Source organism: Pseudomonas sp. G11, assembly GCF_029457515.1.
Taxonomy (GTDB): domain Bacteria; phylum Pseudomonadota; class Gammaproteobacteria; order Pseudomonadales; family Pseudomonadaceae; genus Aquipseudomonas; species Aquipseudomonas gorinensis.
Genome location: NZ_CP120377.1, coordinates 288,358 through 342,479 on the forward strand (window position 1 = coordinate 288,358; position 54,122 = coordinate 342,479).

Consider the following 54,122-nt stretch of genomic DNA (forward strand, 5'->3'; position numbering starts at 1 on the left):
GTAGATGTCGCTGGTCAGGCGCTCTTCGTAGCCGTGCAACTGGTCCGGGCCGCAGAAGTGCATCTTGCCCGACAACGCGGTGCGGTAGCCCAGGCGACGCAGGTAGTGGGCGTAGGTCGGCACATCGGCGGGAAAATCGGCCGCGTTGTCATAGGCGCCAATCTTGCTCGGCAACTGGCCGCTGACCAGGGTAAAGCGCGACGGTGCACACAGCGGGCTGTTGCAATAGGCGGCGTCGAACACCACGCCTTGCGCCGCGAGGCGGCTCAGGTTCGGCAGTTTGATCGGGGAAGATCCGTAGAACGGAAGCAGCGGCGCGGCCATTTGATCGGCCATGATGAAAAGAATGTTCTTGCGCTTCATGGGTCTTCGGCATTCCATAGGCGGTGTTTATGCGAATGAGCATGCAGCCCATGCAGAATGGGGTAAAGCCCATGAAAGGCAATGTCTAGGATAAGCACAGCTTATGTATGAAGCCCTCGGCGATGTATCCCTCGACCTGCTGCGTGCGTTCGAGGCGGCGGCGCGCCATCGCAGCTTTACTGCTGCCGCGGTAGAGCTGGGCACTACCCAGCCCGCCATCAGCCAACAGATCAAGCGTCTCGAAGAACAACTGACGATCCGCCTGTTTGATCGCATCTACCGTGGCATCGAACTGACCGATGCCGGCGCCCTGCTGTTCGAGCATGTGCAAGGCGGTTTGCAAGCCATCAATCACGGCCTGAGCGTGATCACCCAGCAGGACCAGCATGAAGTGCTGCAAGTGGCCACCGACTTCGCCTTCGCCGCCTACTGGCTGATGCCGCGCCTGCATCGCTTCCACGCGGCCAACCCCCAGGTGGATGTGAGCCTGGTCACCAGTGAGCGCAACCATGCGACCCTGCGTAGCGACATCGACGTGGCAGTGTTATTCGGCGATGGCCGTTTCAAGCAGGGCGACAGCCTGTGGCTGTTCAACGAAGAAGTGTTCCCCGTGTGCAGCCCGCAGTGGCTCAGGGACCAGGCCACGCCATTGACGGTGCAGAATTTGCCGGACTATCCCCTGCTGCACCTGCGCCAGGAAAACAACAGCCAATGGTTCGACTGGAGCGGCGTGTTTCGCGAGCTGGGCATTACCCGGGCTCCGACCCCTGGCCAATTGCGCTTTGATAACTACACCCTGCTGATCCAGGCGGCGATTGCTGGCCAGGGAGTAGCCATCGGCTGGCGTCACCTGGTCGATAACCTGCTGGAACAGAAGTGGCTGTGCCGGCCGATCAGCGACACGGTGATCTCGCGCTTCGGCTATTACGTGGTGCAACCCCAGCGCAAACGACGGGGCCAATTGGTGGAACGTTTTGTCGACTGGTTGCTGGCGGAACAGGCGAGCAGCGCACAGTCGTTGACCGGGCTGGCCCTGCCGTCGATTGCGGTCTAGGATTTGCCGCACATTGGACGCGGATTTCGCCATGCAACGTATCAAGGGCTATCACGCCCATGTCTACTTCGACGCCAGCACCCTTGACCAGGCGCGCCAGTTCTGTGAGGACGCCGCCAGGCTGTTCCCGCTGCACATGGGCCGTGTGCATGAGCGGCCGGTCGGCCCGCACCCGGACTGGAGCTGCCAACTGGCGTTCGACCCGGAATACATCGGTGTGGTGCTGCCGTGGCTGGCGCTCAATCGCAATGGCCTGGTGGTGTTCCTGCACCCGGACACCGGCAATGACCTGAAGGACCACACCGACTACGCGATCTGGATGGGCGCGATGCGCGAGCTGGATCTGTCGGGTTTTTAACTTCCCTTCCCCGATAAACCGATTTCTTCCTGCTGTTACCAGGCGCGGAAGTCTTGGGATTCACATTGTCTCGTCTCACTATATGGGACTGATATTTATATATTGAGATATTCGCCGGCATAGGTTTATATTCGCCCATCTGCTTTTTTCAGCACCCACTCATTTCAGGTGAAGCGATGCAGGCGCAATTGATCGCGCTCGACTGGGGGACCAGCTCCCTTCGTGCTTATAAACTTGGCCCGGCTGGCGTCGTGCTCGAACAGCGCTCGCTGGCGTTCGGGATCATGCACTTGCCTGTTGAGCCACGGGACATCGCTGGCACACGCTGCAGCAATGGCTTCGAGTTGGCGTTCGATGCCGCCTGCGGTGATTGGCTCGATGCTCAACCGACCCTTGCGGTCATTGCCTGTGGCATGGTCGGCAGCGCCCAGGGCTGGAGCGAGGCGGCCTATCGCAATACCCCTGTCGATGTCGCCAGCCTGGGCCAGGCATTGCACCGCGTACGCAGCCTGCGCGGGGTCGATGTGTATATCGTGCCCGGCGTTATCGAACAGGTCGGCTTGCCCAATGTGATGCGCGGCGAAGAAACCCAGGTGCTGGGCGTGCTGCAACACCTGCGGGCCGGTGGTGAGTTATTGATCGGCCTGCCCGGCAGCCATTCCAAATGGGTCGAGGTCGCCGACGGCTGCATCACCCACTTCGACACCTTCATGACCGGCGAGCTGTTCGCGGTGCTGAGCAAGCACAGCATTCTCGGCCGCACCCAGAAGACCCCCGAGCATTTCCAGGCCGGCGCCTTCGACCGAGGCGTGCAGGTTGCGCGCTCGTCGGACGGTCAGCGCGGGGTGCTGTCGACCTTGTTCAGTGCACGCACCCTGGGGCTGACCGCCGAACTCGGCGCCGAGCAGCAACCCGATTACCTCTCCGGCCTGCTGATCGGTCATGAACTCGCTGGCTTGCCGGCTGGCGCCAAACACACGCCGATCATCCTGGTCGGTGCCGCGCCACTCTGTGCCCGCTATCAACGCGCCCTCGCGCTCTGCGACTTCGCCCACGTCAGCCTGGCGCAGGAAGCCACCGAGCGCGGCCTATGGCAACTGGCGCTGGCGGCCGGGCTCATTCAACCTGCCCTGGAGGCCTGACATGCTCAAGCAAGCACTTGCACACAACGGTTTGATCGCCATCCTGCGCGGCCTGCGCCCAGACGAAGCCGAGGCGGTCGGCCAGGTGCTGTACGAGGCCGGGTTCCGGGTAATCGAAGTTCCGCTCAACTCACCCGACCCTTACACCAGCATCCGCACCCTGCGCGACAGCCTGCCCGACGATTGCCTGATCGGCGCCGGCACCGTGTTGACGCCCGAGCAGGTCGAGCAGGTCAAGGCCGCCGGCGGCCAGGTGATCGTGATGCCGCACAGCGATGCCAAGGTGTTGCGCGCCGCGAAAGCCGCGGGCCTGTACCTGTCGCCCGGCGTTGCCACCCCGACCGAGGCGTTCGCCGCGCTGGCCGAAGGTGCGGATGTGTTGAAGCTGTTCCCGGCCGAGCAAATGGGGCCGGCGGTGATCAAGGCGTGGCTGGCGGTCTTGCCGGCGGGCACGCTGTTGCTGCCGGTAGGTGGCGTGACCCCGGACAACATGCAGGTGTATTTCGACGCAGGCGCCAGGGGCTTTGGCCTCGGGTCGGGGTTGTTCAAGCCGGGCATGTCCGTGGACCAGGTGGCGAGCAGTGCCCAAGCCTATGTCGCGGCCTGGAACGCGCTGAATTGATGCCCTGAACTGATCGCAAGCTTTGCGCCTTGGCGCTGCATCGACAAGAGAGATAAGAAGATGAAAATCACCAAACTGACGACCTTTATCGTTCCACCGCGCTGGTGCTTCCTCAAGATTGAAACCGACCAAGGCGTGACCGGCTGGGGCGAACCCGTGGTCGAAGGCCGCGCCCACACCGTGGCGGCGGCGGTCGAGGAACTGTCCGATTACCTGATCGGCAAGGACCCACGCAATATCGAAGACATCTGGACCGTGCTCTACCGCGGCGGCTTCTATCGCGGCGGCGCCGTGCACATGAGCGCCTTGGCCGGCATCGATCAGGCGCTGTGGGACATCAAGGGCAAAGCCCTGGGAGTGTCGGTCAGCGACCTGCTGGGCGGTCAGGTGCGCGACAAGATCCGCGTGTATTCATGGATCGGCGGCGATCGCCCCGCCGACACCGCCCGCGCCGCCAAAGAAGCCGTGGCCCGTGGCTTCACTGCGGTGAAAATGAACGGCACCGAAGAATTGCAGTTCGTCGACAGCTTTGAAAAGGTCGACCTGGCCCTGGCCAACGTCGCCGCCGTGCGCGATGCCGTCGGCCCTAACGTGGGCATTGGCGTCGACTTCCATGGCCGCGTGCACAAGCCCATGGCCAAGGTGCTGATGAAGGAACTGGACCCGTACAAACTAATGTTTATCGAAGAGCCGGTGCTCAGCGAAAACTATGAAGCGCTGAAAGAACTCGCACCGCTGACCAGCACGCCGATTGCCCTGGGCGAGCGCCTGTTCTCGCGTTGGGACTTCAAGCGTGTGCTCAGCGAAGGCTATGTCGACATCATCCAGCCGGACGCTTCCCATGCCGGCGGTATTACTGAAACCCGCAAGATCGCCAACATGGCCGAAGCCTACGACGTGGCCCTGGCCCTGCACTGCCCGTTGGGCCCGATTGCCCTCGCGGCGTGCCTGCAACTGGACGCGGTTTGCTACAACGCGTTTATCCAAGAGCAGAGCCTGGGCATTCACTACAACGAGAGCAACGACCTGCTCGACTACGTGCGCGATCCGGGCGTGTTCGACTATGACCAGGGCTTCGTGAAGATCCCCAACGGGCCGGGCCTGGGCATCGAGATCAACGAGGAATACGTGATCGAGCGCGCGGCCATCGGCCACCGCTGGCGCAACCCGATCTGGCGTCATGCCGATGGCAGCTTTGCCGAGTGGTAACAGCCTCTGACTGAATCAATGCGGTCAAAAAATGTGGGAGGGGGCTTGCCCCCGATTGCAGTCTGCCTGCTATGGATGTGCTAGCTGACACACCGCTATCGGGGGCAAGCCCCCTCCCACATGTTGATCCGATTTCTTCAGTCAGCTCAGTTTCAGTCCTCAATAAACATAAGAAGAGGCAACCCCATGCACCCTGAATCCTTCACCGGGCAGGCTTCTTTAGTCACGCCTACCAGAAAGCGTTTTTTCATCATGGTGCTGCTGTTTATCACCGTGGTGATCAACTACCTCGACCGCAGCAACCTGTCGATTGCCGCCCCGGCGTTGACCAGCGAGCTAGGCATCGACCCGGTGCATGTCGGGTTGATTTTCTCCGCGTTCGGCTGGACTTACGCCGCCATGCAGATCCCCGGCGGCTGGTTGGTCGACCGCGTGCCGCCGCGCATTCTCTACACGGCGGCCCTGCTGCTGTGGTCGATTGCCACCGTGATGCTGGGCTTCGCCGCCAGCTTTATCGCGCTGTTCGTCCTGCGCATGGCGGTGGGTGCCCTGGAAGCCCCTGCGTATCCCATCAACAGCCGCGTGGTCACTACCTGGTTTCCTGAGCGTGAGCGGGCCACTGCGATTGGCGTTTATACCTCCGGGCAATTTGTCGGGCTGGCGTTCCTCACGCCGGTATTGGCCTGGCTGCAGCACGCATTCGGCTGGCATATGGTGTTTGTAGCCACCGGTGGCGTGGGCATTCTGTGGGCGCTGGTTTGGTACGCGGTGTATCGCGAGCCTAAGGATTTTAAAGGCGCCAACGTGGCCGAGATCGAGCTGATCCGTGAAGGCGGCGGTTTGGTGGATATGCAGGCGAAAGCGGTCAAGGCACCGTTCAGTTGGGTCGACCTGGGGATTGTGCTGAGCAAGCGCAAACTCTGGGGCATCTACCTCGGCCAGTTCTGCCTGAACTCCACGCTGTGGTTCTTCCTGACCTGGTTCCCGACCTACCTGGTGAAATATCGCGGCATGGACTTCATCAAGTCCGGCCTGCTTGCGTCGTTGCCATTCCTGGCGGCGTTCGTGGGTGTGCTGTGTTCCGGGATTTTCTCCGACTGGCTGATTCGCCGGGGGGCGTCGGTAGGGTTTGCACGCAAATTGCCGATCATTGGCGGGCTGCTGATTTCCACGGCGATCATTGGCGCCAACTATGTGGATTCGACGGCGTGGGTGATTGCGTTCCTGGCGGTGGCGTTCTTTGGCAATGGCTTGGCGTCGATTACCTGGTCGCTGGTGTCGACCCTGGCACCTGCGCGCTTGTTGGGGCTGACCGGTGGGGTATTTAACTTCATCGGCAACCTGGCGGCGATTGCCACACCGATCGTGATTGGCTTCCTGGCCAGCGGCGATTCGTTTGCACCGGCGATTACCTACATCGCGGTGCTGGCGTTGCTTGGGGCACTTTCCTACATATTGCTCGTAGGCAAAGTCGAACGCATCGAGCTTTAACACAACCGTTTAACTGTAGGAGCGAGGGGGACGCCTAGTTCTTGCTCGCGAAAAACGTCCTGACGACGCGCTCATCCAGAATGCCCGCGTTATCGTTGACGATCTTCGCGAGCAAGCTCGCTCCTACAGTGGGCTGTGGAAAGGCTTAGTTGAGCACACCGTCCAGAATCTCGTAGACGATGCCTGTCCCTACGGCGATCAACACCACATCCGGCCCCGAACGGCGCCATTCATAACCTGGGTAGACCGGCAGGCGTGCCAGGGCGCGGTTGTCCAGGCGTTCGCCGTAGTACCCACGGGGCAGCGGCTGACCGCGTACCAGGCGCACGTTGGGCGGTGGCGGCGCGCCCCGGGAGAACTGGCCGTGGTTGTCATGGATGATCTGGCGCACGGGGCCGAAGTCCCGGGGCGGGCCGCCACGTCGATCGTCCGGTGGGCCCCGATGGTCATCGCCACGCTGCTCGTGCTGGCCTTGCGGGCCGCTACGGTCGTCATCGCGCTGGTCGGGCGGTGCGGCGTGCACCAGGGCGCTGGCGCCAAGCACCAGCACACCAAGACCGGCAATCACGGATTTAGGCATTTTCATCGGGTATTCCTCAGGGCACACATACAAAAAAGGGATTTCGAACGAGGTTCGAAATCCCTTGGTCTTGCTGTTTAGGCCGTGATTGCGCGCGTTGATTCCTCTGTATCAGGAACTTTACCTCTGGCTACATGGCGTTTACTTACGGGCGTTACGGACACCTTCCGACAGCGCCGCGCACAGGCTCAATACCCCATCGATCGCTTGTTGATCGTTGCTGGCGTTGGCGATGTGATCGATCAGGGCTGAGCCCACCACCACACCATCGGCCAGGCGCGCGATGGCCGCGGCTTGTTCCGGCGTGCGGATACCAAAACCGATGCTGATCGGCAGGTCGGTATGCCGACGCAGGCGGGTCACGGCTTCTTCGACGTGTTCCAGGGTGGCGGCGCCAGCCCCCGTCACACCGGCCACGGACACGTAGTACACAAAGCCGGAGCTGCCGTTGAGAACGGTGGGCAGGCGCACGTCGTCGGTGGTCGGCGTGGTCAGGCGGATAAAGTCGATGCCTGCTGCCTGAGCCGGGTCGCACAGCTCACCGTTATGCTCAGGCGGCATGTCTACCACGATCAGGCCGTCCACACCGGCTTCCTTGGCGTCGGCAATAAACTTCGGCACCCCATATTTGTGGATCGGGTTGAAGTAACCCATCAGCACCAGCGGAGTGTCGTGGTTGTCTTTACGGAACTCACGCACCATCTGCAGGGTTTTCACCAGATTCTGCTTGGCCTCAAGCGCACGGATGTTGGCCAGTTGGATGGCGGGGCCGTCGGCCATCGGGTCGGTGAACGGCATGCCCAGTTCGATGACATCGGCGCCGGCAGCCGGCAAACCCTTGAGAATCGCCAGGGAGGTGTCATAACCCGGGTCGCCAGCGGTGACGAAGGTCACCAAGGCGGCGCGGTTTTGTTCCTTGAGTTGCGCAAAGCGAGTGTGCAGGCGGCTCATTTAGTGTTTCTCCTGCTGGGACTGTTCCATGTGGTGCATCACGGTCTGCATGTCTTTGTCGCCACGGCCGGACAGGTTGACCACCATCAGGTGATCCTTGGGCAGGGTTGGCGCACGCTTGAACACTTCGGCCAGGGCGTGGGCGCTTTCCAGGGCGGGGATGATCCCTTCCAGGCGGCAGCATTTGTGGAAGGCGTCGAGCGCTTCGTGGTCGGTCACCGAGGTGTACTGGACGCGGCCGATGTCGTGCAACCAGGCGTGTTCAGGGCCGATGCCGGGGTAGTCGAGGCCGGCGGAAATCGAGTGGGCGTCGATGATCTGGCCGTCGTCGTCCTGCAACAGGAACGTGCGGTTGCCGTGCAGCACGCCCGGTACGCCGCCGTTGAGGCTGGCGGCATGCATGCCGGTTTCGATGCCGTGGCCGGCCGCTTCGACGCCGATGATTTCGACGCTGGTGTCATCCAGGAAGGGGTGGAACAGGCCCATCGCGTTGGAGCCGCCACCGATGCATGCCACCAGGCTGTCGGGCAGGCGGCCTTCCTGGGCTTGCAGCTGGGTGCGGGTTTCCTTGCCGATCACGGCCTGGAAATCACGCACCATCGCCGGGTAGGGGTGCGGGCCGGCCACGGTGCCGATCAGGTAGAAGGTGTCGTCGACGTTGGTTACCCAGTCGCGCAGGGCTTCGTTCATCGCGTCTTTCAGGGTGCCGGTGCCGGCGACCACCGGGATCACCTCAGCGCCCAGCAGTTTCATGCGGAACACGTTGGCCTGCTGGCGCTCGATGTCGGTGGTGCCCATGTAGATCACGCATTGCAGGCCGAAGCGCGCAGCCACAGTGGCGGTGGCCACGCCGTGCATGCCGGCGCCGGTCTCGGCGATGATGCGTTTCTTGCCCATGCGCCGCGCCAGCAGGATCTGGCCAATGCAGTTGTTGATCTTGTGCGCGCCGGTGTGGTTCAGCTCTTCGCGCTTGAGGTAGATCTTGGCGCCGCCGCAGAACTCAGTCAGGCGCTCGGCGAAGTACAGCGGGCTTGGACGGCCCACGTAGTCGCGCTGGAAGTAGGCCAATTCCTCATTGAACGCCGGATCAATCTTGGCCGCTTCGTATTCGCGGGCCAGGTCGAGGATCAACGGCATCAGGGTTTCGGCCACGTAGCGGCCGCCGAATGCGCCGAACAGGCCATTGGCGTCGGGGCCGTTGCGCAGATCGGTCTGGGACTGAGTCATGGGACGCTCCTGGAAAGAAGGTGTGTAAGAAACAATGACGGCCACTCTACCCCTGACGCCTGACGCTGAAAACCGATAAGATCGACGCAACCTGTCAGGAAAACTCACAGATGAGCCGAGACCTTCCCCCCCTCAATGCCTTGCGCGCATTCGAAGCCACCGCCCGCCTCAACAGCGTCAGCCAGGCAGCCGAGCAGTTGCATGTGACCCACGGTGCGGTCAGCCGTCAGCTGAAAGTGCTGGAGGAACATTTGGGTGTCAGCCTGTTCGTCAAGGATGGACGCGGCCTCAAACTCACAGATGCCGGTGTTCGCCTGCGGGATGCGAGTGCCGAGGCGTTCGAGCGGTTGCGGGATGTGTGCGCCGAACTCACGCAAAGCAGCGCCGATGCCCCGTTCGTGCTCGGCTGTTCCGGCAGTTTGCTGGCGCGCTGGTTCATTCCTCGCTTGGGCCGTTTGAATGCCGACCTGCCCGACTTGCGCCTGCATTTGTCGGCCGGCGAAGGCGATCTCGACCCGCGGCGGCCCGGGCTGGACGCCCTATTGGTATTTGCCGAGCCACCGTGGCCGGCGGATATGCAGGTGTATGAGCTGGCCAGCGAGCGCATCGGCCCGGTAATGAGCCCGCGTTTCGCCGGTTACGAGCGCTTGCGCCAAGCGCCCGCCTCGGCGCTGTGCGGTGAAGCACTGTTGCACACCACCTCGCGCCCGCAAGCCTGGCCGAGTTGGGCGCAGCAGCACGGCATCGAGCCAGGAGCATTGAAGCTCGGGCAAGGGTTTGAGCATTTGTATTACTTGCTGGAGGCGGCAGTGGCTGGGCTGGGGGTGGCGATTGCGCCGCAACCACTGGTGGCAGAGGACCTGCGAGCGGGTCGCCTGGTAGCGCCGTGGGGGTTCAGTGAAACCCCGGCGCACCTGGCATTGTGGCTGCCCAAGCGCGCCGCAGACGGGCGCGCTCGGCAGCTGGCACAGTGGCTCAAGGCTGAGCTGTTGCGCCAACCGGGCTAGCCGGCGTATCAGTCACCGCGCTTGCACAGCAGGTAAGCCGCCAGCAGGCCCAGTGCGCCAACGGCAACGCCAGCGGTGGTCCATGGGTGCTCTTGTGCGTAGTCGCGGGTGGCGACACCGGTTTCGCGGATTTTGACTTTGCTTTCTTCGTAGGCGTCGCTGATCAGGTGGCGCGAGTGCTTAAGGGCATTCTCGGCGTTGCTTTTCAGGGCCTTCAGGGTTTTGCGCGACTCATCGGACGCATCATCCTTGAGGCTCTCAAGGGACTTGAGCAGGCTCGAAATCTCGGCTTCCATGCTTTCCAGCGACGCTTTGCGTAAAGAAGTGTTGGCCATGTGGACTCTCCTGAAGTGATTGAGTGGCGTGTGTAGATACCGACTGCGCCGGTTTCAGAAAGTGCAGTAAATCTGAACTTTCAGGCCGTAATGGTCGCCAGAAGCAGTATGAACATTGACTGCTAGGCTTTATTGACCATTCTCAGGAGAAACCCCATGTCTGATCACCACACCTACAAGAAAGTCGAATTGGTCGGCTCGTCGACCACCAGCATTGAAGATGCGATCAACAACGCCCTGGCCGAAGCCAGCAAGAGCATCAAGCACCTGGAGTGGTTCGAGGTGACGGAAACCCGTGGCCATATCAAGGACGGCAAGGCCGCGCACTTCCAGGTGACGCTGAAGGTGGGGTTCCGAATTGCCAGTAGTTGATCGAGTCGGTTGAACTTGCCGGCTGGCCGATTGCCATAACCTGCGCTACAAACAATGGGGGCCGATGCGACAAGCATCGGCATGCTCTTTTCGATCAGCGCAAGGAAAGTAACGGATGAAGAAGTTCCTGTTGGCGGTAGGTTTGTTGAGCATGGCGGGCACAGCCCTGGCGGCGGGCAAGCCTTGTGAAGAGCTGAAAAGCGAGATTGCAGCAAAGTTGGATGCGAAAGGCGTTCAGCATTATTCGCTGGAAGTGGTGGATAAAGGCGCCTCGTCCGAAAAAGTGGTCGGCACCTGCGAAGGTGGCACCAAGGAAATCGTCTACAAGCGCGGTTAATCCCGTGCTCCGGACATAAAAAACCGACGCAGGTGCGTCGGTTTTTTTTCGCCTGGGGTTTAGCCCTTCATCAACTGCGCCAGCAGTTCGTAGGAATGAATCCGGTCGGCGTGCTCGTACAGGTCGCAGGTGAAGATCAATTCGTCGGCGCCGGTCTGTTCGATCAACACCTCCAGTTTGGCGCGGATCTTCGCCGGGCTGCCCACCATCGCCAGGCCGAGGAAGCTGCCGACCGCGTCTTTTTCATGGGGCAGCCACAGGCCATCCATGGTTTTCACCGGTGGGCGCTGCACCAGGCTCTGCCCGCGCATCAGCGCCAGGATGCGCTGGTACACCGAAGTGGCCAGGTAATCGGCTTGCTCATCCGTATCCGCGGCCACCAGCGGAATGCCGAGCATCACGTAGGGCTTGTCGAGCACGGCGGAAGGCTTGAAGTGGTTGCGGTACACGCGAATCGCCTCATGCATCAGGCGTGGTGCGAAATGGGAGGCGAAGGCGTAGGGCAAACCGCGCTCCCCCGCCAGTTGCGCGCTGAACAGGCTGGAACCCAGCAGCCAGACCGGCACGTTGGTACCGGTGCCCGGTACGGCGATCACCCGTTGGTCGGGGGTGCGTGGGCCCAGGTAGGCCATCAGTTCGGCCACATCTTCCGGGAAGTCGTCGGCGCTGCCGGAGCGCTCACGGCGCAGGGCGCGGGCGGTCATTTGGTCGGAGCCGGGAGCGCGGCCCAGGCCCAGGTCGATACGCCCGGGGTAGAGGCTTTCCAGGGTGCCGAACTGCTCGGCGATCACCAGCGGCGCGTGGTTGGGCAGCATCACGCCACCGGAGCCGACGCGGATGGTCGAGGTGCCACCGGCCAGGTATCCCAGCAGTACCGAGGTCGCCGAACTGGCGATACCGTCCATATTGTGGTGTTCCGCCACCCAGAAACGGTGGTAGCCGAATTTTTCCACGTGCTGGGCCAGGTCCAGGGAGTTGCGCAGTGACTGCGCCGGACTGCCGTTGGCCCGTACGGGCACCAGGTCGAGGGTCGAGAACTTCACGTCGGACAGCGATTTCATAAGCCTGCTTCTCCAAATGGGGGGCGCAGGCTTTTTAGACGAACCAAAACCTGCCGCTTCATGTGCATGTTCTATGCAATGAGGGCATATACCCGAGATTCAATAGCGAGGGTGAAATTTCCTACTAAATTGCTAGGTTTCTCCGACAAGATGAACTTTGCAGGGGCGACTATCCTCAGAACCCTTACTGACGCAAAACCACGTTCGAGGAGACAGCTATGAGTATCGTTAAAAAAGCATCCGCGCATTGGGAAGGTGATCTGAAGACTGGCTTGGGTTCCATTTCTACGGAAACCGGCGTACTGCGCGAAGCGCCCTACGGCTTCAAGGCCCGTTTCGAAGGCGGCAAGGGCACCAACCCTGAAGAACTGATTGGTGCGGCCCACGCCGGCTGTTTCTCCATGGCCTTTTCCATGATCCTGGGCGACGCCGGGCTCAAGGCTGACAGCATCGACACCCAGGCCGAAGTGACCCTGGACCAGGTCGAGGGCGGCTTTGCGATCACCGCCGTGCACCTTGTGCTCAAGGCCAAGATCCCCGGCGCCAGCCAGGCGCAGTTCGATGAATTGAGCAAAAAGGCCAAGGAAGGGTGCCCGGTGTCCAAGGTGCTGAATGCGAAAATCAGCCTGGATGCCACGCTGGTCAACTGACACCGTCTTAAAAATGTGAGAGGGGCAAGCCCCCTCCCACATTCAGTTGTGCGTTAAATCAGAACTCGTGTTTCCCCGATGTGGTCCTATAGCCTATGCAGCCTTAGGCGCACACCCGTGCGCATGCATTCAGGGAGCTTCACACATGAAACGTTTTGCCTTGGCGATCATCTGCGCTGTGCTGGCCACATCGGCCGTGGCCGCTCCAAAAGATTGTGAAGAGCTCAGGAAAGAGATCGAAGTGAATATCCAGGCCAAGGCGATTCCGTCCTACACCCTGGAAATCATCACCGCCGAAGAAGCCAAGAATCATGACAGCGCGATGATTGTCGGTACGTGCGAAAACGGCACCAAGCGCATCATCTATCAGAAAAATAACGACTGATCACAGGCAGTTGACGCTGCGTTCTTCAGCCAGCAATTGGCGAGCGGCGTTATACAGCCGGATATTCGGCGTGAAGGCCAATGAGCGCCCTTCCAGGCGATAACGTTGGCCGGCCTCGAAATGGTCATACTGCAGGGTGATGAAACAGGTACGGTCGCTCGTTTGCCCAAAGCCATTGAGGCTGCCGCCGGTCGGCACCTCGAAATCAAAGCGCACCATCAACTCATGACTGCCCGGCGGCACCTGGAAGAAGCGTCCGTCCGGAAGGTTCTTGCCGTCCAGTCGCTGGGCCATCACCAGTTTTGCGCCCGGTGTCGGCGTGGCGAAATCGACCCAGGCCTGTTTGGGGTCGACCGGCGGGATGGGCGTCGAGGCACAGGCGCTGAGAAACAGGGCGGCGACGGTAAGCAATAGCGGACGCATGGCAGGCACTCAACGAAAGAAAAGGTATGAGCCCGCTGCCGATGGCAACAGACTCCCCATGAGTATAAACATGCCCAGGCATGGAAAAATTCCGTGCTGGCGCGATAGGCTGGCGAGCAAATTACCCAGGAGCAGTCGGGGCATGGTCAGGCGTTTTCTTCCGGGGTTGTTGGTGGGGCTGCTCAGCGGTTGCTCCAGTGTCAGTTATTACAGCCAGTTGGCGAGTGGCCAGTGGCAGTTGTTGCAGGCCCGGGAGCCGGTGGCGCAGGTCATTGCTGATCCCTCTCGCCCGCAATCATTGCGTGACCGCCTTGCACAAGCGCAGAAGGCCCGCACCTTCGCCAGCCAGCATCTGCACCTGCCCGACAATCAGAGTTACCGCCTGTACGCCGATATTGGCCGGCCCTATGTCGTGTGGAACGTCTTCGCCACCGAGGAATTTTCCCTCTCCCCCCAGAACCATTGCTTCCCCATTGCAGGCTGCGTGGCCTATCGCGGCTATTACAGCCAGGGCGCGGCACGGGGCGAGGCGGCGTTGCTCAAGCAACAGGGCATGGATGTATCGATCGGAGGGGTCGAGGCCTATTCCACCTTGGGCTGGTTCAATGACCCGATCATGAGTTCAATGATGAATTGGGGGGACGAGCGCCTGGCTACGTTGATCTTTCATGAGCTCGCGCACCAGCGCTTCTATGTGAAGGACGACACCGAATTCAATGAGTCCTTTGCCAACTTCGTTGAGCAGGAAGGCACGCGACAATGGCGCGCCGCCCGTGGCCTGGCGCCTTTGAGCGATGCAGCGTTGCAACAGCGCGATCAGTTTATCCGCCTGATTCTTGATACCCGCAAACGCCTGGAGGCCTTGTACGCACAGCCGTTGTCGGCTGCGTTGATGAGGCGGGCCAAAGCGGCGGAATTTGAGCGCTTGCGCAGTGACTACCAGCGCATGCGCGACAGCCAGTGGGGCGGCGACAAGCGTTATGACGCCTGGATCAACCAACCCATGAACAACGCGCGGTTGTTGCCGTTCGGGCTGTATGACCAATGGGTGCCGGCGTTTGCCGCGTTGTTTCGGCAGGAAGGCGGGGATTGGCTGAAGTTCTATGCGGCGGTGGAGAAGCTGGGCGAGTTGCCGGTGGGGGAGCGCAAGGCTGCGTTGAGGCAGTTGGAAGGGGGGTGATCTGTAAGGCCTCATCGGGGGCAAGCCCCCTCCCACATTTGATCGGCGAACTTGCCTCCGATGGCGGTCTCAGGGCTGCTGCAAAAACGCCTGATGCATCTGCGCCAACGTCTCAAAATGCCAGGTCGGCGCCTCAGCATTCAACTCTTCGAAACTACCAAACCCATAACCGACAGCCGCCGAATCCAGCCCATTGCTGCGTGCGCCGATCAGATCATGCTTGCGATCACCGATCATCAGGGTGGTCGCCGGGTCCAGCCCCTCCTCGCTGATCAGGTGGGCGATCAGCTCGACCTTGTTGGTGCGCGTGCCGTCCAACTCGCTGCCGTAGATCACCTTGAAATGTTTGGCAAAATCGAAATGCCGCGCAATTTCGCGAGCAAACACCCACGGTTTGGACGTGGCCACGTACAGTTGACGTCCCTGGCCGTTCAATTCTTCCAGCAACGGCATAACCCCGTCGAACACCCGGTTTTCATACAGCCCGGTGACCTTGAAGCGCTCACGGTAGAAATTCACCGCCTCCCACGCCTTCGCCTCGTCGAAACCGTAGAACTGCATGAACGCTTGCAGCAACGGCGGGCCGATAAAGTGTTCCAGTTTGGTCAAGTCAGGCTCATCGATCCCCAGTTTGCCGAGGGCGTACTGGATCGAACGGGTGATGCCTTCGCGTGGGTCGGTCAGGGTGCCGTCGAGGTCGAATAAAACGGTCGGATAGTGCAGGTTCACTGGTCGAACCCCTCTGCCAGGTGCAGGTCTTTGAGCTTGACGTAGTTCGCGGCGCTGTAGGTAAAAAAGGCGCGCTCCTTGTCCGTCAGGGGGCGGATTTGCTTGACCGGGCTGCCGACATACAAAAAACCGCTGTCCAGTTTTTTGCCCGGTGGCACCAGGCTGCCAGCGCCGATGATCACATCGTCCTCCACTACCGCGCCGTCCATCACGATGCTGCCCATGCCGATCAGGATACGGCTGCCCACGGTGCAGCCATGCAGCATGACTTTGTGGGCGATGGTCACGTCGTCGCCGATCAGCAGTGGGAAACCCTCCGGGTTGAACGGCCCCGCGTGCGTGATGTGCAGTACGCAACCATCCTGCACGCTGGTGCGCGCACCGATGCGGATGCGGTGCATGTCGCCACGGATCACGGTCAGCGGCCAAACGGAGCTGTCGGTGCCGATTTCGACATCGCCGATCACCACTGCCGAAACGTCGACAAAAGCCCCGGCGCCCAGGGTTGGCGTGTGGTTCTGATAGGTGCGAAGGGTCACGATAGCCTCTCTCTCTTCTGCTGATAGCTGCGGTGGGCGTTGATTGTAATTAAGATGGCCCCATCTTTGTCTTACCCGTTTCTTCAGCCAAGGTGCCAACCGTGAGCGCGAACAACCCTCTTTTGCAGTCCTACGACCTGCCGCCGTTCTCGGCGATCCGTGCCGAGCACGTGCAGCCGGCCATTGAACAGATCCTCGCGGACAACCGTGTTGCCATCGAAGGCATCCTGCAAAGCCAGGGGGAAAATCCGACGTGGGCCGGCCTGGTCCTGGCCATGGACGAACTCAACGACCGCCTGGGCGCCGCCTGGAGCCCGGTCAGCCACTTGAATGCCGTATGCAACAGCGCCGAACTGCGTGAAGCCTACGAGGCATGCCTGCCGGCATTGAGTGCCTATTCGACCGAGATGGGCCAGAACCGTGAACTGTTCCAGGCTTATGAAGCGCTGGCCAACAGCCCGGAAGCCGCCGGTTTCGACGTGGCGCAAAAAACTATCCTGGAACACTCCCTGCGCGATTTCCGCCTCTCGGGTATCGATTTGCCGCCCGAGCAGCAAAAACGTTATGCCGAAGTGCAGAGCAAACTCTCCGAACTGGGCAGCAAATTTTCCAACCAACTGCTGGATGCCACCCAGGCCTGGACCAAGCACATCACCGATGAAGCCACGCTCGCCGGCCTGACCGACTCGGCCAAGGCGCAGATGGCCGCCGCTGCCCAGGCCAAAGGCCTCGACGGCTGGTTGATCACCCTGGAGTTCCCCAGCTATTACGCGGTGATGACCTACGCCCAGGACCGCGCCCTGCGTGAAGAAGTCTACGCCGCCTACTGCACCCGGGCGTCGGACCAAGGCCCGAATGCCGGTCAGAACGATAACGGCCCGGTGATGGAACAGATCCTCGACCTGCGCCAGGAACTGGCCAAGCTGCTGGGTTTCGCTTCGTTCTCCGAACTGAGCCTGGCCACCAAGATGGCCGAGTCCAGCGACCAGGTGTTGAGTTTCCTGCGTGACCTGGCCAAGCGCAGCAAGCCGTTTGCCGCCCAGGACCTGCAACAGCTCAAGGCCTACGCCGCCGAACAAGGCTGCGCTGACTTGCAAAGCTGGGACAGCGGGTTCTACGGCGAAAAACTGCGTGAGCAACGCTACAGCGTGTCCCAGGAAGCCCTGCGCGCCTACTTCCCGATCGACAAAGTGCTCAGCGGCCTGTTCGCCATCGTGCAGCGCCTGTACGGCATTGAAATCGCCGAGCAGAAAGGCTTCGACACCTGGCACCCGGACGTGCGCCTGTTCGAAATCAAGGAGAACGGCCAGCATGTCGGTCGCTTCTTCTTCGACCTGTACGCCCGCGCCAACAAGCGTGGCGGTGCCTGGATGGACGGCGCGCGTGACCGCCGTCGTACCATCGACGGTGTGCTGCAGAGCCCGGTGGCCAACCTGGTGTGCAACTTCACCCCGGCCGACAGCGGCAAGCCGGCCCTGCTGACCCACGATGAAGTGACCACCCTGTTCCACGAATTCGGCCACGGCCTGCATCACCTGCTGACCCGCGTTGAGCACGCCGGCGTTTCCGGCATCAACGGCGTGGCCTGGGATGCGGTGGAGTTGCCGAGCCAGTTCATGGAAAACTGGTGCTGGGAGCCGGAAGGCTTGGCGTTGATCTCCGGCCACTATGAAACCGGTGAGCCGCTGCCCCAGGACCTGCTGGAAAAAATGCTGGCGGCAAAGAACTTCCAGTCCGGCCTGATGATGGTGCGACAGTTGGAGTTCTCGTTGTTCGACTTCGAATTGCATGCGACACATGGCGACGGACGCAGTGTGGCGCAGGTGCTCGAAGGGGTGCGCGACGAGGTCTCGGTGATGCGTCCACCCGCCTACAACCGTTTCCCCAACAGCTTTGCGCACATTTTTGCTGGCGGTTATGCCGCGGGTTACTACAGCTACAAGTGGGCTGAGGTGCTGTCGGCCGACGCCTTCTCCAAGTTCGAAGAAGAAGGCGTGCTCAATGCCGAGACCGGCCGCGCATTCCGCGAAGCCATCCTGGCCCGTGGCGGCTCCCAGGAGCCGATGGTGCTGTTCGTCGACTTCCGCGGACGCGCGCCGTCGATTGACGCACTCTTGCGCCACAGCGGCCTGAGCGAGGGCGCGGCAGCATGAGTGACGGGCCTGTGATCACCAAGAAGCAATTTATCGCCGGGGCGGTTTGCCCGGCGTGCAGCGAGCCGGACAAGCTCAAGATGTGGACCGAGGACAGCGTCCCGCACCGCGAATGCGTGGCTTGCGGGTATACCGATACGCTGAATGATCAAGGTTTGTCGGTGCCCAAGGAGTTGGGCACGCGGGTCAATACGTCGGCGTTGAAAGCGCCGGATCCGAAGGTGCAGGCGGTACAGTTTTTTCCTAATCCGAAGCTGAAGAAAGACTGACGCACCCACGCAAGCCCCTGTAGGAACGAGCTTGCTCGCGAAAAACGCGAGGACGCCGCGGGCATTCAGGATACCCGCGGCGTCGTTGAGGCTCTTCGCGAGCTTGCGCCTACAGTTTTTCCTCTGGCTTGCCGGAGGTCGTAATCCAATCCTTCATCGAACACAGGGCAAAGGCGCTGGTGCTGCAATCGCCCTTCGCCAAGGCTGTGCGCAACTTGTCAATATCGGCTTTCATCATGTAGCGAATGCCATCCTTGAAGCCGTTGCTGGTACCGAACCCGCCCAGGGTCATTTCGTTCAACGCCTCTTCCTTGCTCCATCCCTGAACCACGACGCGATACATCGCCGCCATCAGGCCGGTGCGGTCCGAGCCGTGCTTGCAGTGCATGAGCACCGGGCCATTGGCCTGGGCCTCCTGGATCGCGCGGAGCGCTGCCAGCACGTCGGTGTCATCGACATGGTTGGTGCGATAAGCCAACTGCACCTGCCGGATGCCAGGGGCCTTGAGCCAGCTGGCGTCGGATTCCGGCAGGAAGTTGATCACGGTGCCGATCTTGAGTTTTTCCAGCAGGGGCGCCGCGTTGCTGTCCGGCAGCGCGCTGCGGTAGAGCGTGGGTGTCATCTGGTGCAGGTTGTACTGGTCGCCCACGGGTTGCGCCCACTCCGGCGAACGGATGGACGAGTTTTCATCGGCGTGGGCGTGAGCCGTGGCGAACAAGGCCATGAATGCAAGACCAAGGGCTGGCAGTAATTGTGGCTTGAACATGGGCGACGTGACCGAATGGGGGAAGTAGGTTGATGGCGCCCAGAGTCGATGAACAGGGGTCAACAGGGCGTGAGGCGGCTGTCAAAGAATCGTGAAGCAATGTTCTTTTCTTGATGAACCGATTCTCCTGATCCTTAGCCTGCTATCATTTGTAACTATTGATTGCCGCTGCGTTCTATCTCCTTGGATCGGTTGGATCCAACTTGCTGCCGCTAACTTCAAGCTGCTCCCTAGAAGCCGCTGATAAACCCGTGACCCCATGATGAGGTGCCCCATGTCTGATCAAGATCAAGACAACCCCCGGCGTGACTTCCTGCGCAAATCCTTGACCTTGATCCCGGTGGTCACGGTTGCCAGCACCGGCCTTGGCGGTTCGATGCTGATGGCTACGCCCGAGCCTGCCCAGGCCGCGCCGGCCCAGCCTGCGGCCAGCGGCAAGGCCTATGAGCCGAGCTATTTCACCGCTGAAGAGTGGGCGTTTATCAACGCTGCTGTCGCGCGCCTGATTCCCGCCGATGCACAAGGCCCGGGCGCCCTGGAAGCGGGCGCGCCGGAATACATCGACCGTCAGATGAACACGCCTTACGCCAGCGGCGCACTGTGGTTCATGCAAGGGCCGTTCAACGCCGACGCCGCGCCGGAGATGGGCTGGCAAAGCAAATTGGTGCCCAAAGAGATCTACCGACTGGGTATTGCCGCCACGGATGCCTGGTCGAAAGCGTTCAACGGGAAGGTTTTTGCCGCGCAAGACAGCGCTACCCAGGACGATATGCTCCACCGTCTGGAAGCCGGCGGCAGCGAAGTGACCGCGCATTTCGACGCGGTACCGCCGAAGATGTTTTTCAACCTGCTGCTGCAAAACACCAAGGAAGGGTTCTTCTGCGACCCGATCCACGGCGGCAACAAGGGCATGGTCGGCTGGACCATGATCGGCTTCCCCGGCGCGCGCGCCGACTTCATGGATTGGGTGGAACGCAACGAGCAATACCCCTTCCCGGCTGTTTCCATTCGCGGCGAGAGGGCATAAACGTGGCGACCATCATGAAGAAAGTGGATGCGGTGATCGTCGGCTTCGGCTGGACCGGCGCGATCATGGCCAAGGAGCTGACGGAAGCTGGCCTGAATGTGGTCGCGCTGGAGCGCGGCCCGATGCAGGACACCTATCCGGATGGCAACTATCCCCAGGTCATCGATGAACTGACCTACAGCGTGCGAAAAAAACTCTTCCAGGACATTTCCAAGGAGACGGTGACGATTCGCCATAGCGTGAACGACATCGCCCTGCCCAACCGCCAATTGGGGGCATTCCTGCCGGGCAATGGCGTGGGCGGTGCCGGCCTGCATTGGTCAGGCGTGCATTTTCGCGTCGACCCTATCGAGTTGCGCATGCGCAGCCATTACGAAGAGCGCTATGGGAAGAACTTCATTCCCAAGGACATGACCATCCAAGACTTCGGCGTCAGCTACGAAGAGCTGGAACCGTTCTTCGACTATGCGGAAAAAGTCTTCGGCACCTCTGGCCAGGCCTGGACCGTCAAAGGCCAGTTGGTCGGCGAAGGCCGTGGCGGCAACCCCTACGCGCCCGACCGCTCCAACTCGTTCCCGCTGGAAGCGCAAAAAAATACCGTGTCGGCCCAACTGTTCCAGAAGGCCGCCACCAGCGTAGGTTATAAACCCTACAACCTGCCGTCAGCCAACACTTCGGGGCCCTACACCAACCCCTATGGCGCACAGATGGGCCCGTGCAACTTCTGCGGTTTTTGCAGTGGCTACGTGTGCTACATGTATTCCAAGGCGTCACCGAACGTGAACATCCTGCCGGCACTGCGCCAGGTGCCTAACTTCGAACTGCGGCCCAACTCCCATGTGCTCAAGGTCAACCTCGACAGCACCAAGAGCAAGGCCACCGGCGTGACCTATATCGACGCCCAGGGCCGGGAATGCGAGCAACCGGCGGACCTGGTGATCCTCGGCGCGTTCCAGTTCCACAACGTGCGCCTGATGCTGTTGTCCGGTATCGGCAAGCCCTACGACCCGGTGACCAACGAAGGCGTGGTGGGTCGCAACTTCGCCTATCAGAACATGGCTACCATCAAGGCGTTCTTCGACAAGGACACCCACACCAACAACTTCATCGGGGCTGGTGGCAATGGCGTGGCCATCGACGACTTCAATGCGGACAACTTCGACCACGGGCCTCATGGCTTTGTCGGGGGCTCGCCGATGTGGGTCAACCAGGCCGGCAGCCGACCGATTGCCGGCACCTCCAACCCTCCGGGCACTCCGGCCTGGGGCAGCGCCTGGAAACGCGCTACGGCTGATTACTACACCCACCAGGTGTCGATGGACGCCCATGGCGCCCATCAATCCTATCGGGGGAACTACCTGGATCTGGACCCGGTGTACCGCGATGCCTACGGCCTGCCGCTGCTGCGCATGACGTTCGACTGGCAGGAAAACGACATCAAGATGAACCGCTTCATGGTCGAGAAAATGGGCAAGATTGCCGAAGCGATGAACCCCAAGGCCATTGCCGTGTTGGGCAAGAAGGTCGGGGAGCATTTCAATACCGCGTCGTACCAGACCACCCACCTTAACGGTGGCGCGATCATGGGCACCGACCCGAAAACCAGCGCTTTGAACCGCTACCTGCAGTGCTGGGATGTCCACAGCGTATTTGTCCCGGGTGCGTCCGCGTTCCCCCAAGGCCTGGGTTACAACCCCACAGGCCTGGTGGCAGCGCTGACCTATTGGTCGGCCCGGGCGATCCGCGAGCAGTACCTGAAAAACCCCGGCCCGCTGGTTCAGGCATAAGGAGCGATGACCATGAAAGCACTTGTTATCGCCTCCCTGGCGTTGCTCAGCAGCTGTTCGGTAAGCGCAGCCGAAACCGACCTGACCCAGCAGGGCGAATACCTGGCCCGCGCCGGAGACTGCGTGGCCTGCCACACGGCCAAGGGTGGTAAACCGTTCGCGGGTGGCCTGCCGATGGAGACCCCCATTGGTGTGATCTATTCCACCAACATCACCCCGGACCAGACCGGCCTGGGTGGCTACAGCTTCGAGGACTTCGACAAGGCCGTGCGCCATGGCGTCGCCAAGAGTGGTAGTACGCTTTACCCGGCGATGCCCTACCCGTCTTACGCCCGTGTCAGCGAGAGCGATATGCGGGCGTTGTATGCGTACTTCATGAAAGGCGTGGAGCCCGTCGCGCAGGAGAACAAAGACAGCGACATTCCTTGGCCGCTGAGCATGCGCTGGCCGCTGGCGGCGTGGCGTTGGATGTTCGCGCCTGAGGTGGGGCACGACCAGGCGGCGGGTGCTGACCCGGTGATCAGCCGGGGTGCCTATCTGGTGGAAGGGCTTGGCCACTGCGGCGCGTGCCATACGCCGCGTGCCCTGACCATGCAGGAAAAAGCCCTGAGTGCCACTGACGGCAACGCGTTCCTGTCCGGCAGTGCGCCGCTGGAAGGCTGGATCGCCAAGAGCCTGCGCGGCGACCACAAGGACGGCCTCGGCAGCTGGAGCGAGGCGCAACTGGTGCAATTCCTCAAGACTGGCCGCAGTGATCGCAGCGCCGTGTTTGGTGGCATGAGCGATGTGGTTGTCCACAGCATGCAGTACATGTCGCAAGACGACCTGACTGCTATCGCCCGCTATCTCAAGAGCCTGCCTGCGGTCGATCCCAACGACGCACCGCACCAGTACGACAAGCAGGTGGCTGAAGCGCTATGGAAAGGTGATGACAGCAAGCCGGGCGCGTCGGTGTACATCGACAACTGTGCGGCCTGCCACCGTACCGACGGCCATGGTTATACGCGGGTGTTCCCGGCGCTGGCGGGTAACCCGGTGTTGCAGACGGCGGATGCCACGTCGCTGATCAACATTGTGTTGAACGGTGGGACCTTGCCGGCAACGCACACAGCGCCGTCCACCTTCACCATGCCGGCGTTCGCCTGGAGGCTGTCGGACCAGGAAGTGGCGGATGTGGTCAGTTTCGTGCGGGGTAGCTGGGGTAATAAAGGTGTTGCAACAAGTGCTGCGCAAGTTGCGGAGTTGCGTAAAAAACAGGGCGATAAGAACTAAATAAGTTCGGGTGTCGCGCGCCCAACTTATATAGGGTGATTTATATAAGTTGGGCGTTTTCTATTTCTTGGAACGCTTCGTTTAATTTGACTTTCGCTGGCAGGTCTTCGCGAAGGCATTGGCCATAGTCAGGAAAATTGCCTTGTCTTCGTTATCGAAGTCGCCGTCATTGTCCAGGTCCGTTGGGCTGGAGGTCGTGTCGTAATGCCCATCTTTCTTGGATGAAGAGGCATACATAGCGTACGAAAGATCCCCATTGGTAAAACGCTCGAGTAAGATTTCCGGGCTGTTATCTTTCTCAAAGTCTTCACAAGTCAAACGTATTTCGTCCTGAGACATACTTGGATCCTTTTGGTGTTTATTGAGTTGGGACAGGATCATAAGTGCATGCTGAAAGCTTAATCCATGAACTAAGTGTGGCGATTTGTTACTTGAAAGCTCACATGTAATACCTTGCACTTACACATGTAAGTAAATTGCCTGGCGACTTCCTGCCCAACGGTGCTGGCGCGAAACGCCGGGCTGAAATACTGTATGTAGATACAGTATTGAGGTATGCCCATGAATTCCCCCCTACCGCCCCGTGGCCGGGGCACGGCCACCAACCTGCACAACCGCTTTGCGCCCACCGCCAGCGTGGCCGAGGACGACGGTTGGTACCAGGAAGTGCCGCCGACCCAGGGCACCGAAGTGCGCATCGAGACGGCCAAGACCATCATCACCCGCAACAACTCGCCAGACCTGCCGTTCGATCGCTCGATCAACCCGTATCGTGGCTGCGAGCATGGCTGCATCTACTGCTATGCGCGACCCAGCCATGCCTATTGGGACCTGTCGCCAGGGCTGGATTTCGAGACCAAGCTGATTGCCAAGAGCAACGCGGCCGAGGTGCTGGAGCAGCAACTGTCCAAACCGGGTTACGTATGCGCGCCGATCAACCTGGGCTCCAATACCGATCCATACCAACCCATTGAGCGCGAATACAAGATCACCCGGCAAACCCTTGAAGTGCTGCTGCGTTATCGGCATCCGGTGACCATCATCACCAAGGGCTCGCTGATCCTGCGCGATCTTGACCTGCTGACCGAACTGGCCCGGCAGCGGCTGGTGGCGGTGATGATCAGCCTCACCAGCCTGGATGACGAGCTCAAGCGCATCCTGGAGCCGCGCACGGCAGCGCCCAAGGCGCGGTTGCGGGCGATCCGGGTGATGCGCGAGGCCGGTATCCCGGTGGGGGTGTTGTGCTCGCCGATGATCCCGATGATCAATGACAGCGAGCTCGAAAGCCTGTTGGCCGAGGCCCACGCCGCAGGTGCTCAAAGTGCGGCCTACATGATGTTGCGCTTGCCGTTGGAGGTGGCGCCTTTGTTCGAGGAATGGTTGGCGGCGCATTACCCGCAGCGCGCGGCCCATGTGATGAGCCTGGTGCGCCAAGTGCGCGGCGGCGAGGTGTATGACAGCCGGTTCGGCGTGCGCATGCGGGGCGAGGGGCCGTTCGCCGATCTGCTGGCGCAACGTTTTGCCAAGGCGATCAAGCGCCTGGGCCTCAATCGTCGGGAAGGCTTTAATCTCGATTGCACGGCGTTCTGCCCACCGGGCAGACAAATGGTGTTGTTGTAAAATGATAAAGAAGAATGCACTCTTCCTGTAGGAATAGTCGCGTTTTGACATCACTGAAACCCGCGATCTAGAGCGGTTCATTCAGTTTGAGTTAAGTTTTGGCGGTTACCTTGTTCAGCGAGTGACTGATGAGTCGGCGCCTATCATTGTGGGATTTTTCAACTAATCCACTGAACGCGCGTCGAACTGACCTGACAACTCCCCTGCATTAATCAAGAGGATGAATCATGAGTGACAAGGATAAACAGCCGTTGGCTGCGTCGGCTTCAGCCCCTCAGGTGGCGGAATCCGCCGATGCAGCGCTAAAGCATATCGTTGACGGCTTTTTGCATTTCCATCACGACGTCTTCCCCCAGCAGGAAGAACTCTTCAAGAAACTCGCCACGGCCCAGAGCCCACGGGCGATGTTCATTACCTGCGCCGACTCGCGCATCGTGCCCGAGCTGATCACCCAAAGCTCCCCCGGCGACCTGTTTGTGACCCGTAACGTCGGCAACGTGGTGCCACCCTACGGGCAGATGAACGGCGGCGTTTCCACCGCCATCGAGTACGCGGTGCTTGCCCTGGGCGTGCAGCACATCATCGTATGCGGGCACTCCGACTGTGGCGCGATGCGCGCGGTGCTCAACCCCCAGAGCCTGGAGAAGATGCCGACGGTCAAGGCCTGGCTGCGTCATGCCGAGGTCGCCAAGGCCATGGTCCACGACAACTGCGACTGCGCCAATGAAGGCGAGAGCATGAAAGTGCTGACCGAAGAAAACGTCATCGCCCAGTTGCAACATTTGCGTACTCATCCTTCCGTGGCTTCGCGCATGGCCAATGGTCATTTGTTTATCCATGGCTGGATCTACGACATCGAGACCAGCGAAATCCGGGCCTACGATGCGGAACAGTCGGCATTCCGACCCTTGAACGGCACCGAGCCGATTCCATCCGCGACGCCTAAAGCGCGCTTCTAACACACTTCCCTGCCGGGTAAAGCGGTGGCTGCCATGGATGCAGCCAGGCTTTGCCGCGCCCGGCGAATGCCTCGGGAGAGTCATCATGCGTGCTGCTCAATTGAAAGCTGTATTGCCACGGGAGCTCCTCGCCTCCGTGGTTGTGTTTCTGGTTGCCCTGCCCTTGTGCATGGGGATCGCGATCGCTTCCGGCATGCCACCGGCCAAGGGCCTGATCACCGGGATTATCGGTGGCCTGGTGGTGGGCTGGATGGCGGGGTCACCGCTGCAGGTCAGCGGCCCGGCAGCGGGCTTGGCGGTGCTGGTATTCGAACTGGTGCGCCAGCACGGCATGGCAATGCTTGGGCCGATTCTGTTGCTGGCGGGCTTCCTGCAACTGGTGGCCGGGCGCTTGCGCCTGGGCTGCTGGTTCCGTGTCACGGCGCCGGCGGTGGTCTACGGCATGCTGGCGGGGATCGGTGTGCTGATTGTGCTATCGCAGATTCATGTGATGCTCGATGGCGCGCCCAAGCCCTCGGGGCTGGATAACCTGGTGGGTTTCCCGGCAGCCTTGGGCGAGGCGATTCCAACCCTGGGTGGCGGGCTCGGCTGGCAGGCCGGCCTGCTCGGTTTATCCACCATGCTGGTGATGTACCTGTGGGACAAATTCCGCCCGCAGACGCTGCGGTTTGTGCCGGGGGCCTTGCTGGGCGTGGGGCTGGCCACGGTCGCCAGCCTGGTGCTGGCGTTGCAGGTCAAGCGTGTGGAAGTGCCGGAAAACCTCGCCGACGCCATCGACTGGCTGCGGCCCGGCGACCTGCTGAACCTGGCCGATCCGCAGTTGTTGATTGCTGCGTTCGCCGTTGCGTTTATTGCCAGTGCCGAGACCCTGCTCTCTGCGGCAGCCGTCGACCGCATGCACAGCGGCCAGCGTTCTGACTTCGATAAGGAGCTGTCTGCCCAGGGCGTGGGCAACATGCTCTGTGGCCTGGTCGGCGCCCTGCCGATGACTGGCGTGATCGTGCGCAGTTCGGCGAACGTGCAGGCGGGTGCCACCACACGCCTGTCGGCGATGCTCCATGGCGTATGGCTGCTGGGGTTCGTGTTGCTGCTGTCGAGCGTGCTGCAGAGCATTCCTGTGGCGAGCCTCGCGGGCGTACTGGTGTACACCGGGATCAAGCTGGTGGATATCAAGGCATTTCGGGCTCTGGGGCGTTATGGGCGTATGCCGATGTTTACCTATGCGGCCACGGCGTTGGCGATCATCTTCACCGACCTGCTGACCGGTGTGCTGGTGGGCTTCGGGCTGACGTTGGTCAAGCTGGCATTCAAGGCTTCGCGCCTGAAAATCAGCTTGGTCGACCTGCCCCGGGACGGTGAAATGGAACTGCGCCTGGTGGGGGCGGCGACCTTCCTGAAAGTGCCGGCGTTGACCCAGGTACTGTCGACCGTGCCTGCCGGGACCCTGCTGCATGTGCCGCTGAGTAACCTCAGCTATATCGACCATTCCTGCCTGGAGCTGCTGGAGGAATGGGGACGGGCCAACGCGGCCAAGGGCTCGAAGCTGATGATCGAGGCACGCGGGTTGAAGCGCCGGTTGGAAGGCCGGGTCAGGACGACGACGGGGATAGGTTCGGCGCCATCGATCGGCTGAGGGAACCGGATCAAAACGTGGGAGGGGGCAAGTCCTAATGCCGGTCAGTTAAGGCTTTTTTGTAGGAGCGAGGGGGACGCCTAGTTCTTGCTCGCGAAGAACTCACAGGCGCCGCGTTCATTCAGGCAACACGCGTTATCGTTGACGTTTCTCGCGAGCAAGAACTAGGCGTCCCCCTCGCTCCTACAGAAGGCGATGTACGCTTAACGTCAGCCTGAAACTTTAAGCCGGCTGATCCAACGCCAACTCAACCCCCAGCTTGCGGGACAGGCACGGCCAGCGCTTCCACGCGGCTTCCGTGTACGGGCTTTTCAGCTGTTCGCGATACGCCTCGACTGACTCCAGCGCAAAGCTGTCTTCGTTGAGCATTTCATCCACTGCCAGGTGCACCGCTTCGTCCAGCTGGTTGGCGAATGCTTCGCCGATCAACTGATGGGCAATCACGTTAGCCACGGTGGTATCTGCCGGAATCAGTGGCTGGCCAAAATGCTTGATATACAGATCATTGACTTCTTCAACCAGGCGATGGGCCAGGTAGGCCTCGTCCAACAGGCCGTCGAGTCCTTCATGGCCAGCCAGGATCGCGGGCGGTTGCAGGAAGAATTGTTCGGCGATCTTCAATACTGGCTTGATCTGGCTCTCGATACCGGCTTCGCGGGCCACATCGTTGGCGGCGTCCAGCAAGTCGGGGACAAGTTCGATGTAAGCCGTGACAAAGCGGGTCATGACAATGTTGCGATCGCCGTCAGCCAGGGAGATGGCCGAATGCAGGTGCGGCAATTGTTTTTCCAGCTGCTGGGCAAGCTGGCCAGTGCGGGCTTCATGTTGATGGGCATGGGAAATCTGCTCGCGCAATGCGGCGGTGTTCATGAAAGCTCCAGTGATGCAGGCGTTGGGAATAGGGAGAGCATAAGGTAGCTCGTTTATACGAGATCCTAAGACGCATTTGTCATAATTATTTCATGGTTATGCGTCCACGTTATATCGAATTGCCATCGTTTGTCGGATAAACGATTCCGCCCCCGGTTTTATTGGCTTTGGCGGTTCATTTTCGCTCATTTGCCCCTACACATTGCGGGGTTGCAGACCCTGTCTATACTCGGGTTTGTACGCAATTAGCTGATGACGCCAGACTGCATAAGCAGGTGAGGCTAAGCGGTTGTAAGCAGTATGGAAGCCGCTCCCTTCGACGCAGGTGCAAACCGGCGGGATAACAAGAACGATAAGGGGAACCCGCAATGACGCGACATCCACACGTTTGGATGGGCCTTCTGTTGTGGTCAGTATTCGGTCAGGCGCACGCCGCCTGGACAACGAATATGGCGCCAGGGGCGACTGAAGTCAGTCACGCTGTGTTCGACCTGCACATGACCATTTTCTGGATCTGTGTGGTAATCGGCATTGTTGTGTTTGGCGCAATGTTCTGGTCGATGATCCTCCACCGCCGCTCTACGGGCCAGGTCGCGGCCAAATTCCACGAAAGCACGACCGTGGAAATCCTCTGGACCGTGGTGCCCTTGCTGATCCTGGTGGCCATGGCCATTCCGGCGACCAAGACGCTGATCAACATCTACGACAGCAGTGAATCGGATATCGATATCCAGGTCACTGGCTACCAGTGGAAGTGGCATTACAAATACCTGGGCCAGGACGTGGAGTTCTTCAGCAACCTGGCCACGCCCGCCGAGCAGATCCACAACCAGGCGACCAAGGGCGAACACTACCTGCTGGAGGTCGATCAGCCGTTGGTACTGCCGGTGGGGGCCAAGGTGCGCTTCCTGGTGACGGCCGCCGACGTGATCCATTCCTGGTGGGTGCCGGCCTTTGCGGTCAAGCGCGACGCCATCCCTGGGTTCGTCAACGAGGCCTGGACCCGTATCGAGAAGCCCGGCATCTATCGTGGCCAATGCGCTGAACTGTGCGGCAAGGACCACGGCTTCATGCCGATCGTGGTCGAGGTCAAGTCCAAGGCCGACTACGACACCTGGCTCGGCGAACGCAAGGCCGAAGCCGCCAAGCTCAAGGAGCTGACCTCCAAGGAGTGGACGCTTGAAGAGCTGGTGGCCCGTGGCGATAAGGTCTACCACACCACCTGCGTGGCCTGTCACCAGGCCGAAGGCCAGGGCCTGCCGCCAATGTTCCCGGCGCTCAAGGGCTCGCCGATTGCCACCGGCACCAAGGAAGACCACCTGCACCGCGTCTATTTCGGCAAGTCCGGCACCGCCATGGCGGCGTTCGGCAAGCAACTGTCCGAGGTGGATATCGCTGCGGTTGTGACCTACGAGCGCAACGCCTGGGGTAACAACAAAGGCGACATGGTCACGCCTAAAGACGTGCTGGCCATCAAGCAGGCGGAAAGCAAATGACTTCATTCATTGCATATGCCCCGAACCGCCCCGCCCACTCGCTTGCAGGAGAACGGCCATGAGCGCTGTGATCGATGACCATGGCCACGCCGGTGACCATGCCCACGGCCCCGCCAAGGGTTTGATGCGCTGGGTGCTGACCACCAACCACAAAGATATCGGCACCATGTACCTGTGGTTTGCCTTCACCATGTTCCTGTTGGGCGGCTCGTTCGCCATGGTGATCCGTGCCGAGCTGTTCCAGCCCGGCCTGCAGATCGTGGAGCCTGCGTTCTTCAACCAGATGACCACCATGCACGGCTTGATCATGGTGTTCGGTGCGGTGATGCCGGCGTTTGTCGGCCTGGCCAACTGGATGATCCCGCTGATGATCGGCGCGCCGGACATGGCCCTGCCGCGCATGAACAACTTCAGCTTCTGGCTGCTGCCGGCGGCGTTCCTGCTGCTGGTTTCGACCCTGTTCACTCCGGGCGGTGGGCCAAACTTCGGCTGGACTTTCTACGCCCCGCTGTCCACCACCTACGCGCCAGAAAGCGTGACGTTCTTCATCTTTGCCATCCACTTGATGGGCATCAGTTCGATCATGGGCGCGATCAACGTGGTCGCCACCATCCTCAACCTGCGCGCACCCGGCATGACCCTGATGAAAATGCCGTTGTTCGTCTGGACCTGGCTGATCACCGCCTTCCTGCTGATCGCGGTGATGCCGGTGCTGGCGGGCTGTGTGACCATGATGCTGATGGATATTCACTTCGGCACCAGCTTCTTCAGTGCGGCCGGCGGTGGTGATCCGGTGCTGTTCCAGCATGTGTTCTGGTTCTTCGGCCACCCCGAGGTGTACATCATGATCCTGCCGGCGTTCGGTGCCGTCAGCTCGATCATCCCGACCTTCTCGCGCAAGCCGTTGTTCGGCTACACATCGATGGTGTATGCCACGGCGAGTATCGCGTTCCTGTCGTTTATCGTGTGGGCGCACCATATGTTCGTGGTGGGCATTCCGTTGGTCGGCGAGTTGTTTTTCATGTACGCCACGTTGCTGATTGCCGTGCCCACGGGCGTGAAGGTGTTCAACTGGGTCAGCACCATGTGGCAAGGCTCGCTGACGTTCGAAACACCGATGCTGTTTGCGGTGGCGTTCGTGATCCTGTTCACCATCGGCGGCTTCTCCGGGCTGATGCTGGCGATTGCCCCGGCGGACTTCCAGTACCACGACACCTACTTCGTGGTGGCGCATTTCCATTACGTACTGGTGCCCGGTGCGATCTTCGGCATCTTTGCCTCGGCCTACTACTGGCTGCCGAAATGGACTGGCCACATGTACGACGAAACCCTGGGCAAGCTGCATTTCTGGTTGTCTTTCGTGGGCATGAACATGGCGTTCTTCCCGATGCACTTCGTGGGACTGGCCGGCATGCCGCGCCGGGTGCCGGACTACAACCTGCAATTTGCCGACTTCAACATGGTTTCGTCCATTGGTGCCTTTATGTTCGGCGCCACGCAGATCTTCTTCCTGTTTATCGTGATCAAGTGCATCCGCGGCGGCCCGCCGGCGCCGGCCAAGCCGTGGGATGGCGCCGAAGGCCTGGAGTGGAGCGTGCCCTCGCCCGCGCCGTACCACACCTTCACCACGCCACCGGAGGTCAAATGAACAGGTCCCCGATGATCCCCTGTGGGAGGGGGTTTGCCCCCGATGGCAGTGTGTCAGCTGACATCATCCTTGGTTGTAAAACAGCCATTGGGGGCAAGCCCCCTCCCACATTGACCTCATTCACGCTGGGTGGGCGACATGGCTGACTCCGTACCGCTCAAGCGCCTGGTCACCCGCCTGCTGATCCTGGTGGTGGCGATGTTTGCCTTCGGCTTTGCCCTGGTGCCGATCTACGACGTGATGTGCAAGGCGTTCGGTATCAACGGCAAGACGGCCGGGCAATACGAGGGCGAACAGATTGTCGACCCTGCGCGGCAGGTGCGGGTGCAGTTCCTGTCCACCAATGCCATCGACATGGTCTGGGAGTTCCACTCCAAGGCAGACGAGGTGGTGGTCAATCCCGGTGCTGTGACGGAGATGCTGTTCGTGGCCTACAACCCCACTGACAAACCGATGACGGCCCAGGCGGTGCCGAGTATTTCCCCGGCCGAAGCGGCGATGTACTTCCACAAGACCGAATGTTTTTGCTTCACCCAGCAAGTGCTGCAGCCAGGCCAGCGCATCGAGATGCCAGTACGCTTTATCGTCGATCGCGATATGCCCAAGGATGTGAAGCATTTGACCCTGGCGTACACGCTGTTCGATATCACTGCGCGCCAACCACCGGTGGCTGTCCATAGCGGCGGCTAGCTACTGTTTGCCCGCTTAATCAGGAGAACGAATACATGTCGACTCATGATACGTACTACGTACCGGCGCAAAGCAAATGGCCGATAATTGCCACCCTTGGCATGCTGGTCACCGTGTATGGCCTGGCCGTGTGGTTCAACGATCTGAAGGCCGCCCGCCCGGAATCCCACGGCCCGTGGATCTTTTTCGTCGGTGGTCTGCTGCTGGCCTACATGCTGTTCGGCTGGTTTGGTGCAGTGATCAAGGAAAGCCGTGCCGGGCTGTACAGCGCGCAGATGGATCGCTCGTTTCGTTGGGGCATGACCTGGTTCATCTTTTCCGAGGTGATGTTTTTTATCGCGTTCTTCGGCGCGTTGTTTTATGTGCGGCACATGTCCGGGCCTTGGTTGGGCGGCGAAGGTCATAAGGGCATCGCGCACATGCTGTGGCCGAACTTCGAGTTCACCTGGCCGTTGCTCAATAACCCTGATCCCAAGCTGTATCCCGCGCCCGAGGGCACCATCAGCCCGTGGGGCCTGCCGCTGGTCAACACCATCCTGCTGGTGAGCTCCAGCGTGACCATCACCATTGCCCACCATGCCTTGCGTAAAGGGCACCGTGGCGCGCTGAAGCTCTGGTTGGCGATCACCGTACTGTTGGGGTTGGGATTTCTCGGGTTCCAGGCCGAGGAATACATCCATGCCTATAAAGAGCTGGGCCTGACCCTGGGCTCGGGCGTGTACGGCGCGACCTTCTTCATGCTCACGGGCTTTCACGGTGCCCACGTGACCATCGGCACCATCATTTTGTTTGTGATGCTGATGCGCATCCTGCGCGGGCACTTCAATGCCGAGCATCAGTTCGGTTTCGAGGCGGCCAGTTGGTATTGGCACTTTGTGGATGTGGTGTGGATCGGGCTGTTTTTCTTCGTCTATGTGCTGTGAGGCGACTTACCAAGGCGCGTGAGACACCAGTTGGCCGCTGAAAAAGCCCCAGGCGATCAATGCCACGGTGATCACGGCCAGTATGACACGCACGGTCAAGGCAGTGACGAGGCGGTTGGAGTTGCCCTCGTCCTTGACCAGGAAGAACAAGCCACTGAACAGGCTCACGACGGTCGCGATCAGCATCAGGGCAATGGCGGCTTTGAGCATGGTCTGGTTCCTGGCTTCGGTGGGCATTGAGGGGATGGGCGGGCAATGAAAACAAGTATAGCCAGCGCCATGAAACGCTTTCGTCCAGGTATCGCACCGACCTTGGTGGTGATGATTCTGCTGCCGTTGATGGTGGGCTTGGGTTTCTGGCAACTGTCGCGCGGCCATGAGAAGCAGTTGCTGGTGGACAGCTATGCCGAACGCCGCGTGGCTGAGCCGATCAGCAGTGTGCAGCTCGCTGACATGGCCGACCCGGCCTTTCGCCGCGTGCATCTGCGCGGACAATTCGATGCCGAGCACAGTGTGTTGCTGGATAACCGCATGCGCGACGGGAAGGCCGGTGTCGAGCTACTGCAACCCTTTCATGACCAGGCCAGCGGCCTGTGGCTGTTGCTCAATCGCGGTTGGTTGCCGTGGCCGGATCGGCGCACCCTTCCCGCCTTCACCACACCCGACCAGCCTTTGAATCTCGACGCCTGGGTGTATGTCGCGCCCGGCGAAACATTCCAGTTGCATGCAGACCCCACGACCGCGCAATGGCCGCGTCTGTTGACCGCGCTGCACCCCGCTGCGCTATGGGCTGAGCTCGGACGCAGCGGTTTTGCCTACGAACTGCGCACCGAAGCCGGCCCCGGTACGTACGAAACCACCTGGCCCATCGTTGCGATGGGCCCGGAGAAACACCTGGCCTACGCGGTGCAGTGGTTCGCCATGGCGCTGGCGCTACTGGCGCTTTACCTCTACCTCGGATGGCACACCACAAAGGAGAAGCCCCATGGGAACGGCCATGAATCCACTCAACATGTCTGAGGTGCCTGATCGGCGCAAAGGCCGCTGGCAACTGATGCTGATCCTGCTGATGGTGATCGGCCCGATGGCGCTGGCCACCTTTATGTACAAACTGCAGTTCTGGGTGCCGGACAGTCGCAGCTATCACGGAGAACTGATCGGTAATGGTCAGACCCGCGCCGATATTGGCGTGCAGGCCGATGAACAGCGCTGGCAGTTGCTGGTGACCGCGCCCGCCGCCTGCGCCGCCGATTGCCAGCAACTGGTGTACCTCGCGCGCCAATTGCAGATCGGCCTGGGGCGCGATGCGTCGCGCGCCAGCCATGCCCTGGCCAGTGCACAGCCGGTCGGTGCCGACTATGACGCCAAGTTGAAGGTCGAATACCCGCAATTGCAGCGCTACTCGCTGGATCTCTCGACGTTCACCAAAAACGCCGCCGCACCGGGCGACGCGCAACTGTGGATCGTCGACCCCCACGGCAACCTGGTGCTGCGCTACGACGCCAAGGTCAAGGGCAAGGACTTGCTCAACGACCTGCGCCACCTGTTGAAACTGTCGAACATCGGATAAGGGCATCGTCATGGCCAAACCTGGATTTCGCCTCGCGTTGTTTGCCACCTTGCTGGCACTGATCGTTGTGCTGCTCGGCGCCTATACCCGCCTCACACACGCCGGCCTGGGTTGTCCGGATTGGCCGGGGTGCTACGGCTTTATCAGCGTGCCGCAAAGCGAGGCCCAGTTGGCCCATGCCGAACTGCATTTCCCTGATACGCCGGTGGAGGCGGAAAAGGGCTGGAGCGAGATGGTCCACCGTTACTTTGCTGGCACCCTGGGCGTGCTGATCGTGTTGCTGGCGGCGCGCGCCTGGAGCCATCGGCGTGATCCGGGCCAGCCGGTGAAGTTGCCGCTGTTTTTATTGGCGGTGGTGTTTGCCCAGGCGGCGTTTGGCATGTGGACGGTCACGTTGAAACTCTGGCCGCAAGTCGTGACCGGACATTTGTTGGGCGGCTTCGCAACCTTGAGTCTGTTGTTCCTGCTGACCCTGCGGCTGTCCGGCGTGCTGCCCGCGCTGATCGTGCCCAGGCGCCTGCAATATTGGGCGACCGCGGGGTTGGTGCTGGTCATCGCGCAGATTGCGCTCGGCGGCTGGGTCAGCTCCAACTACGCAGCGGTGGCTTGTATCGACCTGCCCACCTGCCATGGCCAGTGGTGGCCGGCGGCGGACTTTGCCAATGGTTTTCACCTCACCCAGCATATCGGTCCCAATTATCTCGGCGGGCAGCTCGACAGCGACGCGCGCACCGCCATTCACCTGACCCACCGCGTGGGTGCGGTGCTGGTCACTCTGGTTCTGCTGGGCTTGGCCTGGCAGCTGCGCGTCGTCGGCATGACCCGGCTCGCGGGGCTGTTGCTGATCGCTTTGGCGGCGCAAATCAGCCTGGGCCTGAGCAACGTGTATTTCCACCTGCCGCTGCCGGTTGCAGTCGCTCACAATGCTGGCGGCGCAGCATTGTTGCTGACCCTGGTATTGGTCAATTACCACGCCCGCACCAGCCTGGTTCGGGTGCGTCATCAACTGCCGTTCGGCTGGCGCTTCCTTCCGCGCAAGCCGGTATCCGGCCTCACCACCCTTAAAGGAGAGATGCCATGGCGACCTTGATCGGCGCGCGTCACGGCCAGGCAGTCTGGCGCGACTACTTGGAGCTGACCAAACCGAAAGTGGTGGTGCTGATGCTCATCACCTCCCTGGTGGGCATGTTCCTCGCCACCCGTGCTGGGGTGCCGTGGACGGTGCTGGTGTTCGGCAACCTGGGCATTGCCCTGTGTGCCGGCGGCGCGGCGGCGGTCAACCATGTGGTGGATCGGCGGATTGATGCGGTGATGGCCCGCACCCACAAGCGGCCGATGGCGGAAGGGCGCGTGTCGCCTATTGCGGCGTTGGCTTTTGCGTTGTTTCTGGCGGTTGCAGGGCTCGCGCTGTTGCTGGCCTTCACCAACCCGCTGGCGGCCTGGTTGACGCTGGCCTCTCTGCTCGGCTACGCGGTGATCTACACCGGTTTTCTCAAGCGTGCGACCCCGCAGAATATCGTGATTGGCGGTCTGGCCGGCGCCGCTCCGCCGCTGTTGGGATGGGTTGCGGTCACCGGCCATATCAGCGCCGAACCGTTGCTGCTGGTGCTGATCATCTTTGCCTGGACCCCGCCGCATTTCTGGGCCCTGGCCATTCATCGCAAGGAGGAGTATGCCAAGGCCGATATCCCGATGCTGCCGGTTACCCATGGTGAGCACTACACCAAGGTGCATATCCTGCTCTACACCTTCGCGCTGCTGGCGGTGAGCTTGATGCCCTATGTGATCCATATGAGTGGCCTGCTCTACCTGGCGTGCGCGCTGGTTTTGGGCGCACGCTTTCTGCAATGGGCCTGGGTGCTGTACCGTGGCGCTCAGCCGCACGCGGCGATCAACACCTTCAAGTACTCTATCTGGTACTTGTTCCTGCTGTTTATCGCCCTGCTCGTAGATCACTACTTACTGTTGAACCTATGACTCGAACTCAAAAAACTGTCTTCATTCTGGTGGCCATTGTCGCGTTGATCATGGGCCTGACCGTCAACAAGGTGCTCTCGGGCAAGGGCCAGGGTGACCCCACCGCCTTGATCGACGCAGGTATCATCCTGCTGCCGCAAAGCCGCCAGCTGCCGTCGGTGAGCATGACTAACCAGGAAGGCCAGCCGGTGCTGGTCAATGAGTTGAAAGGCAAGTGGAGCCTGCTGTTCTTCGGCTACACCTTCTGCCCGGACATCTGCCCCACCACGCTCGCCCAACTGCGCCAGATCAAGAGCGAGCTGCCCAAGGAGGCTGTGGATAAGTTGCAGGTGATCCTGGTCAGTGTCGACCCGAACCGCGATACACCGACCCAGCTCAAACAGTACTTGGGCTACTTCGACCCGCAGTTCCAGGGCTTGACCGGCGCGAATGTGGACGATGTGCAGAAGGTGTCGAATGCGGTGAGCATTCCGTTCATTCCGGCGGATACCAGCAAGCCCAACTACACCGTCGACCACAGCGGTAACCTCGCGCTGATTGGCCCGGATGGCACCCAGCGTGGCTTTATCCGCGCGCCGCTGAACAACCAGAAGCTGGTGGCGCAGTTGCCGGGGTTGTTGCAGCGCAAGTAACAGGTAATACAAAACACATGTGGGAGGGGGCTTGCCCCGATGGCGGAGTATCAGTCGCTGCATCAGCTGGCTGATCTGCCGCCATCGGGGGCAAGCCCCCTCCCACATTTTTTGATCTTCAGAGTGTTGGAGACCGAGTCGGATCAGAACGCCGGCAGGATTGCGCCTTTGTACTTCTCTTGGATGAACTGCTTCACCTCAGGCGTGTGCAGGGCGGCAACCAGCTTTTTCACGGCGTCCGAATCCTTGTTGTCTTCGCGGGTTACCAGGATGTTCACGTAAGGCGAGTCATTGCCTTCGATCACCAGGGCGTCCTTGGATGGGTCCAGCTTGGCTTCCAGCGCGTAGTTGGTGTTGATCAGCGCCAGGTCGACCTGGGTCAGCACGCGCGGCAGGGTGGCGGCTTCCAGTTCACGGAACTTGAGTTTTTTCGGGTTGCCGGTGATGTCCTTGATGGTCGACAGGATGTTGGTCGGGTCCTTCAGGGTGATCAGGTTGTGCTTGGCCAGCAGCAACAGCGCGCGGCCGCCATTGGTGGCGTCGTTCGGGATCACTACGTTGGCGCCGTCCGGCAGGTCTTCCAGCTTTTTGTACTTGCTCGAGTAAGCACCCAGGGGCTCCAGGTGCACGGCGCCGACGCTCACCAGTTGAGTGCCCTTGGCTTTGTTGAACTCATCAAGGTACGGCTGGTGCTGGAAGAAGTTGGCGTCCAGGCGTTTTTCAGCCACTTGCACGTTCGGCTGCACGTAGTCGGTGAAGACTTTGACTTGCAGGTCCACGCCCTCTTTGGCGAGTGCAGGCTTCACGAATTCGAGGATTTCCGCATGGGGTACCGGCGACGCAGCGACGGTAATTGTCTCGGCGTGGGCGGAAAACGCGGCAACGGCGGCGAAAGCAACCAGTAGTTTTTTCATCCAGCAAGCTCCTTGTTCGGGCATGTGCCGGCGGGGGCCGGCAATGGCCGTTATTTTCGAGAAAAGTGCACCACCAGCTTGTCGCCGACGGTTTGCAGAATTTGCACCAGAACCAACAGCATCACCACGGTGACCACCATCACGTCGGTTTGGAAACGCTGGTAACCGAAGCGGATCGCCAAGTCACCCAGGCCACCGGCGCCGACCACACCGGCCATGGCGGTGTAGGACACCAATGTAATCGCCGTCACCGTGATCGCCGCGAAAATGCCGGGGCGGGCTTCGGGCAGCAGGGCGTTGGTAATGATCTGACGCGTGCTGGCGCCCATGGACTGGGTGGCTTCGATGATGCCGCGGTCGACTTCGCGCAAGGCGGTTTCCACCAGCCGTGCAAAAAATGGCGTTGCCCCGACGACGAGTGGCGGGATAGCGCCGGCCACGCCCAGCGATGTGCCGGTGATCAGTACCGTGAACGGGATCATCACGATCAACAGGATGATGAACGGCAGCGAACGCAGGATGTTCACGATCAGCGACAGCAGCGCGTATACACCTTTTTGTTCGAACAACTGGCGCGGGCTGCACAGGAACAACAGCACGCCCAGTGGCAGGCCGAGAAGCACAGTGAAGAACAGCGAGCCAAATAACATGGTCATGGTGTCGCCGGTGGCGAGCCAGATTTCGGACCAGTCGATATTGGCGAAGAAACTCAACAGGACTTCCATTAGCGCAGGACCTCCATGTGGACGTCTGCGGCGGTGAAGCGCGCGAAGGCCGCTTCCATGTCGCCGCCGGTGACGGCGAGGGTCAGTTGCCCGTAGGGGATGTCTTTGATGCGGTCGATACGCCCGGCGAGGATGCTGTAGTCCACCCCCGTTTCGCGAGCGACGGTACCCAGCAGCGGCGCGTAGGTCGCTTCGCCCTGGAATGTCAGGCGAACGATACGGCCTGGTACGTGGGCGAAGTCATCGCGCTGCTCGCCTTCATCGACCTGCTCGGCTTCCTGCACGAAGCGCTTGGTGGTCGCGTGCTTGGGGTGCAGGAACACATCGGCCACAGAGCCTTGCTCGACGATCACGCCGGCATCCATCACGGCGACCTGGTCGCACACGCGGCGGATCACATCCATTTCATGGGTGATCAGCACGATGGTCAGTTTCAACTCGCGGTTGATCTCGGCCAGCAATTGCAGGACCGAGGCGGTGGTCTGCGGGTCGAGGGCGCTGGTGGCTTCGTCGCACAGCAGAATCTTGGGTTTGGTCGCCAGGGCGCGGGCGATACCGACGCGCTGCTTCTGGCCGCCGGACAGCTGCGCCGGGTATTTCCTGGCATGGTCCGACAGCCCGACACGAGCGAGCAATTCGGCCACGCGCTGGTCGATTTCCCTGCGGGACAATTCGCCGGCCAGGGTCAGCGGCAGTGCCACATTGTCGGCGACGGTCTTGGAGGCCAGCAGATTGAAGTGCTGGAAGATCATCCCGACCTGCTGGCGGAAACGACGCAGGCCGTTGGCGTCCAGGGCCGTGACTTCTTCACCGTCGACATTGATCTGGCCGCCGCTGGGTTCTTCCAGGCGGTTGATCAGGCGCAGCAGGGTGCTTTTACCCGCACCCGAATGGCCGATCAGGCCAAACACCTGGCCGTTCTCTACGCGCAGGCTGGTGGGGTGCAGTGCGGGGATATCCTTACCGGCGACGCGGTAGGTTTTATGGACGTTATGAAACTCGATCACGTAGCGAACCTTGTGGGGCGCATGGAAAAGGGATCAGCGGTTAGCCGGGCGCGCATTTTAGCCTGTCCGTATAGCGTTTCTTAGCATTTATTTCGCATTCATCCAGCGATTTGGCAATAACGCGATCAAAGGTCATAAAAAAGGAACGGTACAAAACTGCGTCAGTCACTACTTAAGCAACGCGATTTCCCAGGTGCCGTGCCTGGGGTTTTGCTCAAACGAGCCGGGGACCGCTCTGGCCACTTTGAATAAGGAGTTTTGTCTGATGAGTACCAAGAAGCCAGCTACCCCGCCGAAGAGTGAACTCGCGGGTACCGATACCCTGGACCGTGGCAACACCAACGCCAAGCTGCAGGCCCTGGAGGCGTTCCGTTCCGACGCGACCGGCCAGGCGCTGCGTACCAACCAAGGCGTAAAGATTTCCGATAACCAGAACACGTTGAAAGTCGGCGCCCGCGGCCCGTCGCTGCTGGAAGACTTCATCATGCGTGAGAAAATCACGCACTTCGATCACGAACGTATCCCGGAGCGCATCGTGCATGCCCGTGGTACGGGCGCCCATGGGTATTTCCAGACCTATGCAAACCATTCAGCGCTGAGTAAGGCTGGCTTCCTGCGGAACCCCGAGCATAAAACCCCGGTGTTCGTGCGCTTTTCTACGGTGCAGGGCCCGCGTGGTTCGGGCGATACCGTGCGCGACGTGCGGGGCTTTGCCGTGAAGTTCTTCACCGACGAAGGCAACTTCGACCTGGTGGGCAACAACATGCCGGTATTTTTCATCCAGGATGCGATCAAGTTTCCTGACTTTGTGCACGCGGTAAAGCCTGAGCCGCACAACGAGATTCCTACCGGCGGCTCGGCGCACGATACGTTTTGGGATTTTGTCTCGCTGCAGCCGGAGTCGGCACACATGGTGCTGTGGGCAATGTCCGACCGTGCCATTCCAAAAAGCCTGCGCGCCATGCAGGGGTTCGGTATTCATACCTTCCGCTTGATCAATACCGAAGGTAAGTCGAGCTTCGTGAAGTTCCACTGGCATCCAAAGGTCGGCACCTGCTCGCTGGTGTGGGACGAGGCGCAAAAGCTTGCCGGTAAAGACACCGACTACCACCGCCGCGACCTGTGGGAAGCCATCGAAAGTGGCGATTACCCTGAGTGGGAGCTGGGTGTACAAATCGTCGCCGAAGAAGACGAGCATAAGTTCGACTTCGACCTGCTGGACCCGACCAAGATCATCCCCGAGGAGCTGGTGCCCATCACCCCGCTGGGCAAGATGGTGCTTAACCGCAACCCGGACAACTTCTTCGCTGAAGTCGAGCAAGTTGCGTTCTGCCCTGGCCATATCGTCCCAGGCATCGACTTCACCAACGACCCGCTGCTGCAAGGCCGTCTGTTTTCCTACACGGATACCCAGATCAGCCGACTGGGAGGGCCGAACTTCCATGAGCTGCCGATCAACCGGCCGGTAGTGCCTTTCCATAATGGTCAGCGCGACGCCCAGCATCGCACGGTGATCGACAAGGGCCGTGCGGCCTACGAGCCGAACTCGATTGACGGCGGCTGGCCCAAAGAAACCCCGGCAGCCGCTCAGGATGGCGGTTTTGAGACCTACTATGAGCGGGTCGACGCGAACAAGGTCCGTGAACGCAGTGAGTCGTTTGGCGATCACTTTTCCCAAGCCACGCTGTTCTTCAACAGCATGAGCCACCATGAGAAAGAGCACATCATCGCGGCCTACAGCTTCGAGTTGGGTAAGGTGGAGCGTGAGTTTATCCGTGCGCGCCAGGTCAACGAGATTCTGGCCAATATCGATCTGGAACTGGCCAAGCGCGTGGCGCAGAACCTCGGTTTACCGGCGCCGACCAAGGGCACGGTACCGCCACGCAAGACGTCATTGAAAGAGTCGCCGGCGCTGAGCCAGGTGAACCTGCTGTCGGGCGATATCAAGACGCGCAAAGTGGCGATCCTTGCCGCTGATGGCGTGGATGGCACAGCGATTGATGCGCTGAAGAAGGCGCTGGAAGCTGAGGGTGCCCATGCCAAGCTGTTGGGGCCGACTTCGGCGCCGGTGAAGACGGCTGATGGCAAGAGCCTGAAGGTGGATGCGTCGATGGAAGGCATGCCGTCCATTGCGTTTGACGCGGTGTTCGTGCCTGGCGGGAAAGACTCGGTGAAAGCCTTGAGCGGTGATGGTGTGGCGTTGCACTTCCTGCTGGAAGCCTACAAGCATCTGAAAGCGATCACGGTGGCCAGTGACGCGAAGCCATTGCTGGATTTGCTCAAGCTTGAGGCGGATGCGGGGTTGATCGTTGGTTCGGATGCGAAAGCGTTCAAGGCGTTTTTTGCCGCGATTGCCCAGCATCGGGTTTGGGATCGTGAGCCGAAGGCCAAGGCGATCCCGGCCTGATTTTTTGGTTGTTTGTTAGATCGTCATCGGGGGCAAGTCGAATCGTCGCACCGTCCCTCCCACATTTGAAATGTATTCCAAATGTGGGAGGGCGCTTGCCCCCGATGCGTCATTCCGCCTTACGCGGAGTCAGCACAACCTGCGCCGAGATGTTTTTCAGAATCTGCCGTTGAATCTTCAGGTCATACCCCGAATCAATCCGCTTCACCCGTTTGGTCAGCAGCGTGGCCAGCCACGGGTAATCCTGGGTGCGTGGCACCTGGAGGCTGACTTCACACTGGTAATTCACGACATCGGTCGCGATGGCGTCCAGTTGATGGCGCAGTTCTTCGATATCGGTGAGGTTCAGCGCTACGGTAGTGCTTTGGGCGGACGGGTCGATGACCTTGGCGACGGGTTTGGTTTCGGCGGCTTTCAGGGCGGCCTCGGCTTTGTCCAGCTCGGCTTTGCGGGCGTGGGTGATGGCGCTGTTTACCCCACCCGTCAGCGCCGGGGCCTTGGGCATCAATGCACGGGCGCGGCTCAGGGCGGTGGCGGCGGCGTTGACATCGCCTTTTTGCAATACGATTTGACTGCGTTGCAGATAGGCTTCGGCCAATTGGCGCTGGTACGCCTCCAGCGCTGGGTCGTTGGGCGACTCGGCCTGCAATGCGGCGAGCTGGTCTTCGGCGGTGGCCAGCTCACTGCTGGCGAGGTTTTGCTCCAGCTTTGCGATGGCCGCAGCGCGCGCGTCAGGCGCCTCGGGGGCGGCGGGCGGTGTGCTTTGACAGGCGCCCAGCAGCAGGGAAAATGCGGCAAGGAGCAGATAACGGGAGGTGAACGGCTTCATTCCTGCGACTCTCTATTTGCGCAAAAAGCGAGCAAGTCTACACCCCTCGACGGGGCAGGACAAAACTCAGCAGAAACAGGGCGGCGGCCGTGACCACAATCGACGGTCCTGCCGGGGTGTCCTTGAACCAGGACAGCGCCAGGCCCCCGCATACCGCAAGCATCCCCAGCAGGCTGGCGCCGAGCGCCATCTGCTCCGGTGAGCGGGCGTGACGCTGGGCGGCGGCTGCGGGGATGATCAGCAGCGATGTGATCAACAATACGCCGACAATCTTCATCGCGACAGCGATCACCACTGCGATCAACAACATCAGCGCCATGCGCAGAGCGGGGACGGGCAAGCCTTCGACGGTGGCCAGCTCCTCATGCACGGTGATCGCCAGCAGTGGCCGCCACAGGCTCACCAGCAGCACCAGCACGGCTGCGCTGCCGCCGAGGATCCAGGCCAGGTCGGTTGGGCTGATTGCCAGCAAGTCACCGAACAGGTAGGCCATCAGGTCGATGCGCACTTCATGCATGAAGCTCAGCACCACCAGGCCCAGGGACAGCGTGCTCGGCGCCAGGATGCCCAGCAGCGTGTCGGAGGCCAGCGGTTGGCGCTGTTGCAGGGTCACGAGCAGTACCGCCAGCAGCAGGCAGCCTGCCGTCACGGCGATGGTTGGGCTGACGTCCAGCAGAAAACCCATGGCTACGCCCAGCAGCGCGGCATGCGACAACGTGTCGCCGAAGTAAGCCATGCGCCGCCAGACCACGAACGAACCCAGGGGGCCCGCCACCAGCGCCAGAGCCAAGCCTGCCAGCAGGGCGTAGAGCAGAAAATCAGCCATGCTTGCAGCTATCTCCATGAACGTGGGTGTGAGGTGTCGCGGGATCGTCGACCACGGCGCCATGCAGGTCATGGGCGTGGTCGTGATGGTGGTGGTAGATCGCCAGGCTCTGTGCGTTCTTGCCGAACAGTTCGACAAACGCCGGATCGCCGCTGACCTGTTCCGGGTGGCCGGAGCAGCACACATGACGGTTGAGGCACACCACCTGGTCAGTGGTACTCATCACCAGGTGCAGGTCGTGGGAAACCATCAGCACACCGCAGCCATGGCGGTCGCGCAGGCGGGTGATCAGGCTGTACAACTCGGCCTGGCCAGCGACGTCGACGCCTTGTACCGGCTCATCGAGCACCAGCAGTTCAGGCTCGCGCAACAGGGCGCGGGCCAGCAAGACGCGCTGCATTTCGCCCCCGGAGATGCTTTGCACCGGGCTGTCGATCACGTGTTCAGCGCCGACCTCCTTGAGCGCCGCCTGCGCGCGGGTGCGGTCCACGCCGGGTACCAGGCGCAGGAAACGCAGCACGGACAATGGCAGCGTTGGGTCCACATGCAGTTTTTGTGGCATATAGCCGACGCGCAGCTTGGGCTTGCGCCACACGCTGCCAGTGTCGGGCTTGAGCAGGCCGAGGACAGCGCGCACCAGGGTAGTCTTGCCGGCGCCATTGGGGCCGATCAGGGTGACGATCTGCCCCGGCTCCACACTCAGTGCGATGTTATCCAGCACGTTTTGCCCGGCGAACGTGACCCCGACCTGCTCCAGGCGGATTAGCGCATTGCTCATCAAGCCCCCTGGCAACCGGAGCAGAGACCGACGACTTCGACGGTTTGCCCTTCCACCTTGAAGCCGACATCGGCGGAACTCTTGATAATGGCGTCGCTGATGCTTTTTTGTTCAAGCTCGATGGCGGCGTGGCACTTGCGGCAGATCAGGAACTGGCCCTGGTGGGCGTGTTCCGGGTGATTGCAGCCGACAAAGGCGTTGAGCGAGGCAATGCGGTGTACCAGGCCGTTGTCCAGCAGGAAGTCCAGTGCGCGATACACCGTGGGCGGCGCGGCGCGGCGCCCGTCCTGCTCGCTGAGCACGCCGAGAATGTCGTAGGCGCCCAGTGGCTTGTGGCTTTGCCACACCAGCTCCAGCACCCGCCGGCGCAAAGCAGTCAGGCGCAAGCCCTTCTGTGCGCACAGGGTATCGGCTTCCGACAGCGCGGTATGCACGCAGTGAGAGTGGTCGTGGGGACGGCTGGCAAGCGGTGTTATAGGCATGAGCGGCGACAGACATTTGATAGAGACGTTATTATGTTACCCGTTCCTACGCCATTGAGTGGTCATCGTGTCCCGACTTTTTCCCGTTTTTGTCGTATTTGCCGCCAGTTTGTTCATTGCCGGTGCCGCGCAGGCCGAGGTCAAGGTGCTGACCAGCATCAAGCCGCTGCAACTGATCGCCGCGGCTGTGCAGGAGGGTGTGGCCATTCCAGAGGTGCTGTTGCCGCCAGGCGCGTCGCCCCATAACTACGCCTTGCGCCCATCCGACGTACGGCGTGTGCAATCGGTGGACTTGCTCTATTGGATCGGCCCGGACATGGAAAGCTTCCTGCCCCGCGTGCTCAAGGGCCGTACGGCGGCAACCGTGGCGGTGCAGGACCTGCCGGGCATGAAATTGCGTCGTTTCGCCGAAGATAGCCATTCTCACGCCGATGATGCTGACGAACATGACCACGATCACCGCCCGGGCAGCCTGGATGCACATTTGTGGCTGTCGACCGTCAACGCGCGGGTCATCGCCGCGCGCATGGCTGCGGACCTCAGCGCCGTTGACCCGGAGAATGCCGAGCGTTATCAGAGCAACGTGAAAGCGTTTGATGGCCGCCTGGATGCTTTGGACGCGCGCCTGAAAGCGCGTATGGCAGGCGTCAGTGCCAAACCTTACTTCGTGTTCCACGAGGCCTTCGACTACTTTGAAGACGCTTATGGGCTCAAGCACGCCGGTGTGTTCAGCGTCGCGGCCGAAGTGCAACCCGGCGCCCAGCATGTGGCGGCGATGCGTACGCGTTTGCAGGAAGTCGGTAAGACCTGCGTGTTCAGTGAACCACCCTTGCGCCCGCGCCTTGCCGAGACCTTGGTGGCCGGTTTGCCGGTGAAACTGGCGGAACTGGATGCACTGGGCGGCTACACCCCGGCTTCGGCCCAGGGTTACGAGCAGGTGTTGGATAAGTTGGGGAATGACCTGGCAGGTTGCCTGGAGTCGTTGTAAGCCTCAACCAAGATCAAATGTGGGAGGGGGCAGGCCCCTTCCACATTTTTGACCGGGTGGGTCCTTAGAGCGCGAATGGCAGGTGGACGGTGACCTGCTGGCGTTGCGCCAACCGATGCTCGAACTCGGCGGGATCGTGGATCAACACATCTTGCCCGGCAAAGGATTCCGCGGCGATCAGGCGCGACAGCCAGAACCGCACGCAGGCCACGCGCAACATGGTCGGCCACAACTCGGCCTCCTTGGCGGTGAACGGCCGTAGCCCTGCGTAGGCACCCAGCAGCGCACGGGCACGTTGCCCATCTATCACGCCGTCGGCATCCGAACACCAGTCATTCAGGGCGATCGCCACGTCGTACAACATTGGCCCCGAACAGGCGTTATAGAAGTCGATCAAGCCCGTCAGGTGCGTGCCTTCGAACATCGCGTTGTCACGGAACAGGTCGGCGTGAACGTTGGCGCGCGGCAGGGCGAGGATCTCGACCTTGTGGGCCTCGATTTCAGTCAATGCAGCTTGCAGCAGGCTTTGCTGTGCATCGTTCAAGTGCGAAATCAGCTGCGCGCCTTCGCTGAGCATCCAGTTCAGCCCGCGATCAGTCTTGCGTTCCAGCACTTTCTCGCCTTGCGTCGCCAAGTGCAGATGGCCGAGCAGGTCGCCGACCTGGGCGCAGTGCTGGGCGTTGGCGTCCTTGATGTGCTTGCCGGCCAGGCGCGGTTGCAGCAACGCCGGTTTACCGGCCAGTTCGCGCAAGGCTACGCCGTCGGTGGTGCGCAGGGCGTAGGGCACGGGCAGGTCGGCGTCGTGGAGCACGTCGAGCAGTTCGATGAAGAACGGCATTTCTGCGACCGGGCCGCGTTCAACCAGGGTCAGGACGAACTCGCCTTGCTCCAGGCTGATAAAAAAATTGGTGTTTTCGCTACCAGCGGCAATCCCCTGGAAGTCAAGCAGGCGGCCGAGCCCATAGGGGGCAAGAAAGGTTTCCAGCTCGGGCCGAGCCAGGGGGGTGAACACAGACATGGTTAAAACTGCCATTACGGGCGCTGCGGGGAGCAGCGCCGATTAAAGTTAAGAAATCATTTCCATTCGAAGATCTTCCATGAAGGGATCAGCATATCCGGCTGGTCAGAGCGGATGAAGTTCGCATCGGTTCCGTCCGCGCGCACCAGGAAATACGGTGGAAAGCCTTTCTTGGTCACCTTGATTGCGTACAGGAAACCGTTTTGGCGGTACTCCTGGATAGTCCGGTCGCCTTCCGTGCGAATGGTGACTTCCGGGTCGCCCGAAGGGGCGGTGTCTGCCGCCATGGCGGCCAGCGGAGCGAATGCAAACAAGCCGGTCAACAGCAGGCGATTGAATGTACGCATGATAACCTTGTCCCTTTGTTTTCATTGGTCCGGCTATTCTAGCGCCTGACCCGCCGAAAAGGTTGATCCTGCTCATGAGCCAAGCACCCCTCGTCCTGGTGGACGGTTCTTCTTATCTGTACCGCGCCTTCCATGCGCTGCCACCGCTGACCACCTCCAAAGGCCTGCCGACCGGTGCGGTCAAGGGCGTGTTGAACATGCTCAAGAGCCTGCGCAAGCAGTACCCGGACAGCCCGTTCGCGGTGGTGTTCGACGCCAAGGGTGGGACCTTTCGCGACGATATGTACGCGCAGTACAAGGCCAACCGTCCGAGCATGCCCGATGACATGCGCTTGCAGATCGAGCCGCTGCACCAGAGCGTGATCGCCCTGGGCTTCCCTTTGCTGTGCGTCGAAGGCGTCGAGGCCGATGATGTCATCGGCACCCTGGCCCGCAGCAGCGCGGCCGCTGACCGCCCGGTGGTGATTTCGACCGGTGACAAGGACATGGCGCAACTGGTGGACGGGCACATTACCTTGGTCAACACCATGACCGGTAGCGCCATGGATGTGGAGGGCGTAAAGGAGAAATTTGGCGTCGCTCCGGAGCAGATCATCGACTATCTGGCGCTGATGGGCGACTCGTCCGACAACATTCCAGGGGTTCCAGGCATTGGTCCCAAAACCGCCTCTGGCTTGTTGGTGGGCGTTAATGGCGGCCTGAAAGAGTTGTACGAGCAACTGGATATCGTGCCAACCCTGCCCATCCGTGGTGCCAAGACGCTGCCGGCCAAGCTGCTGGAGCATAAGGAGATGGCGTTCCTGTCCTACCAGCTGGCAACCATCAAGATCGATGTACCGCTGGATGTGGGCTTGGATGACCTGCACCTGATCGAGCCGGATCGCGAGAAGCTCCTGGAGTTGTACACCCTCCTGGAGTTCAAGAGCTGGTTCGACGAAGTGCAACGCGACGCCAAGCGCTCTGGGCTGGAGGTGGCGGCTCCGGTTGTGGAGAATGCGCCGCTCGTCGATACCGCGCTCAAGTACGAAACCATCCTCGACCAGGCGCGTTTCGACGTGTGGTTGAAGAAGCTCGGCGACGCCAAGTTGTTTGCCTTCGACACCGAGACCACTGGCATTGATGCCCAGCAGGCGCAATTGGTGGGCTTGTCGTTTGCAGTCCAGCCCTATGAAGCCGCCTACATCCCGCTGACCCATTCCTACATGGGCGTACCGGAGCAACTGGACCGTGACACGGTGCTGCGCGCACTCAAGCCGATTCTCGAGGACCCGAGCAAGCTCAAGGTCGGCCAGCACGCCAAGTTCGACATGAACATCCTGGCCAACTGCGCTATCGGCGGTGATCAGGCATGCGGCATCTCGGTGCAGGGCATTGCCTACGACACTATGCTCGAGTCCTACGTCCTGGATTCCACCGCCACCCGCCATGATATGGACAGCCTGGCTCAGAAATACCTGGGTCACACCACCGTCAGCTTCCAGGATATCGCCGGCAAAGGCGCCAAACAGCTGACTTTTGACCAGATCTCCCTCGAACAAGCCGGCCCATATGCCGCAGAAGATGCTGACGTGACCTTGCGCCTGCATCAGACCCTGCATGAAAAACTCCTGGCTATCCCAAGCCTGGCCTCGGTGCTGACGGATATCGAAATGCCGTTGGTGCCGGTGTTGGCGCGTATCGAACGCCAGGGTGCGCTTGTGGATGCCAAGCTCCTCGGTGTGCAGAGCGTTGAGCTGGGGAACAAGATGGTCGAGTTGGAGCGTGAGGCATTTGCCATCGCGGGTGAGGAATTCAACCTTGGCTCACCCAAGCAATTGGGCGCGATCCTCTACGAAAAACTCGGCCACCCGGTGCTCAGCAAGACCGCCAAGGGCCAGGCGTCGACCGCCGAAGCGGTGCTCGCCGAGTTGGCCGACCAGGATTTCCCGCTGCCCAAGGTGCTGATGCAATACCGCTCGATGAGCAAGCTCAAAAGCACCTACACCGACCGCCTGCCAGAGCAGATCAACCCGCGCACCGGGCGTATTCACACGTCTTATCACCAAGCGGTGGCGGCAACCGGGCGTTTGTCGTCCAGTGACCCGAACTTGCAGAACATTCCGATCCGCACCGCCGAAGGCCGGCGGATTCGCCAGGCGTTCATCGCGCCCAAAGGCTACAAGTTGCTGGCGGCGGACTACTCGCAGATCGAACTGCGGATCATGGCGCACCTGGCCAAGGATGAAGGCCTGCTGCACGCTTTCCGTAATGACCTGGATGTGCACAAGGCTACCGCTGCCGAAGTATTCGGGGTGGCGTTGGATGCGGTGACCACCGACCAGCGGCGCAGCGCCAAGGCGATCAACTTCGGCCTGATCTACGGCATGAGCGCGTTTGGCCTGGCCAAGCAGATCGGCGTCGACCGCAAGCAATCCCAGGCGTATATCGACCGCTACTTCGCCCGCTACCCTGGCGTGCTGGCTTATATGGAACGCACCCGCGCCCAGGCGGCCGAGCAGGGATACGTCGAGACCATTTTTGGTCGTCGCCTGTACCTGCCGGACATCAACGCGAAGAACCCGGCGCTGCGCAAGGGTGCCGAACGGACGGCGATCAACGCACCGATGCAGGGCACGGCGGCGGACATCATCAAGAAAGCCATGGTGGCGGTGGATCACTGGCTGGCCGAGTCGGGCCTGGACGCCAAAGTCATCCTGCAGGTGCACGATGAATTGGTGCTGGAGGTTCGCGAAGACCTGGTCGATACAGTGCGTGAGGAGATTCGTCAGCACATGAGCCAGGCCGTGACACTGGATGTGCCCTTGCTGGTGGAAGTGGGTGTGGGCGACAACTGGGACGAAGCCCACTGATTTCGGGGCTTTGCCGCCACCCAGCGTGGCGGCTGAGCGCGTTAGATCCGAAAGTGATGTCAGTTATTGCCAATAGTTTTTTGGGCGGGCAGGAACTTAACTCATGAAATGCGACTCAGAGTTACTGAATGGGTGGTGAAGCCCTTCAATGCTCCTATGTTGTGTTAAGTGTTGGCAGATATCTGGACCCCGCCCTAGCGGTCCGGAACTTGAACCCCGAACTTCCCCTCCCCATACGAAGTCCGGGGTTTTTTTTGCCCGTCGAAAAGTTACTCGGCGATTTCCGCCCCCTTGTCTGCCAATTCCATCCAACTGGCCAGCACGGTGTAGGCGTCTTCCAGGCCCATGCGCTTTGGCGCTGAGAACAACTGGATGGTGATCGCGTCACCCCACCCTTTACGGATTTCGGCCTGCACTTTGAGCAGCGTGTTCTTGGCGGCGCCGTAGGTCAGCTTGTCGGCCTTGGTCAGCAGGATATGCATTGGCATGCCGCTGGCGACTGCCCAATCGAGCATCAGCAGGTCGAAGTCGGTCATTGGATGACGGATGTCCATCATCAGGATCAAGCCCTTCAAACTCTCCCGGCCGCCCAGGTAAGCCTCCAGGTGACGCTGCCAGTGCAGCTTCAACGGGATAGGAACTTTTGCGTAACCGTAGCCGGGAAGGTCGACCAGACGCCGATCATCGTCTAGCTTGAAGAAGTTGAGCAACTGCGTGCGGCCCGGGGTTTTCGAGGTACGCGCCAGGCTGGCGTGGGTCAGGGTGTTCAGCGCGCTGGATTTACCAGCGTTGGAGCGACCGGCAAAGGCGACTTCAAAGCCTTCGTCATCGGGGCATTGGTCAACTTTGGCGGCGCTGAGCATGAACGTGGACTGTTGGCACAGGCCGAGGATGGGATTCTTGAGTTGCATGAGATTTCCGATGTGGGCGGTGCCGAAAAAGGGTGCGGCAAGCGGTGTCGTTTCCGTTTCAGTAGCGCCAGTATATAATGCCGCAGATTTTGTGTGTGCTTTGTCCCAGCGAAGGATGAAGTTCACGGGAGCGATAGACCTTTATTGCGCATTAGAACGCAAAACGCTCTCAAACCCTGAAAAGGTCGATGTATGACCAGATGGTTGCTTGCTATCGGTGTCCTGGTTCCGCTTTACGGCGCTCAGGCTACACAGGATCCGGAAGCGGTGTACAACCGAGTTTGCGTGGCTTGCCATGCCGGCCAACTGCCGAACGCCCCGAAGCGGGGTGACCAGGCAGCATGGGCGCCCAGGCGGGCGCAGGGCATGGACACGCTGGTGCGACACGTGACCCAGGGTTTCAAGGCAATGCCGCCGCGTGGTTTGTGCATGGACTGCAGTCCCGAGGATTACCAGGCCATTATTGAAATGATGGTGAGTAAACCCGGTTAGATAACTCTTAAACCCTTAGCCGTAGTTGGATTAGCTGATGAACAAACTGATCGTGAGTCTGCTGTTGACCTTGGGCATCACCGGTGTTGCCCATGCTGCAGGCGACGCTGCTGCGGGTCAGGCGAAAGCCGCCGTGTGTGGTGCTTGCCATGGACCGGATGGTAATAGCCCGGCACCGAACTTCCCCAAACTGGCCGGCCAGGGGGAGCGTTACCTGACCAAGCAGATGCACGACATCAAGGACGGCAAGCGCACGGTCCTGGAAATGACCGGCTTGCTGACCAACCTCAGTGACCAGGACCTGGCCGATATCGCCGCCTATTTTTCCAGCCAGAAAGGCAGTGTGGGAGCTGCCGATCCCAAGCAGGTGGCCCGCGGCCAAGACCTGTTCCGCGGTGGCAACCTTGAAAAAGGCATGCCTTCGTGCATCGGTTGCCACTCGCCTAATGGCGCAGGCCTTGCAGCGGCAGGCTTCCCTCACTTGAGCGGCCAGCATGCGCAGTATGTCGCCAAGCAGCTGACTGACTTCCGTGAAGGCAATCGCACCAACGACGGTGATACCAAGATCATGCAGAGCATTGCTGCCAAGCTCAGCAACAAGGATATCGAAGCGGTTTCCCAGTACATCCAGGGCCTGCACTGATCCGGGCAGTACGTTAACGCTCGATTAATCCCGCGATGCAAGCATAAAAAGGGTGGCTTAGGCCGCCCTTTTTTGTGGCCGGTGCCGTTACACTAACGAACTCATGCCCGCGTAGACCTGTCACAACAAAGGTCGCGTGAGGCGACTTTATTTGTCCAGGAGTAAAGCATGCGTAATCTGATCCTCAGCGCCGCTCTCGTCACTGCCAGCCTCTTCGGCATGACCGCACAAGCTGCCGACGTGCCGCTTGAAGCCGGTAAGACCTACGTTGAATTGGCTAACCCTGTACCTGTATCGGTACCCGGTAAAATCGAAGTGGTGGAGCTGTTCTGGTATGGGTGCCCGCATTGCTACGCCTTTGAACCGACCATCAACCCATGGGTTGAGAAATTGCCTTCCGACGTGAACTTCAAACGTATTCCGGCCATGTTCGGCGGCCCTTGGGATGCACACGGCCAACTGTTCCTGACCCTGGAAGCCATGGGTGTGGAGCACAAGGTTCACAACGCCGTCTTCGACGCGATCCAGAAACAAGGCAAGCGCCTGACCAAGCCTGATGAAATGGCTGACTTCGTCGCAACCCAGGGTGTAGACAAGGACAAGTTCCTGGCCACTTTCAATTCCTTCGCCATCCAGGGCCAGATCAAGCAGGCCAAGGAACTCGCGCAGAAGTATGGCGTGCAGGGCGTTCCAACCATGATCGTCAACGGCAAATACCGTTTCGACCTGGGCACTACCGGTGGTCCTGAAGCGACCCTCAATGTTGCCGACCAACTGATCGCCAAAGAGCGCGCAGCCAAGTAAGGGGCCTGTCATGCGCCGCTGGGGTACCGAACGCGTTGTTGGCCTGCATGACGCGCGGGTCAATGAGGATCACCTGGAATCCACGGGCTTGCCGGCAGATAGCCGGTTGCGCCTGCTCAGCTTCAATATCCAGGTCGGTATCAGCACCGAAAAATACCGGCACTACCTGACCCGTGGCTGGCAGCATCTGCTGCCTCACAATGGGCGCGCCGGTAACCTGCAAAAGATCGGCAACCTGCTCAATGACTTTGACCTGGTCGCCTTGCAGGAGGCTGACGGCGGCAGCATACGCTCGGGCTACATCAACCAGGTCGAGCACCTGGCTCAGCTCGGTGCCTTCCCCTACTGGTATCAGCAACTCAATCGCAACCTCGGGCGTCTGGCGCAGCACAGTAATGGTGTGCTGAGCCGCCTTAAACCGACCGCCATCGAAGATCACCCACTGCCGGGCCCCAAGGGCCGGGGAGCGATTCTCGTGCGTTTCGGTGAAGGGCCGGAGGCCTTGGTGGTGGTGATGATGCACCTGGCGCTCGGGGGGCGTACGCGCAACCTGCAACTGGCCTACGTGCGCGAGTTGATTGGCAACTACAAGCATCAAGTGCTGATGGGTGACATGAACACCCATGCCAATGACCTGCTGCAGAATTCCCCGTTGCGGGACCTAGGGCTACTGGCGCCGCAAGTCGAAGCCACGTTTCCCAGCTGGCGTCCGCAGCGTTGTCTTGACCATATCCTGCTCAGCCCGACCCTCACACTCGAAAGTGTGCAGGTGCTGGCGCAGCCTATCTCCGATCA

59 protein-coding genes (2 of these 59 only partly in view) are annotated in these 54,122 nt (G+C 60.7%); 36 read left to right on the forward strand and 23 right to left on the reverse strand.

Annotated elements, in window-relative coordinates:
- Positions 1 to 363, reverse strand: partial view of a choline-sulfatase gene (gene betC / locus P2T68_RS01245; RefSeq protein ID WP_102623676.1) — the 5' portion only. It extends 1,155 nt beyond the left edge of the window; 363 of the gene's 1,518 nt are visible here — the first part of the coding sequence; it begins with the start codon at positions 361 to 363; its stop codon lies beyond the left edge, outside the window.
- 103 nt (positions 364 to 466) lie between these two features.
- Here betC and P2T68_RS01250 point away from each other — a divergent pair, with 103 nt between their 5' ends.
- The 6 genes from P2T68_RS01250 to P2T68_RS01275 all read left to right on the forward strand — a co-directional run bounded on the left by P2T68_RS01250 (position 467) and on the right by P2T68_RS01275 (position 6,239).
- Positions 467 to 1,417 (forward strand): LysR family transcriptional regulator, encoded by a 951-nt coding sequence (locus P2T68_RS01250; protein WP_168233016.1) that lies wholly within the window; start codon positions 467 to 469, stop codon positions 1,415 to 1,417.
- A 31-nt stretch (positions 1,418 to 1,448) separates the two neighbouring features.
- The gene (locus tag P2T68_RS01255) at positions 1,449 to 1,775 is read left to right on the forward strand and encodes a DOPA 4,5-dioxygenase family protein (protein ID WP_041161068.1); all 327 of its coding nucleotides are present in this window, start codon (positions 1,449 to 1,451) and stop codon (positions 1,773 to 1,775) included.
- Between the two features lie 176 nt (positions 1,776 to 1,951).
- Entirely contained in the window at positions 1,952 to 2,917 is a 966-nt protein-coding gene (locus P2T68_RS01260; protein ID WP_168233017.1) for a 2-dehydro-3-deoxygalactonokinase, read from the forward strand.
- 1 nt (position 2,918) lies between these two features.
- Positions 2,919 to 3,539, forward strand: a complete 621-nt coding sequence (locus tag P2T68_RS01265; RefSeq protein ID WP_024072583.1) for a 2-dehydro-3-deoxy-6-phosphogalactonate aldolase — start codon at positions 2,919 to 2,921, stop codon at positions 3,537 to 3,539.
- A 60-nt stretch (positions 3,540 to 3,599) separates the two neighbouring features.
- Positions 3,600 to 4,748: a galactonate dehydratase gene (gene dgoD, locus P2T68_RS01270; protein WP_010565827.1), complete on the forward strand. Its 1,149-nt coding sequence runs from the start codon at positions 3,600 to 3,602 to the stop codon at positions 4,746 to 4,748.
- A 186-nt stretch (positions 4,749 to 4,934) separates the two neighbouring features.
- Complete coding sequence (locus tag P2T68_RS01275; protein WP_024072584.1) at positions 4,935 to 6,239, forward strand: MFS transporter; 1,305 nt, start codon at positions 4,935 to 4,937, stop codon at positions 6,237 to 6,239.
- Between the two features lie 145 nt (positions 6,240 to 6,384).
- Here P2T68_RS01275 and P2T68_RS01280 read toward each other — a convergent pair whose 3' ends face one another.
- From P2T68_RS01280 to trpB, 3 genes are all read right to left on the reverse strand, one after another.
- The gene (locus tag P2T68_RS01280; RefSeq protein WP_277378926.1) at positions 6,385 to 6,825 is read right to left on the reverse strand and encodes an anti-virulence regulator CigR family protein; all 441 of its coding nucleotides are present in this window, start codon (positions 6,823 to 6,825) and stop codon (positions 6,385 to 6,387) included.
- 135 nt (positions 6,826 to 6,960) lie between these two features.
- Positions 6,961 to 7,770: a tryptophan synthase subunit alpha gene (gene trpA, locus P2T68_RS01285; protein ID WP_024072586.1), complete on the reverse strand. Its 810-nt coding sequence runs from the start codon at positions 7,768 to 7,770 to the stop codon at positions 6,961 to 6,963.
- Positions 7,771 to 8,997, reverse strand: coding sequence for a tryptophan synthase subunit beta (trpB, locus tag P2T68_RS01290; RefSeq protein ID WP_024072587.1), 1,227 nt, complete (start codon positions 8,995 to 8,997; stop codon positions 7,771 to 7,773).
- Between the two features lie 110 nt (positions 8,998 to 9,107).
- Between trpB and P2T68_RS01295 the strand changes: the two genes are divergently transcribed.
- On the forward strand, positions 9,108 to 10,004 hold the full coding sequence (locus tag P2T68_RS01295) for a LysR family transcriptional regulator (RefSeq protein ID WP_069074934.1): 897 nt from the start codon (positions 9,108 to 9,110) through the stop codon (positions 10,002 to 10,004).
- An 8-nt stretch (positions 10,005 to 10,012) separates the two neighbouring features.
- Here P2T68_RS01295 and P2T68_RS01300 read toward each other — a convergent pair whose 3' ends face one another.
- Positions 10,013 to 10,339: a DUF883 family protein gene (locus P2T68_RS01300; RefSeq protein ID WP_003170746.1), complete on the reverse strand. Its 327-nt coding sequence runs from the start codon at positions 10,337 to 10,339 to the stop codon at positions 10,013 to 10,015.
- Positions 10,340 to 10,495: 156 nt separating this feature from the next.
- Here P2T68_RS01300 and P2T68_RS01305 point away from each other — a divergent pair, with 156 nt between their 5' ends.
- Both P2T68_RS01305 and P2T68_RS01310 read left to right on the forward strand, forming a co-directional pair.
- Entirely contained in the window at positions 10,496 to 10,711 is a 216-nt protein-coding gene (locus tag P2T68_RS01305; RefSeq protein ID WP_003214895.1) for a dodecin, read from the forward strand.
- Positions 10,712 to 10,826: 115 nt separating this feature from the next.
- On the forward strand, positions 10,827 to 11,048 hold the full coding sequence (locus P2T68_RS01310) for a DUF1161 domain-containing protein (protein WP_024072589.1): 222 nt from the start codon (positions 10,827 to 10,829) through the stop codon (positions 11,046 to 11,048).
- 59 nt (positions 11,049 to 11,107) lie between these two features.
- On the opposite strand, the gene P2T68_RS01315 is transcribed toward P2T68_RS01310, so the two are convergent.
- Positions 11,108 to 12,109: an LLM class flavin-dependent oxidoreductase gene (locus P2T68_RS01315; RefSeq protein WP_024072590.1), complete on the reverse strand. Its 1,002-nt coding sequence runs from the start codon at positions 12,107 to 12,109 to the stop codon at positions 11,108 to 11,110.
- A 218-nt stretch (positions 12,110 to 12,327) separates the two neighbouring features.
- Here P2T68_RS01315 and P2T68_RS01320 point away from each other — a divergent pair, with 218 nt between their 5' ends.
- The gene (locus P2T68_RS01320; RefSeq protein ID WP_024072591.1) at positions 12,328 to 12,759 is read left to right on the forward strand and encodes an OsmC family protein; all 432 of its coding nucleotides are present in this window, start codon (positions 12,328 to 12,330) and stop codon (positions 12,757 to 12,759) included.
- A 145-nt stretch (positions 12,760 to 12,904) separates the two neighbouring features.
- Positions 12,905 to 13,144: a DUF1161 domain-containing protein gene (locus P2T68_RS01325; RefSeq protein ID WP_069074935.1), complete on the forward strand. Its 240-nt coding sequence runs from the start codon at positions 12,905 to 12,907 to the stop codon at positions 13,142 to 13,144.
- Here the strand turns inward: P2T68_RS01325 and P2T68_RS01330 are convergent, their stop codons facing one another.
- Complete coding sequence (locus tag P2T68_RS01330; RefSeq protein WP_024072593.1) at positions 13,145 to 13,567, reverse strand: hypothetical protein; 423 nt, start codon at positions 13,565 to 13,567, stop codon at positions 13,145 to 13,147.
- A gap of 142 nt (positions 13,568 to 13,709) precedes the next feature.
- Between P2T68_RS01330 and P2T68_RS01335 the strand changes: the two genes are divergently transcribed.
- A complete protein-coding gene (locus P2T68_RS01335) occupies positions 13,710 to 14,747 on the forward strand; it encodes an aminopeptidase (RefSeq protein WP_277378927.1) in 1,038 nt (345 codons plus the stop codon).
- 69 nt (positions 14,748 to 14,816) lie between these two features.
- Here P2T68_RS01335 and P2T68_RS01340 read toward each other — a convergent pair whose 3' ends face one another.
- Positions 14,817 to 15,476, reverse strand: coding sequence for an HAD family hydrolase (locus P2T68_RS01340; protein WP_277378928.1), 660 nt, complete (start codon positions 15,474 to 15,476; stop codon positions 14,817 to 14,819).
- Positions 15,473 to 16,015 (reverse strand): gamma carbonic anhydrase family protein, encoded by a 543-nt coding sequence (locus P2T68_RS01345; protein WP_024072596.1) that lies wholly within the window; start codon positions 16,013 to 16,015, stop codon positions 15,473 to 15,475. Before P2T68_RS01345 ends, P2T68_RS01340 begins: the two co-directional genes overlap by 4 nt.
- Before the next feature lie 101 nt (positions 16,016 to 16,116).
- On the opposite strand from P2T68_RS01345, the gene prlC reads away from it, so the two are divergent.
- Together prlC and P2T68_RS01355 are read left to right on the forward strand one after the other, a co-directional pair.
- Complete coding sequence (gene prlC, locus P2T68_RS01350) at positions 16,117 to 18,168, forward strand: oligopeptidase A (protein WP_193690008.1); 2,052 nt, start codon at positions 16,117 to 16,119, stop codon at positions 18,166 to 18,168.
- Positions 18,165 to 18,437: a YheV family putative zinc ribbon protein gene (locus P2T68_RS01355; RefSeq protein ID WP_024072598.1), complete on the forward strand. Its 273-nt coding sequence runs from the start codon at positions 18,165 to 18,167 to the stop codon at positions 18,435 to 18,437. Before prlC ends, P2T68_RS01355 begins: the two co-directional genes overlap by 4 nt.
- Positions 18,438 to 18,546: 109 nt before the next feature.
- On the opposite strand, the gene P2T68_RS01360 is transcribed toward P2T68_RS01355, so the two are convergent.
- Complete coding sequence (locus tag P2T68_RS01360; RefSeq protein WP_024072599.1) at positions 18,547 to 19,203, reverse strand: tyrosine-protein phosphatase; 657 nt, start codon at positions 19,201 to 19,203, stop codon at positions 18,547 to 18,549.
- A 274-nt stretch (positions 19,204 to 19,477) separates the two neighbouring features.
- Here P2T68_RS01360 and P2T68_RS01365 point away from each other — a divergent pair, with 274 nt between their 5' ends.
- Genes P2T68_RS01365 through P2T68_RS01375 form a run of 3 tightly spaced genes read left to right on the forward strand, consistent with a single transcriptional unit; the run spans position 19,478 to position 23,289 of the window.
- Positions 19,478 to 20,230 carry a gluconate 2-dehydrogenase subunit 3 family protein gene (locus tag P2T68_RS01365; RefSeq protein WP_150095261.1) on the forward strand — a complete coding sequence of 251 codons (753 nt, stop codon included), beginning with the start codon at positions 19,478 to 19,480 and terminating at the stop codon, positions 20,228 to 20,230.
- A 2-nt stretch (positions 20,231 to 20,232) separates the two neighbouring features.
- Positions 20,233 to 22,017, forward strand: coding sequence for a GMC family oxidoreductase (locus tag P2T68_RS01370; protein ID WP_277378929.1), 1,785 nt, complete (start codon positions 20,233 to 20,235; stop codon positions 22,015 to 22,017).
- A 12-nt stretch (positions 22,018 to 22,029) separates the two neighbouring features.
- Positions 22,030 to 23,289 carry a cytochrome c gene (locus tag P2T68_RS01375; protein ID WP_277378930.1) on the forward strand — a complete coding sequence of 420 codons (1,260 nt, stop codon included), beginning with the start codon at positions 22,030 to 22,032 and terminating at the stop codon, positions 23,287 to 23,289.
- An 81-nt stretch (positions 23,290 to 23,370) separates the two neighbouring features.
- Here the strand turns inward: P2T68_RS01375 and P2T68_RS01380 are convergent, their stop codons facing one another.
- Positions 23,371 to 23,628, reverse strand: a complete 258-nt coding sequence (locus tag P2T68_RS01380) for a hypothetical protein (RefSeq protein ID WP_024072603.1) — start codon at positions 23,626 to 23,628, stop codon at positions 23,371 to 23,373.
- 222 nt (positions 23,629 to 23,850) lie between these two features.
- On the opposite strand from P2T68_RS01380, the gene P2T68_RS01385 reads away from it, so the two are divergent.
- The 3 genes from P2T68_RS01385 to P2T68_RS01395 all read left to right on the forward strand — a co-directional run bounded on the left by P2T68_RS01385 (position 23,851) and on the right by P2T68_RS01395 (position 27,501).
- Positions 23,851 to 24,909, forward strand: coding sequence for a PA0069 family radical SAM protein (locus tag P2T68_RS01385; protein ID WP_069074955.1), 1,059 nt, complete (start codon positions 23,851 to 23,853; stop codon positions 24,907 to 24,909).
- A 227-nt stretch (positions 24,910 to 25,136) separates the two neighbouring features.
- On the forward strand, positions 25,137 to 25,868 hold the full coding sequence (locus P2T68_RS01390) for a carbonic anhydrase (RefSeq protein ID WP_024072605.1): 732 nt from the start codon (positions 25,137 to 25,139) through the stop codon (positions 25,866 to 25,868).
- 85 nt (positions 25,869 to 25,953) lie between these two features.
- Positions 25,954 to 27,501 carry a SulP family inorganic anion transporter gene (locus P2T68_RS01395; RefSeq protein WP_150055494.1) on the forward strand — a complete coding sequence of 516 codons (1,548 nt, stop codon included), beginning with the start codon at positions 25,954 to 25,956 and terminating at the stop codon, positions 27,499 to 27,501.
- A 222-nt stretch (positions 27,502 to 27,723) separates the two neighbouring features.
- Here P2T68_RS01395 and P2T68_RS01400 read toward each other — a convergent pair whose 3' ends face one another.
- Positions 27,724 to 28,371 carry a hypothetical protein gene (locus tag P2T68_RS01400; protein ID WP_069074953.1) on the reverse strand — a complete coding sequence of 216 codons (648 nt, stop codon included), beginning with the start codon at positions 28,369 to 28,371 and terminating at the stop codon, positions 27,724 to 27,726.
- 368 nt (positions 28,372 to 28,739) lie between these two features.
- Here P2T68_RS01400 and coxB point away from each other — a divergent pair, with 368 nt between their 5' ends.
- The 4 genes from coxB (at position 28,740) to P2T68_RS01420 (ending at position 33,128) form a co-directional block, all read left to right on the forward strand.
- On the forward strand, positions 28,740 to 29,867 hold the full coding sequence (gene coxB, locus P2T68_RS01405; RefSeq protein WP_277378931.1) for a cytochrome c oxidase subunit II: 1,128 nt from the start codon (positions 28,740 to 28,742) through the stop codon (positions 29,865 to 29,867).
- A 58-nt stretch (positions 29,868 to 29,925) separates the two neighbouring features.
- Positions 29,926 to 31,515, forward strand: coding sequence for a cytochrome c oxidase subunit I (gene ctaD / locus P2T68_RS01410; protein WP_024072609.1), 1,590 nt, complete (start codon positions 29,926 to 29,928; stop codon positions 31,513 to 31,515).
- 138 nt (positions 31,516 to 31,653) lie between these two features.
- The gene (locus tag P2T68_RS01415) at positions 31,654 to 32,205 is read left to right on the forward strand and encodes a cytochrome c oxidase assembly protein (protein WP_024072610.1); all 552 of its coding nucleotides are present in this window, start codon (positions 31,654 to 31,656) and stop codon (positions 32,203 to 32,205) included.
- Positions 32,206 to 32,240: 35 nt separating this feature from the next.
- A complete protein-coding gene (locus P2T68_RS01420) occupies positions 32,241 to 33,128 on the forward strand; it encodes a cytochrome c oxidase subunit 3 (RefSeq protein ID WP_024072611.1) in 888 nt (295 codons plus the stop codon).
- 6 nt (positions 33,129 to 33,134) lie between these two features.
- On the opposite strand, the gene P2T68_RS01425 is transcribed toward P2T68_RS01420, so the two are convergent.
- Positions 33,135 to 33,338, reverse strand: coding sequence for a twin transmembrane helix small protein (locus P2T68_RS01425; protein WP_277378932.1), 204 nt, complete (start codon positions 33,336 to 33,338; stop codon positions 33,135 to 33,137).
- A gap of 45 nt (positions 33,339 to 33,383) precedes the next feature.
- On the opposite strand from P2T68_RS01425, the gene P2T68_RS01430 reads away from it, so the two are divergent.
- The 5 genes from P2T68_RS01430 to P2T68_RS01450 are packed head-to-tail and all read left to right on the forward strand — an operon-like array spanning position 33,384 to position 37,307.
- Positions 33,384 to 34,148, forward strand: coding sequence for an SURF1 family protein (locus tag P2T68_RS01430; RefSeq protein ID WP_277378933.1), 765 nt, complete (start codon positions 33,384 to 33,386; stop codon positions 34,146 to 34,148).
- The gene (locus P2T68_RS01435; RefSeq protein WP_277378934.1) at positions 34,114 to 34,698 is read left to right on the forward strand and encodes a hypothetical protein; all 585 of its coding nucleotides are present in this window, start codon (positions 34,114 to 34,116) and stop codon (positions 34,696 to 34,698) included. Before P2T68_RS01430 ends, P2T68_RS01435 begins: the two co-directional genes overlap by 35 nt.
- A gap of 10 nt (positions 34,699 to 34,708) precedes the next feature.
- Positions 34,709 to 35,788: a COX15/CtaA family protein gene (locus P2T68_RS01440; RefSeq protein ID WP_024072614.1), complete on the forward strand. Its 1,080-nt coding sequence runs from the start codon at positions 34,709 to 34,711 to the stop codon at positions 35,786 to 35,788.
- Complete coding sequence (gene cyoE / locus P2T68_RS01445) at positions 35,776 to 36,675, forward strand: heme o synthase (RefSeq protein WP_024072615.1); 900 nt, start codon at positions 35,776 to 35,778, stop codon at positions 36,673 to 36,675. Before P2T68_RS01440 ends, cyoE begins: the two co-directional genes overlap by 13 nt.
- Positions 36,672 to 37,307, forward strand: a complete 636-nt coding sequence (locus P2T68_RS01450) for an SCO family protein (RefSeq protein WP_024072616.1) — start codon at positions 36,672 to 36,674, stop codon at positions 37,305 to 37,307. Before cyoE ends, P2T68_RS01450 begins: the two co-directional genes overlap by 4 nt.
- Before the next feature lie 143 nt (positions 37,308 to 37,450).
- Here the strand turns inward: P2T68_RS01450 and P2T68_RS01455 are convergent, their stop codons facing one another.
- From P2T68_RS01455 to P2T68_RS01465, 3 genes are read right to left on the reverse strand one after another with little or no spacing between them, the layout of a single operon-like run.
- Complete coding sequence (locus tag P2T68_RS01455; RefSeq protein ID WP_024072617.1) at positions 37,451 to 38,221, reverse strand: MetQ/NlpA family ABC transporter substrate-binding protein; 771 nt, start codon at positions 38,219 to 38,221, stop codon at positions 37,451 to 37,453.
- Between the two features lie 50 nt (positions 38,222 to 38,271).
- A complete protein-coding gene (locus P2T68_RS01460; RefSeq protein ID WP_193690014.1) occupies positions 38,272 to 38,946 on the reverse strand; it encodes a methionine ABC transporter permease in 675 nt (224 codons plus the stop codon).
- Positions 38,946 to 39,953, reverse strand: a complete 1,008-nt coding sequence (locus P2T68_RS01465; RefSeq protein ID WP_024072619.1) for a methionine ABC transporter ATP-binding protein — start codon at positions 39,951 to 39,953, stop codon at positions 38,946 to 38,948. The genes P2T68_RS01460 and P2T68_RS01465 overlap by 1 nt, the downstream gene beginning before the upstream one ends.
- Before the next feature lie 244 nt (positions 39,954 to 40,197).
- On the opposite strand from P2T68_RS01465, the gene katE reads away from it, so the two are divergent.
- The gene (katE, locus tag P2T68_RS01470; RefSeq protein WP_277378935.1) at positions 40,198 to 42,360 is read left to right on the forward strand and encodes a catalase HPII; all 2,163 of its coding nucleotides are present in this window, start codon (positions 40,198 to 40,200) and stop codon (positions 42,358 to 42,360) included.
- 109 nt (positions 42,361 to 42,469) lie between these two features.
- Here the strand turns inward: katE and P2T68_RS01475 are convergent, their stop codons facing one another.
- Genes P2T68_RS01475 through P2T68_RS01490 form a run of 4 tightly spaced genes read right to left on the reverse strand, consistent with a single transcriptional unit; the run spans position 42,470 to position 45,275 of the window.
- On the reverse strand, positions 42,470 to 43,189 hold the full coding sequence (locus P2T68_RS01475) for a PA5502 family lipoprotein (RefSeq protein ID WP_277378936.1): 720 nt from the start codon (positions 43,187 to 43,189) through the stop codon (positions 42,470 to 42,472).
- A 37-nt stretch (positions 43,190 to 43,226) separates the two neighbouring features.
- Complete coding sequence (gene znuB / locus P2T68_RS01480; protein ID WP_024072622.1) at positions 43,227 to 44,015, reverse strand: zinc ABC transporter permease subunit ZnuB; 789 nt, start codon at positions 44,013 to 44,015, stop codon at positions 43,227 to 43,229.
- Complete coding sequence (gene znuC / locus P2T68_RS01485; RefSeq protein WP_102624630.1) at positions 44,008 to 44,793, reverse strand: zinc ABC transporter ATP-binding protein ZnuC; 786 nt, start codon at positions 44,791 to 44,793, stop codon at positions 44,008 to 44,010. Before znuC ends, znuB begins: the two co-directional genes overlap by 8 nt.
- Entirely contained in the window at positions 44,793 to 45,275 is a 483-nt protein-coding gene (locus P2T68_RS01490; RefSeq protein ID WP_102624631.1) for a Fur family transcriptional regulator, read from the reverse strand. Before P2T68_RS01490 ends, znuC begins: the two co-directional genes overlap by 1 nt.
- Positions 45,276 to 45,333: 58 nt before the next feature.
- Between P2T68_RS01490 and P2T68_RS01495 the strand changes: the two genes are divergently transcribed.
- Entirely contained in the window at positions 45,334 to 46,263 is a 930-nt protein-coding gene (locus P2T68_RS01495) for a zinc ABC transporter substrate-binding protein (RefSeq protein ID WP_024072625.1), read from the forward strand.
- 64 nt (positions 46,264 to 46,327) lie between these two features.
- Here P2T68_RS01495 and P2T68_RS01500 read toward each other — a convergent pair whose 3' ends face one another.
- Complete coding sequence (locus tag P2T68_RS01500) at positions 46,328 to 47,281, reverse strand: homoserine kinase (RefSeq protein WP_024072626.1); 954 nt, start codon at positions 47,279 to 47,281, stop codon at positions 46,328 to 46,330.
- Positions 47,282 to 47,337: 56 nt separating this feature from the next.
- On the reverse strand, positions 47,338 to 47,628 hold the full coding sequence (locus tag P2T68_RS01505) for a DUF2782 domain-containing protein (RefSeq protein ID WP_024072627.1): 291 nt from the start codon (positions 47,626 to 47,628) through the stop codon (positions 47,338 to 47,340).
- A 74-nt stretch (positions 47,629 to 47,702) separates the two neighbouring features.
- On the opposite strand from P2T68_RS01505, the gene polA reads away from it, so the two are divergent.
- Positions 47,703 to 50,477 (forward strand): DNA polymerase I, encoded by a 2,775-nt coding sequence (gene polA, locus P2T68_RS01510; protein WP_024072628.1) that lies wholly within the window; start codon positions 47,703 to 47,705, stop codon positions 50,475 to 50,477.
- Between the two features lie 269 nt (positions 50,478 to 50,746).
- Here polA and yihA read toward each other — a convergent pair whose 3' ends face one another.
- Complete coding sequence (gene yihA / locus P2T68_RS01515) at positions 50,747 to 51,388, reverse strand: ribosome biogenesis GTP-binding protein YihA/YsxC (RefSeq protein WP_024072629.1); 642 nt, start codon at positions 51,386 to 51,388, stop codon at positions 50,747 to 50,749.
- Positions 51,389 to 51,580: 192 nt separating this feature from the next.
- Here yihA and P2T68_RS01520 point away from each other — a divergent pair, with 192 nt between their 5' ends.
- The 4 genes from P2T68_RS01520 to P2T68_RS01535 all read left to right on the forward strand — a co-directional run.
- Positions 51,581 to 51,880: a c-type cytochrome gene (locus P2T68_RS01520; protein WP_024072630.1), complete on the forward strand. Its 300-nt coding sequence runs from the start codon at positions 51,581 to 51,583 to the stop codon at positions 51,878 to 51,880.
- A 37-nt stretch (positions 51,881 to 51,917) separates the two neighbouring features.
- Positions 51,918 to 52,523 (forward strand): c-type cytochrome, encoded by a 606-nt coding sequence (locus tag P2T68_RS01525; protein WP_024072631.1) that lies wholly within the window; start codon positions 51,918 to 51,920, stop codon positions 52,521 to 52,523.
- Positions 52,524 to 52,691: 168 nt separating this feature from the next.
- Positions 52,692 to 53,327 carry a thiol:disulfide interchange protein DsbA gene (gene dsbA, locus P2T68_RS01530; RefSeq protein WP_024072632.1) on the forward strand — a complete coding sequence of 212 codons (636 nt, stop codon included), beginning with the start codon at positions 52,692 to 52,694 and terminating at the stop codon, positions 53,325 to 53,327.
- A 10-nt stretch (positions 53,328 to 53,337) separates the two neighbouring features.
- Positions 53,338 to 54,122, forward strand: the 5' portion of a protein-coding gene (locus P2T68_RS01535; RefSeq protein ID WP_024072633.1) for an endonuclease/exonuclease/phosphatase family protein. It continues 94 nt past the right edge of the window; only the first 785 of its 879 coding nucleotides appear in the window; it begins with the start codon at positions 53,338 to 53,340; its stop codon lies off the right edge, out of view.

What these genes read in the sequence shown, in the direction of transcription:
- P2T68_RS01250 (WP_168233016.1), top strand. Translation starts at nt 467, where the DNA reads ATGTATGAAGCCCTCGGCGATGTATCCCTCGACCTGCTGCGTGCGTTC.
- P2T68_RS01255 (WP_041161068.1), top strand. Translation starts at nt 1,449, where the DNA reads ATGCAACGTATCAAGGGCTATCACGCCCATGTCTACTTCGACGCCAGC.
- P2T68_RS01260 (WP_168233017.1), top strand. Translation starts at nt 1,952, where the DNA reads ATGCAGGCGCAATTGATCGCGCTCGACTGGGGGACCAGCTCCCTTCGT.
- P2T68_RS01265 (WP_024072583.1), top strand. Translation starts at nt 2,919, where the DNA reads ATGCTCAAGCAAGCACTTGCACACAACGGTTTGATCGCCATCCTGCGC.
- dgoD (WP_010565827.1), top strand. Translation starts at nt 3,600, where the DNA reads ATGAAAATCACCAAACTGACGACCTTTATCGTTCCACCGCGCTGGTGC.
- P2T68_RS01275 (WP_024072584.1), top strand. Translation starts at nt 4,935, where the DNA reads ATGCACCCTGAATCCTTCACCGGGCAGGCTTCTTTAGTCACGCCTACC.
- P2T68_RS01280 (WP_277378926.1), bottom strand. Translation starts at nt 6,825, where the DNA reads ATGAAAATGCCTAAATCCGTGATTGCCGGTCTTGGTGTGCTGGTGCTT.
- trpA (WP_024072586.1), bottom strand. Translation starts at nt 7,770, where the DNA reads ATGAGCCGCCTGCACACTCGCTTTGCGCAACTCAAGGAACAAAACCGC.
- trpB (WP_024072587.1), bottom strand. Translation starts at nt 8,997, where the DNA reads ATGACTCAGTCCCAGACCGATCTGCGCAACGGCCCCGACGCCAATGGC.
- P2T68_RS01295 (WP_069074934.1), top strand. Translation starts at nt 9,108, where the DNA reads ATGAGCCGAGACCTTCCCCCCCTCAATGCCTTGCGCGCATTCGAAGCC.
- P2T68_RS01300 (WP_003170746.1), bottom strand. Translation starts at nt 10,339, where the DNA reads ATGGCCAACACTTCTTTACGCAAAGCGTCGCTGGAAAGCATGGAAGCC.
- P2T68_RS01305 (WP_003214895.1), top strand. Translation starts at nt 10,496, where the DNA reads ATGTCTGATCACCACACCTACAAGAAAGTCGAATTGGTCGGCTCGTCG.
- P2T68_RS01310 (WP_024072589.1), top strand. Translation starts at nt 10,827, where the DNA reads ATGAAGAAGTTCCTGTTGGCGGTAGGTTTGTTGAGCATGGCGGGCACA.
- P2T68_RS01315 (WP_024072590.1), bottom strand. Translation starts at nt 12,109, where the DNA reads ATGAAATCGCTGTCCGACGTGAAGTTCTCGACCCTCGACCTGGTGCCC.
- P2T68_RS01320 (WP_024072591.1), top strand. Translation starts at nt 12,328, where the DNA reads ATGAGTATCGTTAAAAAAGCATCCGCGCATTGGGAAGGTGATCTGAAG.
- P2T68_RS01325 (WP_069074935.1), top strand. Translation starts at nt 12,905, where the DNA reads ATGAAACGTTTTGCCTTGGCGATCATCTGCGCTGTGCTGGCCACATCG.
- P2T68_RS01330 (WP_024072593.1), bottom strand. Translation starts at nt 13,567, where the DNA reads ATGCGTCCGCTATTGCTTACCGTCGCCGCCCTGTTTCTCAGCGCCTGT.
- P2T68_RS01335 (WP_277378927.1), top strand. Translation starts at nt 13,710, where the DNA reads ATGGTCAGGCGTTTTCTTCCGGGGTTGTTGGTGGGGCTGCTCAGCGGT.
- P2T68_RS01355 (WP_024072598.1), top strand. Translation starts at nt 18,165, where the DNA reads ATGAGTGACGGGCCTGTGATCACCAAGAAGCAATTTATCGCCGGGGCG.
- P2T68_RS01360 (WP_024072599.1), bottom strand. Translation starts at nt 19,203, where the DNA reads ATGTTCAAGCCACAATTACTGCCAGCCCTTGGTCTTGCATTCATGGCC.
- P2T68_RS01365 (WP_150095261.1), top strand. Translation starts at nt 19,478, where the DNA reads ATGTCTGATCAAGATCAAGACAACCCCCGGCGTGACTTCCTGCGCAAA.
- P2T68_RS01375 (WP_277378930.1), top strand. Translation starts at nt 22,030, where the DNA reads ATGAAAGCACTTGTTATCGCCTCCCTGGCGTTGCTCAGCAGCTGTTCG.
- P2T68_RS01380 (WP_024072603.1), bottom strand. Translation starts at nt 23,628, where the DNA reads ATGTCTCAGGACGAAATACGTTTGACTTGTGAAGACTTTGAGAAAGAT.
- P2T68_RS01385 (WP_069074955.1), top strand. Translation starts at nt 23,851, where the DNA reads ATGAATTCCCCCCTACCGCCCCGTGGCCGGGGCACGGCCACCAACCTG.
- P2T68_RS01390 (WP_024072605.1), top strand. Translation starts at nt 25,137, where the DNA reads ATGAGTGACAAGGATAAACAGCCGTTGGCTGCGTCGGCTTCAGCCCCT.
- P2T68_RS01395 (WP_150055494.1), top strand. Translation starts at nt 25,954, where the DNA reads ATGCGTGCTGCTCAATTGAAAGCTGTATTGCCACGGGAGCTCCTCGCC.
- P2T68_RS01400 (WP_069074953.1), bottom strand. Translation starts at nt 28,371, where the DNA reads ATGAACACCGCCGCATTGCGCGAGCAGATTTCCCATGCCCATCAACAT.
- coxB (WP_277378931.1), top strand. Translation starts at nt 28,740, where the DNA reads ATGACGCGACATCCACACGTTTGGATGGGCCTTCTGTTGTGGTCAGTA.
- ctaD (WP_024072609.1), top strand. Translation starts at nt 29,926, where the DNA reads ATGAGCGCTGTGATCGATGACCATGGCCACGCCGGTGACCATGCCCAC.
- P2T68_RS01415 (WP_024072610.1), top strand. Translation starts at nt 31,654, where the DNA reads ATGGCTGACTCCGTACCGCTCAAGCGCCTGGTCACCCGCCTGCTGATC.
- P2T68_RS01420 (WP_024072611.1), top strand. Translation starts at nt 32,241, where the DNA reads ATGTCGACTCATGATACGTACTACGTACCGGCGCAAAGCAAATGGCCG.
- P2T68_RS01425 (WP_277378932.1), bottom strand. Translation starts at nt 33,338, where the DNA reads ATGCTCAAAGCCGCCATTGCCCTGATGCTGATCGCGACCGTCGTGAGC.
- P2T68_RS01430 (WP_277378933.1), top strand. Translation starts at nt 33,384, where the DNA reads ATGAAAACAAGTATAGCCAGCGCCATGAAACGCTTTCGTCCAGGTATC.
- P2T68_RS01435 (WP_277378934.1), top strand. Translation starts at nt 34,114, where the DNA reads ATGGGAACGGCCATGAATCCACTCAACATGTCTGAGGTGCCTGATCGG.
- P2T68_RS01440 (WP_024072614.1), top strand. Translation starts at nt 34,709, where the DNA reads ATGGCCAAACCTGGATTTCGCCTCGCGTTGTTTGCCACCTTGCTGGCA.
- cyoE (WP_024072615.1), top strand. Translation starts at nt 35,776, where the DNA reads ATGGCGACCTTGATCGGCGCGCGTCACGGCCAGGCAGTCTGGCGCGAC.
- P2T68_RS01450 (WP_024072616.1), top strand. Translation starts at nt 36,672, where the DNA reads ATGACTCGAACTCAAAAAACTGTCTTCATTCTGGTGGCCATTGTCGCG.
- P2T68_RS01455 (WP_024072617.1), bottom strand. Translation starts at nt 38,221, where the DNA reads ATGAAAAAACTACTGGTTGCTTTCGCCGCCGTTGCCGCGTTTTCCGCC.
- P2T68_RS01460 (WP_193690014.1), bottom strand. Translation starts at nt 38,946, where the DNA reads ATGGAAGTCCTGTTGAGTTTCTTCGCCAATATCGACTGGTCCGAAATC.
- P2T68_RS01475 (WP_277378936.1), bottom strand. Translation starts at nt 43,189, where the DNA reads ATGAAGCCGTTCACCTCCCGTTATCTGCTCCTTGCCGCATTTTCCCTG.
- znuB (WP_024072622.1), bottom strand. Translation starts at nt 44,015, where the DNA reads ATGGCTGATTTTCTGCTCTACGCCCTGCTGGCAGGCTTGGCTCTGGCG.
- znuC (WP_102624630.1), bottom strand. Translation starts at nt 44,793, where the DNA reads ATGAGCAATGCGCTAATCCGCCTGGAGCAGGTCGGGGTCACGTTCGCC.
- P2T68_RS01490 (WP_102624631.1), bottom strand. Translation starts at nt 45,275, where the DNA reads ATGCCTATAACACCGCTTGCCAGCCGTCCCCACGACCACTCTCACTGC.
- P2T68_RS01500 (WP_024072626.1), bottom strand. Translation starts at nt 47,281, where the DNA reads ATGTCTGTGTTCACCCCCCTGGCTCGGCCCGAGCTGGAAACCTTTCTT.
- P2T68_RS01505 (WP_024072627.1), bottom strand. Translation starts at nt 47,628, where the DNA reads ATGCGTACATTCAATCGCCTGCTGTTGACCGGCTTGTTTGCATTCGCT.
- polA (WP_024072628.1), top strand. Translation starts at nt 47,703, where the DNA reads ATGAGCCAAGCACCCCTCGTCCTGGTGGACGGTTCTTCTTATCTGTAC.
- yihA (WP_024072629.1), bottom strand. Translation starts at nt 51,388, where the DNA reads ATGCAACTCAAGAATCCCATCCTCGGCCTGTGCCAACAGTCCACGTTC.
- P2T68_RS01520 (WP_024072630.1), top strand. Translation starts at nt 51,581, where the DNA reads ATGACCAGATGGTTGCTTGCTATCGGTGTCCTGGTTCCGCTTTACGGC.
- P2T68_RS01525 (WP_024072631.1), top strand. Translation starts at nt 51,918, where the DNA reads ATGAACAAACTGATCGTGAGTCTGCTGTTGACCTTGGGCATCACCGGT.
- dsbA (WP_024072632.1), top strand. Translation starts at nt 52,692, where the DNA reads ATGCGTAATCTGATCCTCAGCGCCGCTCTCGTCACTGCCAGCCTCTTC.